Raw genomic sequence first — 57,671 nt, 5'->3', positions numbered from 1 at the left:
AGGAACCAACCGGCGATAAGAAGCGGAATGTTAAAAGCAAAGTACATGAAATTGAAATTCAAACTGGTAAAATATCCTATCAGCATGGATACACCAGAAATGCCCCCACTTAACAGCTCGTGAGGGATTAAAAACAGGTTAAAACCTGCTGCAATGATGGCTCCGCCAATAATTACTAGTGCGGATTTTGTAAGTAATTTAAGCACATTTTCACCTCGATAATGATTCATAGTATAATGCTAGCTGGTAATTGTAAATTGTTTTGTGATATAATAGTGATTGGATGTTCTTGAGTAGGTCGCTTTTTTCGGAAAAGCATGTTTTGTTTTCAGCAAGTTTCAATTAAACATCATATGTAGTTTAGACGATTGGAGAGAGAAAGTATTCTCTTTATATTGAAAAATGTGAAATCGTGCAGTGAAACTGTTGCAGGATGAAACAGCCAATAAATGTAACGCTACTTAAGAATACAGATAACGAAGTGGATTTGTCCACATGTCCACCATATAAGAAGGAGTTTGAAAAAATTTGACAACTTTCTCAGAATTTAATTTGGAACCTAAGGTTCTACAAGCTATTACAGAACTAGGATTCGAAGAGGCAACACCAATACAATCCAAATCAATCCCACTCGCATTAGGCGGTAGCGATTTGATCGGACAAGCACAGACAGGTACGGGTAAAACAGCTGCATTCGGTATTCCGTTGATCAGCAAAATCTCCAAAACAGATGAAAAAATTCGCGCACTGATCATGGCTCCAACACGTGAGCTTGCTATCCAAGTAGCAGAAGAAATCGAGAAACTTTCCCGTTTTAAAGGAATCCGCACTCTTCCAATCTACGGCGGTCAAGATATTGTTCGCCAAATTCGCGCTCTAAAAAAGAAACCACAAGTTATTATCGGTACACCAGGTCGTTTGCTTGACCATATCAACCGTAAAACAATCAAGCTTGAAGACGTGCAAACTGTCGTTCTTGACGAAGCAGATGAAATGCTCGACATGGGTTTCATGGAGGATATTCAATCTATCCTGAAACAAGTTCCAGACGATCGTCAAACGATGTTGTTCTCGGCTACAATGCCTCCTAACATTCAAAAGCTTGCTCAACAATTCTTGAAGAATCCAGAGCATGTATCGGTTATTCCTAAACAAGTCAGCGCACCTCTTATCGATCAATCGTATATCGAAGTACCAGAACGTCAAAAATTTGACGCACTGAGTCGTTTGCTTGATATGGAATCTCCTGAGCTTGCTATCGTGTTTGGTCGTACTAAACGCCGTGTTGATGAGCTTGCAGAAGCTTTGCAAAAACGTGGGTACTCTGCAGATGGTCTTCATGGTGACCTTTCTCAGAATCAACGTGACGCAGTTATGCGTAAGTTCCGTGACGGTAGCATCGATGTACTCGTAGCTACAGACGTTGCTGCTCGTGGACTTGACGTTTCTGGCGTAACACATGTAGTTAACTTTGACCTTCCGCAAGATCCTGAGAGCTATGTTCACCGTATCGGTCGTACAGGCCGTGCAGGTAAAGAAGGTGCAGCTTGGTCATTCGTTACTCCTCGTGAGATCGATCATTTGCATTTCATTGAGCGTGTTACACGTCACCGTATTCCACGTAAGCCACTTCCTACACTTGCAGAGGCAATTGAAGGTAAGCAACGTGTAACTGCAGAGCGTCTTCTTGAAATTGTTCAAGACGGCGAACTGAATGAATACAAAGGCATCGCTATTCAAATGCTTGAGCAGTATGATTCTGTTCAACTTTTGTCCGCAGCGCTTAAACTTTTGACAGGCGACAAAAAAGATGCAGCTGTTGAACTTACACCTGAGGATCCAATTCGTGCTAAACGTCGTAAACCAGACGTTCGTTCAAGCGGACGTAAACCATCTGGCGGTTATGGTGGTAATCGCAGCGGCGGAAGCAGCGGCGGATACAACCGTGGCGGTGGAAGCAGTAATAGCAGAGGTGGATATAGCGGCGGTGGACGCAAAGAAGGCGGATATAACCGTGACCGTGATCGTGATCGTAAACCACGTTCATACAGCAGCAATAACAATACTGGCAGCAGTAACAACAGTAATAACAATAGTGGAGATCGCAGACCTAGTCGTCGTGAAGATTCTTCATTCGAATAATATACAAAAAGAAGACGAAGCATATTATGCTTCGTCTTTTCTGTTTATTAACAGAAGAATATTTTGGAGATGATTACAAGCAAGATGAACAACACAAGAATTGTACCAGTGGAGTACCAATCGAAACCGCCAGTACCGCAACCTCCAGTAATACCACCAACAGGACCACAGTCGTAAGACATAGCAATTCACCTCCTTGCATATGAGAAGCTGCTTTGCTTTCGAACTACACGTTATCCTATGGCCCGATTGCCAGAAATGATTAGACCGATGCCCACAAGGGATATAAATAGGTTGTTATCATTTTATTTAGCATAATGTGCATATTTCTTTCAATACTATGGCTTAGATTTCATCTATACCCTAGCTTTTCATTATAGTTATGCGGTATAGTTAGTAGTAGATATCAAGACTTTACTCTGGATTTTCTGAGCCGGTTATTTACATTATGAATGGCTATGTTTGCTGACAGAGCTGCGTCTTGCTTGCATTCAGACATAATATAAAGTGCTACCCGGAATCCGTAAAATCCGCATCTAAGATGATGCATGTGGTAAAATGCCTATGTAATGGGAGTTTCCCCATGTGTAAGGAGGAGAATAATTTTGGAGTTCAAGGGAGCAATGGGAGGCTTATACCGCCTTACTGAATGGATTACCAGATTTGCTGGATCAAACCTTTTATGGGTGCTTTGTGCTTCACCGTTCTTTTTCTTTGTAATTGTTAAGATACTAGTGATGGGTCAAGGGATGACGAATGAATCAATTCAAATGAACTGGGCCATAGCTATTGTGGCACCGTTTACATTTTTCCCTGCAACCACTGCTTTGTTCAACGTTGTTCGTAAATGGGTAATGGGGGATACTGATGTTCCCGTGTTCAAAACTTATTTTACGGGGTACAAAGAAAACTATAAGCAAAGTATGATCGGTGGACTTTTCTACACCCTGCTGTTTGTTATTATGTATCTCGATTACACCGTGTACATGACGCAATTTGAGAATCTGCAGCTGGTCGGTATTATTATGCTGATTCTACTGTTGTTGCTTGGTGTATCTATGTTTAACTTCTTTTCAATGGTAGTTCATTATCACATGTCAATTGGAATGATACTTAAAAATGCAGTGCTTATTACGCTGATTCGTCCTTTCCGAGTATTCTCCACACTCCTTGGAGCAGGGCTGTTATGCTATATTGGTGCACAGTATCCGGCGTTATTCTTTTTCTTTATTGGCAGCGTAATTGCCTGGTTCGCTTTCTTTAACTTCTATGCTACCTTCACGAAAATGCAGGAGCAGATGGAGAAGATGCAAGCAGCAGAGGCAGAAAAAGAAGAAGGGGAGCAAGAGGAGTTGTCCCCTAGTTCTCGCACAGATATGAAATAAGAAGAGTCGTGATTTTTAGCATATTCTGTTTTAATGTTTACTTTTACATGGAATAGCGCTATAATTGTTTCTACATCCTGCGATGTTCGTATCGGTTATTCGTTGTTTTTGAACCAATGACTATGTCTCGGGAGATCTAACGAGGTGCGGCTGAAAAGCCCTGTCTATATGACATGGGGACTTCATAACCAGCTCTGCGGTCACCCACCTGCTATCGCAGGTTCAGAAGACAATATAATCGGACGGCATTTGCGGGAATCCTTTTTTGGATTACATTAGAAACATCTCTCACGTACTCTTTACTGAGTGCTTTTGAGGTGTTTTTTTAGTTTCATAAAAGTAAGTAGACTGCAGCTCTTAGGTCCCCTTACGGATATGGATTTGGATGTTATTACATACGTTTTGTGCTGCTCTCTTTTGTTCTGTGATTTAGAATGTTACACTAGATATAGAAAAAAGGAACGGCTACATATAAAGGAGGAAGGGTCTTGTCACTCAAAAGAACACTCGTTGGTATTGTCCGCAGTATGGAGGGAACAAGCGATCGAGCTAAGGATCCAAAGATGAAGACACGTTACTATAACTTGTCAAGGGAGAAAGCTTGGGACGAAGTATCATCTCTGATGAAGAAAATTCCTGGTTATAAAGTTCTGCATGAAGTGCCTTCCGTTGGAGAAATTACGATGGAGAAACGGACTACATTTGGCCGCACACTCGATATTACAGTAACTGTAATTCAAGTGACGCCTGTTCGTACAGCTGTGGACATCTATTCTGCTTCAAAAGGTTCTTTAGGTGATCTTGGAGCGAATTATCGAATTATTCTTCAGATCTTTGATGTCATTGACAAGAAACTCGCCAAATATAAAGTGACAGGCGAATAAAATAAAAAGCGAGCAAGGACAAGTCCTCGTTCGCTTTTTTTGTTGCAATTAAAGCAGTTCCTTAACCGCTTGAATAGCTGCTTCATAGTTAGGTGGTTCTGACATTTCTGCCAGATACTCAACGTATGTAATTTTGTCATTTGCATCAAGGACAAAAATAGAACGCATATCGAGTTGGAATTCTTTAATAAGGACTCCGTATGCTTCGCCAAAGGATTTTGTTTTATAATCCGACAGGGTAACGACTTTATCTACCCCTGCGGCACCGCACCAACGAGACTGTGCGAATGGAAGATCCACACTCACCGTTAGAATAACTACGTTTTCGCCGAGAGATGCTGCTTCTTCGTTAAAACGGCGAGTCTGTGCATCGCATACGCCAGTATCAAGGGAAGGAACAACGCTGATTAGTTTGATTTTGCCTGCGTAATCAGAAAGAGTTGCTTCCATGAGTAGGTTTTTGTTTAATGTAAAGTCGGGGGCTTGATCACCCACCTTGAGTTCAGGTCCGATCAGTGTGAGAGGACTTCCTTTAAAAGTGGCTACGCCAGTACGTTCATGGGACATCTATATGTACCTCCTTGAGATTGGTGATCTTGTTACTTATCTATTATAATCGTATTAAGAAGTGTATGTCCAATGAAGGGCATTGATGGAAGGATGATGTTATGATTTTTTTGCGATATGAGAACTGGAAAGGGTACATAAAATATTATCCAATAACAACACTACTACTTGCTGCTAATGTGATCATGTTTATAGTTCTATTGTTCAATGGGGGATCAGAGGATCCGATCACGTTGCTGAAGTTTGGAGCACTAGCTAACATACCGCCTCTTAATGATGAATTGTGGCGCTTATTCGCATCCATGTTCCTTCACTCCGGATTCAGTCATTTATTCTTTAACTGTTTTGCTCTGTTAGTGTTTGCACCGCCGCTTGAAAGATTACTTGGTGCATGGAAATATGCATTGCTATATATTGCTAGTGGATTTATAGGAAATGTAATAACCCAGGGTTATTATAATAATCTATCGTCTCCAACTTTTTCGGTGGGAGCGTCCGGTGCAATATACGGTGTGTATGGTGCTTTTTTGTATATTGCTATTTTTCAGCGTAACAAGATGGATGAGGCCTCAAGAAAAATTTTGTATACGATCTTAGGGTTCGGTATTGTTTTCTCTTTGGGTGTTGCTGAAATCAATCTAGTCGCTCATTTTGGTGGACTTGTTGCCGGGTTCTTCATTTATGGATTGCTAATAAGATTATTTAAACAGAAGCATCGTTGATTCATTCGGGCTTGCATGATACAGTAGAGTCAAGAAGAGCATCCTTGGTATACTTGGATGGTTTTAGTAGATTGGAGCGATTAAACGAGTGGAACTACGACAGTTGCAGTACTTTTTAAAGGTTGCACAGAAAGAACACGTGACTCAGGCTGCGGAAGAGCTGCATGTAGCTCAATCCGCAGTGAGTCGCCAGATTCATCATCTTGAAGAAGAACTCGGAATCGACTTGTTCATGCAAAAGGGAAGGAACCTACAACTAACTCCTGTAGGGCAACTGTTCTGTAAAAGAGTAGAGGGAATTCTAAAGGATTTGGACCGAGCTGTGGGTGAAGTGCATGAATTTCTGGACCCGGAAAAAGGTGAAATTCGTATCGGTTTTCCGCATAGTCTGGGGATCCATCTTATTCCTTCTGTCGTTTCAGAGTTTAGAAAGCGTTATCCTAACGTGAAATTCAAGTTTAAGCAAGGAATGTATCCTACGTTGATTAGAGATGTTTTATCAGCTGAAGTGGATCTTGCTTTTATTTCCCCTTTCCCGGAGAAACATGAGCATATCGGTGGAGATGTGGTTCTTACTGAAGAGTTGTTTGCTATTCTGCCGCAAAATCATCCGCTCGCAGGAGAAGAGTCTATTCGACTGGATCAATTAAAGGAAGATAAATTTATTTTGTTCAGCAAAGGATATTCGCTTAGACCGATTGTATGGCATGCTTGTCTGGAGGCTGGATTTACTCCGAGGATTGCTTTTGAAGGTGAAGAGACAGATACGATTCGTGGTCTAGTTGCTGCAGGGATGGGCGTAAGCGTCCTGCCAGAAATGGCTTTGTTCCAAACGAATCCGCTTCAACCTGCTAGAGTGAAAATTTCAAGTCCTAGTGTTACTCGTTCTATTGGACTTATTCATCGGAATGATGAGAAGTTGCCGCTGGTAGCACAATCATTCCGCTCGTTTTTACTCGATTATTTTGGATTAGATCATAACAAAACCCCAGTCGATTAAGACTGGGGTTTCTTTTGCTAACTATTCACGGTTGCTGGTGAAGATCGCAATATAACGAACGAGTTCGAGCAAGGAGATCAAAGCAGCGGCAACATAGGTAAGAGCAGCAGCATTAAGTACTTTACCTACGCCACGTTCCTCATCCCGCTGGATGTAACCTTCTTGAACGATAATATCACGAGCACGGCTGCTTGCATTAAACTCTACCGGAAGGGTAATCAACTGAAATGCTACCATTACGGAGAAGAAGATGATTCCGAGTCCGACCAGGTTAAGTGCATTAAAGATAATTCCACCCAAAATCAGAAATGGTGCGATTCCCGATGCGAAGTTAACGACCGGGAAAATCTTATGGCGCAATACAAGCATCGGGTAATGTTCTTTGTGCTGAATTGCGTGACCTACCTCATGAGAAGCAACGGAGATAGCTGAAATGGATCTTTCGTAATAAACGGGCTCCGATAGACGAACGACACGGTGAATCGGATCGTAGTGGTCAGAAAGGGCGCCACGTACAGGTTCAATCGGTACATCTTGAAGACCGTTAGTATCGAGCATGTGTCTTGCAACATCATAGCCGGTCATACCTGTTGAACTTTCGACTTTTGACCATTTGTTAAATGTGCCTTTAACTCTAAATTGCGCCCAAATCGACAATATAAAGGCGGCAATAATAAGAACATATAAGAATCCCATATACATAACCTCCATACTTCTTGTGATTAACTACATCATGGAGCTTTCAAGCAAAATCTTCAGTGCTTCCATACAAGCAGCGCTTTTCGTTAATAAACCTGCAACGACTTTGCGCTGTTGGGTTGGTTTCATGTCTTGGAGGAGAGGCTTAAGTTCATTCATCTCGCGTTCAAGCTGCTCCACATGAATTTCCAGACTGTTGAGTTTGCTTGTAACTTGCTCATTCGAGGAAACGGAGCCCCACTTTTCTAAAGAATGTTTAATCTCATCGAGACTATACTTCTCTAGTTTCATCTGGATAATACGTTCGAGACGAGACAAGGTTTCATGATTGTACAATCTATAATTTTTTTGTGTACGTTGTTCTGGCGTAATTAGCCCGAGCTTCGTGTAATAGTCAATCGTACGTTCGCTTACACCGGCAGCTTTCGACAATTCACCGATTCGATACAGCTTCATATCCCCATCGAGAAACACTCACCTTTCCCTATTTCAATAAACAATATGATACATGATGGGGAACCGTACAGTCAAACGTTCCACTTTAAAGCTCATTATATGCACTTGTCCTAATATATAGTAATAAAAATCATGTTGAATTGTGAGCGCTCTCATGATGAAATAGTTCTTGTCAACCGATTAATATTCTGATTATAATATCAATGGAAGAAAGTTTTTCATATAATGTTATATAATGTAACACAAAATTGCTTCTACTTTAGAGGAGATCAGCTTGTGATCAAGAGGTGGGTATTTATTTTTTGTTCCATTTTTGTATTACTACCCTTAAGTTCAGCTTATGCATCAGATAACTTCACTCAAGATCAGCTAAGTAGGGGACTGAATTCAGTATTTGTTTTTGTAGCTATTGTGTTGGTATTTATGATGCAGGCGGGATTTGTTTTGCTTGAAGCCGGCTCTAGCCGAATGAGGAACGCAGGTCATATTGCGGGCAAAACAATTTTGACTATAGGCATCACAATCTTTTCGTTCTGGGCCATCGGGTTTGGGGTTGGTTTTGGTAACGGAAATGAATTTTTTGGAACCACCGGCTTCTTCTTGGGTAGCGATACACAAGACACCTCTTTTCGCTCATTGAATTATTCAGATGTACCGCTTGCCTTAAAATTTATGTTCCATCTATCTTTTGCTTCTGTGTCCTTAAGTATAGCTTGTGGAGGTATGGCAGAAAGAGCCAAGTTACACGTGTATGTCCTTTTTGGCCTCCTATATGTGATGTTCGTTTATCCGATGGTTGCACATTGGGTATGGGGAGGAGGATGGCTTACCAAGCTTGGAATGCAAGATTTTGCGGGTTCAACCGTAATCCATCTGACTGGGGCTACAGCGGCACTCGTGGCAACCTATTTGTTAAAACCAAGATTGGGTAAATATACGGATTATGGGAATGCGAGTCTTATGCCGGGGCATAACCAAGTGTTTACAGTAGTTGGGGTTATATTTTTGTGGATTGGCTGGTTTGGATTTAATCCGGGAAGTATGATGACTCCGCTGGAAGATGGTTTATTAGGATACGTTGCTCTTACGACCCAAATATCTGCTTCTGGAGGTGTGCTAGCATCATTTATCGTTACATGGATCCTGCTTGGTAAAGTAGAAATTAAAAGTATACTCAACGGTTTACTTGCAGCGCTTGTTGCTATCTCGGGATCTTGTGCATTTGTAGAGGTATGGGCTGCATTCCTCATCGGAACAGTGGCGGGTGTAATTACTTTTTTTGCAACAATAAAGCTAGAGCAGGCGGGACTTGATGATCCAATGAGTGCTTTTTCTGTACACGGAATTGCAGGGATGTGGGGGGCAATATCTACAGGACTTTTTGCAGCACCTGCTCAGGTTGAGAGAATAGGAATTGGAGAACGTGGATTGTTTTATGGCGGGGGTATTTTACAGTTAGGAATTCAGCTGCTTGGTCTTCTTGGTATCTTTGGTTTTGTTCTCATCATTTCTTTTGCTGTACTAGGGAGTATTAAAGCCTTAACTGGTATCAGAGTGACAGAGCAGGAAGAAATCACGGGACTCGATGTGAGCGAACACGGTACATACGGTTATCCCGAACAAATGAAATCATAGCTTAGCAATGACAACAAATAAAAATCGAATGTCACCTTCTCCATAAAAATAACATGATATGATGAAGGAGAACACGTCTAGGGGGACAGATCTATGGAACCTCTGAAATCGAAGGGCCAGGGCCCAATCTTGAGCGTTGATTTTATGAAGGATGTGAACTCAGTTTCCTCATTAAAGACAGCTCGAATGAAGAGACAAGAGGAGTTGCAGAATGTAATAGAAGAAATACCCTTACTTGACTGGTATCAGCTCGTTAATGAATTGCATGATGCAGTCGCACAGAAAGCAATTGAACTGACAGAAGGGCAAATGCTGGAAGATGGATTTGGTCACCCTCCTGTCTCTTATGCTTTCATCGTGTTTGGCAGTTCTGGCAGAGGAGAAGCAACGCTGTGGAGTGATCAAGATAATGGGATGATTATCAGCGACGAGGATCACCCAGAGAAGGAATGGTTCTTTACAGAATTTGGAATAAGACTGTCGAACATGCTAGAATCTGTAGGTTATGCCAAATGTGAGGGCAAAGTGATGTGTTCAGAGCCTTTGTGGAGAAGGACGATATCATCCTGGACCTTACAGCTGAGCGAGTGGGCAGATGACTTGAAATGGGAACCGGTACGTTATTTAATTATTGCTGCTGATATGAGACATGTAAGTGGAGAGGATGCTTTGTCAGAACGTTTCCGTGAATATTTCAGTTATTTGTTCGAATCCGTACCTGATCTAGCAGCTGCCGTACTTCGAAATACCGTGAAGCACAAAGCCACGTTAAATATCCTCGGTCAAGTGGTTAAAGAGCGTTTTGGAGAACATGCAGGTGGTTTTGATGTTAAATATGGTATGTATATACCGTTAGTAAACAGCGGTCGTTATTTAGCATTACAGCATGGATTGAAAGAGACGAACACGATGAACCGTTTAAATAAACTTGCTCGTCTTGAAGCTGCTCCTTCGCACCTCATTGAACAATGCGAAGATGCGTTTCTAATTGCACTTAGGCTCAGAAGAAGCACGCAGGTGAAAGATGATCAGGGTATATTATCGAGCAGTGGATATATTGATGAAGATCAACTAAGACAGCGAAATACGATGTATGAGCTTAGAGAAGGTTTGTCTGCTGTCAAAAAAGTGCACCGGAATTTACAGAGGCAACTTCGATTTGTGGAGAGGAGACGCACATGAAAGAGCCGGTAAGGGGCAACAGCGGTTTTTGGAACTCGTTCAGACAAGGTGGGGTGCCATCTGCAATCGCTTCAATGATTGGCGCCCCTACGGCACAGCAAATGGCGTTTCTTCGTTCTCTTATGAGGGAAAATCGCAGGCCAGAAGCACTCAGAACGCCCCTGGCTGAACTGGATGCGGTTGTATTTGACTTAGAGACGACAGGGTTTGCCCCGCAGCATGGGGATGAGATTTTATCGTTTGGAGCAGTTAGGGTTGTAGGTGGAGAAGTGAAGGAAGAGGAACAGTTCTACACCCTCGTGAAACCGAAGAAACACATCCCTGATCATATTACCGAACTTACTGGAATAACGACTGAGATGACTCAAGATGCTCCTCCGCTTCTGGAGGGGTTGCATGATTTCATGTCTTTTGTAGGTGGGAGGGTTCTAGTAGCTCATGCGAGTGCGCATGATAAATCTTTTCTGAATGCAGCCTTGTGGAAAACTTCAAAAGTCAGACTCAGTCACCGTGTAATTGATACGATGATGCTTGCAAGATGGCTTGAACCTCAGCGAAGTGGCTATGGGCTAGATGAATTACTTTACTCAAGGGGAATTCCCATTGAGGGGAGGCATCATGCGCTAGAAGATGCGATGATGACTGCACGCCTTTGGGGATGTTATCTAGACGATATATCCAGGATGGATGTGATCACTCTCTCTGATCTGTATTCACATCTAAGTCATGCGTAGCGTTGCAGGACGAAGACCGAAGCCACGATCTTGTTTGGTTACTTCGTAAGCTTTGAGCTCCATTGTATTGGAATCCAAAGTAAATCCGGCAATGAGATATATCTGAATCAACTCTCCGTAGGATTGCAGAGCATGTAGATCGGTAGCCGATGGGAGTGGGGCTGAGGATGGGTGAGTGTGAAACAGACCTACTAAATCGGGCGAAGTCATTAGATGGTGAACCCATGTAGCAGGATCAAGCTCAAAGTGATGTAAGGGGTCTGAAGCGATATTTTTAGCTGGAACTAGTGAATGGATGTGAAAAGACTGATTTATTAGGGGGGTCCCTAGCAAAAGGGCGCATTCTTCGTTAGGAAAGCCGGCATTAAAGAGGACTTCCATTTGCTTATAGATCTCAGCTGATAGTTGTATAAACATGAATGTAGCTCCTTGTACTCTTTTGAATATGAATCGTGCAGGCTCCTTTTTCAGAAAAGGGGCTTTTTTGTGATATAATTTACTTGTAAAAGGGTAGAATAATAACGATATCATGAGCAACTCGGGCAACTATATTCTATAACAAGGAAAAGGGACCGGCAAATGAAACGTAACCTGTACATATGGATTGGAATTTTGCTGCTAATCGGTTTTGCTTTTTGGCAAACCAGTGATAAAGAAGGTGGCTTGAATATTCAAAGTGTATTTCAAACAGAGTCACCTATCCCTACGGAAACGGGAGCCAAAGCGGGGCTGCTCGCTCCTTCCTTTCAATTAAAAGGGCTTGGAAATAAAGGAACATTCAAAGTGGGGGGGCCGAGAGAGAAAGCCGTTATGCTTAATTTCTGGGCTTCTTGGTGTGATCCGTGTAAGATGGAGGCTCCTTCCCTCAATAAGCTTGCCAAATCATACAAAGATGATCTGGATATTTACGGAATTAATGTAACAAAGTATGACACAGAGAAGGAAGCGAAAGCTTTTGTGGAAACGTTCAAACTGAAATTTCCCATTATGATGGATGAAGATGGAGCTGTTTATGATTTGTACAAAGGAATGGCATTTCCTACGAATGTTCTTATCGATAAAAATGGTGTGATCCAAGAGATTATTCTCGGTATTCTGACTGAAGAAGAACTGGAGAAGAAAGTGAAAGATCTTGTGAGAAAATAAAAAAACCGGTTACTGATCATAAAATCAGCAGCCGGTTTTTTTTATATAACTGAAGAATTTAATGATTTACCAGCCCTTGTTGAGGCAAAGCATCTGGTTCATTGAACTCCGATGGCTCCTCCTCCAGGAGGGCATAGCGGAAACTGTGTACGAGTGCTTCCCAGCTGGCTTCAATAATATTCTCTGAAACGCCGACGGTGTTCCATGTATTCGCAAAGTTTTTGGATTCAATGAGAACCCGGACTTTGGCAGCTGTCGTATCTTTGTCATCCAGTACTCTTACTTTATAATCGGACAGATGCATATTTTTCAGGGTAGGATAATAAGTGACAAGGGCTTTTCGTAGCGCATTATCCAGTGCATTAACTGGACCGTTACCTTCCGCAGCGGTGTAGTGACTGCGTCCACCAACGCTTAGTTTCACGAAGGCTTCCGAAACAACGGGTTTCCCGGCATTTTTCTCAACCAGCATCTTGAAAGATTCAAACGTGAACAGTTCCTGCATCTCGCCGTTTGCTTCCCGAATGAGAAGTTCCAGTGAGGCATCGGCGCCTTCAAACTGATAGCCTTGATGTTCAAGATCTTTGATCTTATCGATAACATTTCGTGTCTGTTCACTTGTTGGGTCAAATTCAATGCCCATATCTTTGGCTTTCGAAATAATATTGCTTTGGCCTGCAAGCTCGGATACCAGCACCCTTTGTTTATTGCCCACCTGTTCGGGAACGATATGTTCGTAAGTACGTGAATCACGCATAATTGCAGAGACGTGAATGCCTCCCTTATGAGCAAAGGCGGCGTTCCCTACATAGGGCTGATTCACCGGCATGTTGACATTAGCAATCTCGCTGACGTATCTTGCAACATTGGTCAGCTGCCCCAGTTTGTCTTCTTCAACGCATTTGTATCCAAGTTTGAGCTGAAGATTCGGAATAACAGAGCAAAGATTTGCATTACCGCAACGTTCTCCGTAACCATTCATTGTCCCTTGAACTTGTCTCGCTCCAGCAGAGATTGCAGCTAGGGTATTGGCTACGGCAAGTTCACAGTCGTTATGTGTATGAATACCAAAATTCGCATTTGGCAGCTGACTTACGAGAGTGGACACAATCTCATTCACTTCATGCGGCATCGTTCCGCCGTTCGTGTCACACATAACGAGCCAATCAGCACCAGCTTCATATGCCTTTTCCATGACAGAAACAGCATAGGGCGCATTATTTTTATAACCATCAAAAAAGTGTTCCGCATCAAAAATGACTTCCATACCGCTTTGTTTCAAGTAACGAATCGAATCATAAATCATTTCCAAGTTTTCTTCCAGCGTTGTTTGTAGAGCCGTATGTACATGAAAATCCCATGATTTACCTACGAGGGTAGCAGCATCTGCTCCTGATTCAATAATTCGGTTCAGGTTAGTGTCTTGTTCTGCAACACTCCCCTTACGACGTGTACTGCCAAACGCTACAATCTTCGCAGATAATCCTAGTTCCTGAACTCGCTTGAAAAATTCAATGTCTTTCGTATTGCTTCCCGGAATGCCGCCTTCAATATACTGTACACCGAGAAAATCAAGCTTCTTGGCAATGTGTAATTTGTCGTCAACAGATAAACTGATCCCTTCGCCTTGCGTACCATCACGCAGCGTAGTATCGAAGATGGAGATGGACTTAGACATGAATATGTTAATCCCCCTTTGGAAGTCATCCTTAGCTTTATAATTTTACTATTATATCAGTTCTTACCTGGAATGTAAGATGCTATTTTGATAAATTATTCAATATATATTTTTATTACTGAAGTAACGCGTTGTACTTGAGATCATTTTCACGGTAAAATAAAGATTTAAGAGACTTGTTAGTCATCTATTTTTCAAGTAAAAAGTAAAGAAGGAATCCGCATGGAAAACGTAAAGGATTATTATCCTGTGAAGGGACGCGTTATTTTACATGTAGATATGAATGCATTTTATTGCTCAGTTCATGCCGCGGAAGATCCGAAGCAATATGCGGGAAAACCAACGGCGGTAGCCGGCAGCAGTGAAAAGCGAAAAGGAGTTATAGTAACGTGTTCCTATGAAGCGCGTAAACGTGGAATCAGCACGGGAATGGTCGTGAATCAGGGTCTTCGGAAATGTCCTGAATTGATTGTGATTACTCCAGATTTTCATTTGTATCGCAAATACTCCAAGGCATTTATGAAAATTGCCTATGAATATACACCTGAACTTGAGGCGACATCGATTGATGAATGCTATCTGGATATTACCGGTTCAAAGCAATTTGGTACGCCTCTTCAGATCGCCGAAGAAATTCAGAGAAGAATCAATGAAGAGCTGGGGATTCCTTGTTCAGTAGGGGTTGCACCTAACAAGCTGCTTGCTAAGATGGGCTCTGATATGAAAAAACCTAATGGCATTACCGTTCTACGGTTGCGGGATGTAGAGAAGGTGCTGTGGAACAAACCTTGCGGGGAACTGTTTGGGATCGGGCAAAAAACGGCCGACAAATTACGTAAACTGAATATTCTGACTATAGGACAGCTCGCAAAGGCAGATGCACAGATGTTGAAAGAATATTTTGGAGTACTCGGAGCATGGATGAAGCAAGCAGCAAATGGGATCAGTGATTCTCCAGTCCTTGCTAACCGGGAACCCAATAAATCAATAGGGCACACAACTACACTCCCAGAAGATATATCTATCGAATCTGACATTAATCGAGTTCTTCTCAATATTAGTGATCAGGTAGGGCGTCGTTTACGAAGACACGGGATGATGGCAGGTGGAATTCAGATTACGATTCGAACGCCTGATATGAAAACAATAACTCGTTCACATACCCTGCAAGTACCTACTGATCATGACAAGGATATTTATAAAGAAGCTGTAAATCTATTTTACCGTCAATTTGGGGCGGGTAAACCGCTGAGACTGCTTGGGATCACTTTGCAAAATCTCATTCCCAAGAATGAATCTGCCGTACAGTTGGATTTGTTTGATTATCAGGAGCAGCCTAAAAAAGAGTCGCTTATCCAGGTAATGGATGCATTAAGAGACAAATTTGGAGAAAATGCGGTCTTAACCGCAGGGATGTTGGGCGATGATCCATCTGTACTGTTACGTAATTACAAAGCTCGTGGGACATCCTTGCAAAAAGATAATCTTCCGCGGCCGGAATAGTACTTGACAACGGCATATTTACACGTCAAAATGATTTGTATTTGTTATCACTTTGTATTAATATGTTTGTTAGTATAGTTGAACCTACTGTTTGGTGTGTCAAATTATAGGAGGCAGAGAAGAAATGGCTAAATATACTTGGGTAGAAAAAGATACATGCATCGCTTGTGGTGCTTGTGGCGCAACTGCGCCTGATATTTATGATTACGATGATGAAGGTCTAGCAGAAGTAATCTTCAGTGGAGATGCTAACCATGGTAATGTAGAAATTCCAGAAGATCTTCATGACGATATGCAAGATGCTTGCGATGGTTGCCCTACAGATTCCATCAAAGTGGCAGATGCACCGTTTAATATGGAAGGCTAACACTTCATTTTTTATTATGATGCACCTTGGTGCCGAGTATTCGGTGCCAGGGTGTTTTTTTGTTGTCGTAGTAAAAAAACTGCAGGATCGAAAGACCTAGGCAAAACCAGCTATTTAGGCTGGTAATCAAACACCCGATATATAACATAACACTACACTCCGTTTACGGAAGATCGGTGTTGTGGAGGGAGGACTTGTATGCGAATATCGCACGATCTGAAATCTTATGTTCGAAAGTTTCCTGATAATCAGATGGCTTGGTATTTGTTAGGGAAAGAGTACGAAAGGGACGGTCAAAAGGCAAAAGCAAACTACTGTTTTGAACGTTCAGGGGGTGTATATGAGGCTTTCGAACATAGCAAAGCTCCTACTAAGATCTGGATGGAATACAGAGAAAAATGGATGGAGATGGAAGAGGAGAAAAGGAAAAAGAAAAAGAGACGGAAGTCTGTTTTGTTTTTGCTTCTTTGTACTTTGTTGATACTTATCCCTTCTGCAGCTGCTCCGGGTGTGGAAAGAGGTCAGCTCTATTCGGAAGATTGGGAAACAGAAATGAAGGAGACTTCCGGTATAGATTCGGCAGGTGGAGATGGGACAAGTCAGGATCGTGTTGAACAGGTAGCAGACAATAGAGTTAAGTTCATTGCTGCGCCCGTACAGGACGAGAAGATGAAAAATGAAACGACAGGACTTATCATTAATAATGTCCGCTTACAGGAAGGTCACACGGTCATCGTAAATGTACCCAAAAAGGGAGAATATCTATACTGGCAATCACAAGCTGAGCCTGCCTATCGATTGACAAGTAACGGTGAAGGTGGCGTATACAGTGAAAGCTTACTGGATGAATCTTGCAGCTGTATGCCTCCGGATCAAAATCTTTCATTACGTGAGGCTGCAGAGGAATGGGCAGCAAAGCAGGAACTATCCGTCATTCTATTAAGCGCTCTATCTGCATTTAAAGAAACAAATAACAGATTTCCAGAACAGTTTGATGAGCTGGTCCAGCCTTTTCCAAATAATATGGTGGGGGGTTCTTCTGCTCAATTGAAGAAGTTGTTTCCAGAAATGATAACTTTATTGAAACATAAAGAGAGAGACAGATCAGCATCAGCCATTACATATCCAGAAAGTGATTTAGAACAAAAAGATATAGAGGACAGAAATCCTCCTTTACTGAAAAGCTTTGAAGATACGTGGGGTGGACAACCCGTTATGCAATCACCACTTCAAATCATAATTAACAAAAAAACACATCGTTTAATGGTGCTGAGCGGGAATGTCATCCTTCGAAATTATGAAGTCGGGTGAGGGGGCGAAAAAACTCCAGAAGGCAGTTTTGTCATTACAGACAAAGTAGTAAACCCAAATGGAACCTCCACCGGGGAGTTTGGATCGAGGGGGATGCAGTTATCGGATACAGATTACGCTATTCATGGCACGAACAAACCAGATAGTGTCGGCAAAGATGAATCGCTTGGTTGTATTCGTATGAGTCAGGAAGACATAGAAGAATTGTTTGCGCTCATACCTAAGGGAACCAAGGTTATGATTGGAGCGGCTCCTGATACTCCCGAGGATCTATGGGTACCGGAACAAGCCGAGGACAGATTTAAACCGAAACTTGCCCCCGACCAAACCAATCCGGATAAAACGTATCATTGGCTTAATTAAGGGTTAGTTGAATCGCCGATGATGACGAGTACAGCAATCAAAATGATTAGGAGCAGAACACTTAGTGCAGTCCAGAATAAGGCCTTCCGGTTTACTTCCTCTTTCTTTTGCTGTAAGCTTGGTTTTTTTCGTTTTTGGGACATGGAATGGTGGCTCCTTTCACGGCAAAAGATAGATAATATCATAAGCTTTCTCTATTGTATTCAATCTGGAAAAAATTTTCAAAGGATAATATCTATCTATAGTTTACCCAAAGGGAAGAGGCTTAGGCCGCTATCCCTTTTCTTTTGTTACAAAAAACGCTAAACTGGAGAGTAGAGGGGATGCTGGTGATATCAAAAAGTATGCTAACTTCATACTACATATAGTACACTTGTTTATAATGGTGCTACATGTTGCGGTATTATTTTGATACACTTGTAAGCACCCATAACAGAATATGTAAACGGAGTGGATGATTTGCTGTATCGTAATTTTGGAAAACCTTTTTTCTTCGCAATGGACGCTGAAAAAGCACACCATCTTGTTATTGGCGGGCTTAATAAAGCTGGCCGAGTACCGGGAGGAGCAAATTTGCTACGGTCCATGTATCGTGTACGTGAAACAGCAGATCTTGCTACCGATTTATTCGGACTCCATTTTCCTTCACCTGTAGGTCTTGCAGCAGGTCTAGATAAGAACGGAGAAGCCGTTGCTGGGTTTTCTTCCATTGGATTTGGATTTATGGAAGTGGGAACGGTAACACCAGAAGCACAACCAGGGAACGACAAGCCAAGGTTGTTCAGACTTCCGCAAGATGAAGCGCTAGTCAACCGCATGGGTTTTAATAACCAGGGTGCGGCAGCAATGGCAACCAAATTATCTGCACTAAAAGATAGACCGATTCCAATCGGGATTAATATCGGTAAGAACAAGGTTACCGCGAATGAGGATGCGCCTTTAGATTACCGTAAGTGTATCCAAATGTTGTACCCTTATGCTGATTTTTTTGTTGTAAACATTAGTTCTCCAAATACTCCGGATCTGAGAAGTTTGCAGCACGGTAGCGAGCTTAGCGAGTTGCTCGCGGCAGTTATGGATCAGATGAAGAAAGAATCTCAGAAATCAGGCGCTTCGAAGCCTGTTCTGGTGAAGATTGCACCGGATGTAACTGAGGTTGAACTGAAGTATATGGTGGATACAATATCAAAAAGTGGTGTTTCGGGCATCATAGCTACAAATACGACAATAAGCCGAGAAGGACTCACTCATGAAAATGCCAAAGAAACGGGTGGCCTGAGTGGTAAACCACTTCGCGATCGTTCGACTGAGATTATTAGTCAAATCTATCGTCAAACGGGTGGGAAACTCCCCATTATCGGTTCGGGGGGCATTTTTACAAGTAAAGATGCTTACGACAAGATTAAAGCTGGGGCAAGCCTGGTTGAAATTTATACAGCACTTATATATGAAGGACCTGAGATCAATCAGCGTCTTCATGCGGGTCTTCGGGAATTGCTCCGCAAGGATGGATATCGTCACATATCCGAGGCGGTTGGAGCAGACCATAGGTAGAAGGCTATCAATGTAACTACTAAGATCTAGGTATGAGCATAAGACAGGAGGCATATGCAATGGACGGAAGAGACTGGGGGACTTTTTTGCTTCCTTACGAACAGGCCGTAGAGGAACTTAAGGTTAAGTTTAAAACAATGCGGGCAGAACTCAAAAAACGTGAAGAATATGCACCTATCGAATTCGTAACTGGTCGAGTCAAGAAGATTTCAAGTATCTTGGATAAAGCCAAACGACTCTCTGTTCCAATGAGCGAAATCGAAACAGGGATTGAGGATATCGCAGGTATTCGGATCATGTGTCAATTTGTTGAAGATATTCGTAGGGTAGCTGAATATATTCGGGAACGGAAGGACTTGAAAGTTCTTTATGAAAAGGACTATATAACCAATTTCAAGGAGAGCGGATATCGCAGTTTTCACATGATTATTGAATATCCTGTCCAGACAGCTCTCGGTCAAAAGCATGTACTTGCCGAAATCCAAATTCGAACGCTAGCTATGAATTTCTGGGCTACGATCGAACATTCTTTAAACTACAAGTTTAGAGACAGTCTGCCTGATATTGTGAGAGAACGACTCAAAAAAACTTCAGAAGCTGCGTTTATTCTAGATAATGAAATGTCAGCGATTCGACTAGAAATTCTTGACGCGCAAAAAACGTTCGAAGATGAATCAAATGTCATCTCCAAAACACTTGCCATCATCCATCAGCTGTACTTCTATCACCTCGTGGACGAAGCGATTGATGCTCAACAGAAATTTAATGCTTATTGGCAAGTTCACGATATCGAAGCGATCAAGCATTTATCTGGTGAAGTTAAGAACCTGCTTGAAAAAGCAAGGAAGAGCAGCAAGACTGATGAGCATTAAATACGAACCCCTTTATGTCGATTATTTAGTTTATTTTAACCGGGATCGTGATTATTTTGAGTGTCATGAAGTGCTCGAGGAGTTATGGCTTGCACTGGATCGTGAGCCTGTATATAAAGGGCTGTTACAAGTAGCGGTAGGGATGTATCATTTTCGAAACCAGAATATTCGCGGCGCCCAGCTGATGCTTAGCAGCGCCGTTCAAATTCTTGAACCGTATCCTGATCAAATACTCGGCATTGAACTTGGACTTCTTCTCACTTCTTGTCATGATGCGCTCGAGAAACTGCATTCAGATCAGTCTCCAGTGCCTTATCACGATTTTACAATTGTAATTACGGACGAGGAGCTTGAAGAAGCTGTATTTCAGAGGTCCAAAGAAATAAAGCCGAATATACCTCAGCGGAGAAGTCCGACGCGTGGAAAAGTTTACGAGGAACGAATGAAAGCACTGGGTCAGAACTCATCTTCATCCTAATCATAAAAAAACCCCCCGACTCTTTCACTGACATGGTGAAAGAGTCGGGGTTTTATTTGGTTCTCTTATTGTTTTGTTACTATTAACCTGGATGTACTTCGCTGGAAGAAGGAGCACCTTCGGGTGCGTATTTGTCATCGATAAACGTCTGAATTTCCTCAATTGATTTACCTTCGGACTTCATTTGTACCGTGTCTCTAAGTTCTTCCAGGCAAATACCGCACTGGGCTCCGTGATCGGTCCAAGTCACTTCATTGTTCTCCTCAGAGGCGATGAAGCAACGATAAAGGGAATCATGGGGGGAATCGTAATCCATACATCCACAGTAGCAGTTGAGCATTTTCATCTCTTCTTTTACCTGACCCACAAGTGCGTAGGTTGCCTGCGTATTATCTGTGTACTTTGCCAGAAAGTCAGGCATTTCTGTAAAAGAGGCACTGGCCTCATACTGTTCGTTCTCTTTGCCATGCATGGTGTGGTCGTGTCCAGCTTCTTTTTGCCCACAGGCACTGAGTGCTAGGCTACCGATGACAAGACCGGCGAAGAGGGTTCCATACCATTTTGTTTTCACTCGGCAGCATCTCCTTTATGTTTCGTAAAGAATGCTTTGATATCATCAACGGTATAACCGTTATTCGCGCCTTCTTCTTGGATACCGCCAACAAGACGTTCTTTCTCTACCCCTTTTTCAAAATAAACGAGCGTTGGTGTAAACTCAATATTGTAATCTCTCCAGCCACTATCGAATTCTCTTAAGTTAAACTGAGGAAGATCTACACCCAGTTCTTCTGCGAGCGGCATAAGTTTTGGTGTGGTGGCACGGCAGTGCGGACAATCAGAAGCAAAAAAGTATACAAAGAAATCTTCTTTGTTCTCAATTTTACTACCCAGTTCTTCTGGCAGAATGATATTCTGATAATTCGGGTCATCTAAAATTTCGAGCGTTGCAGCGTTCAGCTTCGACTGTGGAAGTCCGTACACTTCATTAATGTTGTTATTATTTACGACATTCATGGTAACTAGTGCGCCTATAAGAATGACAAATGCAGCAATAAAGGCAATAATAGCTGTGTTCGATTTTTTATTCTTCTTTGCGGTATAGCCTGTCTTTGCTTTGGTTTGTGTTTTTGAACTCATTGTTCATCCCCCGTCGACATGATAAATTATGGAACAAGCTTCAGATGCCCTTCATTATACAACATTACGTCTTGTAGTGAAACAGGCAATGCGGGGATAAATTTTTGATATATAAGGTATAGATTGCATCAGATTTTAAATTACAGAACAGGATGATCGTACTTATGGCGTTACAACTGCCTTTACGCTTTACGGAGCGCATGCAAACGATGCTTGCTGAGCAATATGAACAATTTGTGAAGTCTTATGAAGACTTACCACGCAGCGGTATTCGAATTAATACGTTGAAAATAGATCCGGCGTCGTTTATGAATATCACTCCATTTGAATTAAAACCGATTCAGTGGTGTGAAACGGGGTACTACGTTCCGTACGGGACGAAACCCGGCCTTCACCCTTATTATCACGCTGGGCTTTATTATATCCAAGAGCCAAGCGCAATGGCTCCTGCTGAACTGATAGATATTCAGCCAGGGGATTATGTGCTGGATCTATGCGCAGCTCCAGGCGGGAAATCAACGCAGATGGCATCGAAGCTTCAAGGAAAAGGGGTGCTGGTGACGAATGATATCAGTACGGAACGAACCAAGGCGCTAGCCAAAAATATAGAGATGTACGGTGTTCGGAATGCGGTTGTACTGAATGAACATCCGGATCATATTGCCGAGGCGTTCCCGCACTATTTTGATAAAATATTAATCGACGCTCCCTGTTCAGGAGAAGGAATGTTCCGTAAAGATGAGGACATGGCCAGACAGTGGGAACACCATTCGATTGAGCGATGTGTACGAATGCAGCGTGATATTCTGAGTACAGCAGCAAGTTTACTCGCACCAGGTGGGCGAATTGTGTATTCGACCTGTACTTTCGCTCCAGAAGAGAATGAAGCTATGATTGGTGAATTTTTAAAGAACCATGAGGACTTTCATGTGCTTGCACTCCCGGAAGGGAAAGGTTTTGCAGGTGGGCATCCAGAATGGATCAAGCGTATGGTGAGGGAACATGAATTAGTTGACCTATCGATTGATACTTTTGAAGATGAAGCTGAAATTCAGAAGCAGCTCAAAAAGACCGGAAGGTTGTGGCCGCATCTGATCGAAGGGGAGGGTCACTTTATCGCTGTGCTGGAGCATAAAGGGATTGCTCAAAAAAGAGAAATCGGTTCTTCTCATGAAGAAGCCCACCTATCTGTTACAGTTCCAAAAGGTGGAAGGAAGGGCCGCGAGGAACAGCATGCGCTCAAAAAGCAGGGAAAAGGAAAAAGGTCGAAAGCAGGTAAGGCTGAAGGATCGAAAATGTCACGAGAGACAGTATCTGTGGATCCTAGCCTTGTTTTTGAACAGTTCACTCGTGATCATTTGAATATAGCGCTACCAGGTACAACTGTTTATTATGGTGATAAAGTATATCAGTCCCCAATTGATCCGGCCAGGCTGAAAGGACTAAGGGTCATACGGGCAGGGTGGTTTATGGGTTCCGTGAAAAACGGACGATTCGCTCCTTCTCAGGCACTTGCTTCAGCACTGTTCCCCGAAGAAGTCAAACGAATTGTACATCTTCACACGGAAAGTGGAGAGGCGGTACGTTACTTAAAAGGAGAAACCATTGCATTAGAGGAATCTCTTCTTCTCAAACAAAATACGGATTCGACAAAAGGTTTTACGCTTGTATGTATTGACGGCTACTCGGCCGGTTGGGCAAAATGGCAAGAAGGGCGTTTGAAAAATGAATACCCAGCAGGATGGAGGTGGACTTCTGTATGAGCGGGCAAACGAATCAGAAGAAGTCAGTGAAAAAATTACGTGTAGATAAAATTTTAAGTCATATGGGGTATGGCACTCGTTCTGAAATAAAGAAGGCAGTGAAGAATGGTTATGTTTCAGTGAATGGAAAAGTAATAAAAGACAGTGGAATGCAAGTGGACCCATATCATGATTTAATTGACATAGATGGAGAGACAGTGAAATATAGAGAGTTCATCTATCTGATGCTTCATAAACCGCAAGGTGTGATATCGGCTACTGAGGATACAAGAGAAGAGACAGTAATTGATCTTCTGGATGAAGAATATGCTCTATTTGAGCCTTTTCCGGTAGGACGTCTGGACAAGGATACCGAAGGGTTGCTCCTGCTTACGAATGATGGGCAGCTCTCACACAATTTGTTGTCTCCTAAAAAACATGTTCCTAAGACATACGAAGCGATTGTTGCAGGTGAAATGGGCGCTAAGGAAATAGACGCGTTCAAACAAGGCGTGACGCTGGATGATGGATATACAACAAAGCCAGCAGTCCTTGAGATCACTTCTGTGGAATCATCTGAGGAAGGGAAGACATCACACGTTCTGGTCACGATTCATGAAGGGAAGTTTCATCAGATTAAGCGGATGTTTGAAACCGTAGATTCGAAAGTACTCTACCTGAAGCGCATTTCGATGGGAGCGCTACAGCTAGACCCTTTACTTCCGATTGGATCCTACCGTGAGCTGACCGAAGAGGAATTGCGTATTCTGACAGGATCAGATACGAAAGAATAATAAAGAGATAAAGGATGGATAGGATATGAGTTATAAACTGATTGCACTGGATGTGGATGGAACTCTTTTACATGATAATCATGAATTATCTGCAGCGAATAAAGAAAGTATCAAGGCAGCAGCAAATTCCGGGGTGGAATTTGTTCTTTGTACCGGCAGAGGTCCGGTAAATACGATTCCGCTGATGGAAGAGATGGGACTCGGAGGTTATGTCATTACTCATAATGGGGCAGCTACGGTCGATGTTAAGACACACGAAGTAATAGACCAATTCCCGATGGATGCGGAAGGTCTGCAGCCTTATATTGACTATTGCCGGAAGCATCAGATTCATTTTGATGTGAATACCGCATTTGGCTTGTACGTGGATAAGATAGATGAAATGTCCCTTCAGGTAAGGAGTATGTACGAACAGGTCTTTATTGAACCTTTGGACTTGCCGAACTGGGCTGATTTGCGTGAACCGGTTGTTAAATTTTCAGCGTTTGGTGATCTGGAGACGATGAATGAGCTTGAAAAAGAATGGAATACTTGGAATAGTCCATTTTATATGGTTCGTAGTGGAGACTTCTTCCTCGATTTGATGCACAAGGATGCTTCCAAGGGAGAGGCACTGAAGCGACTAGCTGCCATTCGGGGATTTGCTCAAGAAAAAGTTCTTGCGATGGGTAATTATTTTAACGATATTACGATGTTAACATTTGCAGGCAAAGGAATCGCGATGGATAATTCACCCGCTCAGGTAAAGGCAGCAGCCGATGATGTTACTCTTTCCAACAATGAAAATGGAGTTCATCATGCGCTCGAAAAATTTGTTATTTTGCGTTAAGTAATATTCTTCCTTGTCCTAGGGTACTACTATTGTATATCGGAAACTCTTTTGCAAGAGTTGAATTGGTCTACAGGAGGTTAACAAAAACATGAGCTATCATATTCGGCTTCGGCCTGATTTGCGAACTGCAAATGGAGAAGTACAAGATATTATGATCGAAGATAGGTATGCTGGCACGCTTATTCTTGTCTTCCGTGAAGGCCATCGTCTTGCCGGGAGTGTCCAGCTGGATGCGCAGAGTGTTCCAGAGGATGCGAAGGAAGAGATTATCGCTTATGTGCAGCAGTATTTGCTTCAGTATCGTGATGCTGTGAGTGCTGAACATTTTGATATTTTGTTAACGTGGGGCGAGGTAGAGAGTGTCCTAGGTGATGAAGATGGTTATGATGAAGACCTCATTTCCCCTCAGCAGTCCTCCTTTTCTGATCCGCCATCTGTATTTCTGTATGAAGATGAAGGCGGAGAAATGCAAATTGAGCTCATATCAGCAGGAAGGTCCGTATCTCAGTTCGAGCTACAAAATGAAAAGGGTCACACGATTGCTCATGCCGTGCTGAAGCAGTACGGAACAGATATCCAAGGAGAAGTAAACTGGCTGAAGGAACCTCTAGAAGAGGAGCTGGATTCGGCGGAAGAGCTGTTAGTCGCTGAGGTAGATGATCAGGAGATAGATACCATCACGATCGAGATGAAATATAAAGATAACATGATTACCGTCCTTGAGCTTGTTCGACAGGATGATGTTTCTACCTCGCAAGTAGAGGATATAGGACCTGACTGGGATGAAGACGGGATGGAGCTTATATCTTCCATGAGTCACGAGGAGGAGGAAGCCGATGAGGCTTGTTATGTGACGCTTATTCGCCATGATCGTGAAATTGTGTCTTATGATTTGTTTCTGCAAGAACATGGAGGACTCCCAGTTGGTGCCGCTACGGTAGATATTAGTGAAGCCGCGGTTTCCGGTTATATTGATTTCTATATCGAACCTTCGGAAGAACAGCGCCATCAACTTGTGATGGTACTTGCTCGAGAGGTTGAAAAAGAACTCGAAGTAATACAGCTACATATAACGATGTTATACCGTAATGTGGTTATTGATGAAATACTGCTCACTTCAGATACAGATTAAAATGCAGATGAAAAGCAGCTGAACTGTAAAAAATACAATGAGGCGCCTGAACATGGTCTTAGGACTCCTGCTCTTTGGAGAATCTAGACAATGATTGGGTGTCTTTTTGTTATGCAAAGGAGCGGAGAATTTATCTTTTTTAATCTCAATTTTAGTAAAAGAAAGACGTACCTTCTTTACTAATTTACATAAGCTAAGATATCATGATGAAAGACTTGCTTGAAAAGATGACTACTAGAAAGGGGCACTAACTCATGCGATTGCTCCAGGCTTTATTTTTCCCTCCTGAACAGCCAGGGGGTGTATCTTCCATGATTCCTTATATGCAAGAACGTTTCAGCAGCCCGAGATGGGAGATGGAGTTATTCTCCTTACCGAAACGAATTCGGAACAAAGGCATTGAAGAGGTCGTGTTTGATACGTTTGACTGGACTCTCTATCAGGACAGTCCTGTGGTGACTAAATATATACAGACTTTTCGCGATTACTTGTGGTGGGTTAAGCTCCGCATACATAAACCCTATGATCTTATTCATGCTCACCATCCGATTGCTGGGCTAGCTATGAAAAAAGCGTTTCCTGATATCCCCCTCATTCAAACGATTCACTCCAGTTATGAGCGAGAACTTATTCTCAACGGAAAAATAAAGGAGGGAGGGCTTGAACATCAATTTCTGACCTCGCTGTATAAAGAGATGGAGGCCAAAGCGGACTGTCTGCTGACCGTTTCGGAGTCTTTCAAGGACTACATGGCACCTTATGTGAATTGTCCTGAGAAGATCAGTATTATCCCGAATGGCTTTGATGAGAAGAGATTTAAGCCTGTCCCTCATGAGAACGAAGTTCCTCAGCTCGTGACCGTATGTCGTCTCGTTCCCGCGAAAGGAATTGATACACTGCTTAGAGCTTGCTGCGAACTGAAGAAAAAAGGCCACGATTATGTACTTCATATTATCGGTGATGGTCCGATTCGTTCTGAACTTGAGGAATTGGCACAGGACCTAGGAATATATAACGAAACTATTTTCTATGGATATACGCTTCATCCCGAGGAGTTTATGCCGTTTTTTGATATCTTTGTCCTTCCCTCGAGAGCGGAAGCGTTTGGATCCGTATTTGCAGAAGCAGCTCTGAGTTCACTTGCTCTTGTAGGTACGGATGTTGGAGGAATATCTGAGCAGATTGAAGATGGAGTAAACGGATTGTTAGTTCCGGAGAATGATCCGGCTGCTCTGGCTGAAGCACTTGAAAAAGTAATCCTCGACCCATCCTTTCGATACGAGCTCGCCCGTACGGCTAGTGAAAAAGCGAAGACGGAGTATTCCCTTAGTGGTTCTGTGAACTTGCTTAAAAAGCTGTACCTGAAGTATCAAGTATGATCAGGAAATAATTCAGTCATTGTCTATTTCTTGTTGCGCAGAGAACCGAGTGGGCTTTTGATTAGATGAATGACCCAGATGATCGCAAGCATTCCGTAAATAGGGTACAGGATGGATAACAGTGAGCTGAATCCAAACTGGCTTACAAGATAACAAGATAACATGATAAATAGGGTGATCAGCTTTGGTGAGACATGAATGTGCTGTCGCACTTGCAGGGTGATCCCGTATATATCTGCAACAAAGGTACTGAAAATTTCCATGAAGATCAAGCAAATATAAATAATTTGAATGACGGCCCCGAGAGCAAAGGCAATGCTGCCCATTGGAATTTCAAATTGCTGAATTCCAGGCATATAGGCGGACATAGCGAAGTGGGCCGTCATTAGCATGCAGCCAATTCCGATTCCCCCAATCATGCCTCCATACTTGAGTACATTTCTTTCTTTAATTTGACTGCCAAGAGGTACAAGTATAGCTTGTGCCATAGCAAGGTTAAAGGACGTGTATAGGAGTGGTGATAACCAAGTGGCAAACATGCCTCGGTCTGATTCAAGGCGGATAAAATTAGAGGCCCCTGGATGGTGAAGGGTACTGATCAAGATCATAAGTGACAACATCAACATCAAGGGCACGACGATACTGTTCATTTGTAGAATGGCTTTAATGCCTCTGCCAAGGAGCAAGTACGTACCGATGAGGGTGATAAGCAGTCCTGTCTGATAGGTCAGATGGAGATGTTCTACAAATACAGATCCTGCCCCTGCCAGCATGACGCTGTTTACCCCGATGAGTACAAACAAGGTAAAAAAACTGATCCATTTCCCTGCCTTTTTACCAAAAAGTTGGCTGTTCAAGTCTTCATATGAAGTGGCACCAGTATCATGTGCGATCAACATCATTTTAGTACCCAGCCATACAAACAAAAGGCAGGATAGACCGATGGTGAGCGTGGCCCATTTACCGTACTCCGTAAAAAACTGCAGGATTTCTTGGCCTGTGGCAAAGCCTGCTCCAACAATGGTGCCAATGTAAGTGAATGCAACTTGTAAGACCTTGAACCCCTGTCTCATGAGTATCCTCCTTGTCCATCTGTATATAAAAGCAATGACCTCCAGTCGTCACAAAAAAAACTACTTGTACAAGGTATGCTCTTGTCCATCTGGACATGACAATGAGTAACAAGAGGAATGTTTAGGGTAGAAATAATAACATATCAATGGAAGAATTGAACTTTCATATTGAAAGCCACCCATAATTTATGATACTTTTACGTCATAGGACGGGCTGGGAGGTCATAACATTGGAAGTATTAAAACAGAGAATAATGGAACAAGGCATTGTAATTTCAGATCAGGTTTTGAAACTGGATGCACTGCTTAATCATCAGATTGATCCTGGACTCACCATGCAGATGGGGCGTGAGTTTGCCGCGAAGTTCAGTGAAGAAGGAGTAACCCGTATCGTGACAGTAGAATCGTCAGGAATCCCTGTCGCCTTTGCTACTGCTGCAGAGATGGGAGTGCCTCTCGTTTTTGCCCGGAGGAAGAAAACATTGCTAGCAGATCCCGATGCATACTGTGAGCGCGTTCCTTCTTTTACGAAAGGGATTGTCACTGATATTATGGTCTCGCGTGAATTTATTGGTCCTGAGGATCGGATTCTTTTTATCGATGATATTATTGCTAATGGAGATGCTGCAAAAGGAGTAATAAAAATTATCGAACGTTCTGGAGCGGAGCTTGTCGGATTTGGCGTTGTCGTTGAAAAATGTTTTCAATCCGGTGCCAGCACCCTTCGTGAACAAGGGATTCGAGTAGAGTCACTTGCAAAAATCAAATCCCTGTCGGACGGTAAGGTTCATTTTGCTTAAAGAATAATATGATCCATTGTTATCAGAATTTTTGTGAGGCGAGCATTTCCTAATTCTTCTTTTTTTAACAGCCTAATTTTGTTTAATGCCTTTGCATCGTGTTTATTATGGCTTATAATAAAGAAAGGTTAGGGAGAGGAGGCAACACCCATGGGTAAAGAACCAAACGAACAGTATTTCCTTGAAAAGTTAGCGCAGTCCAAAGTTCACTTTGAACGTGCCCTTGATTGTAAGCATACGGAGTTTGATGACCTTTATCCCTATATGCTTGAGCATCCGCAGTTCTTCTGGTATAAAAGGTATGTTGCTTGGTCTGAACTTCTGACTATTGTGAACCTGTGTGAAGAATTGTCCTTCTCTTGGAGAGAAGAATTTACACCTCACCAGGTCGAATATGTTGAACAACGCGTGATGTCGGCGAAGGTGCTTGATTTCTGGTTCGAAAAGAACGACAGTAAAGAGCATGCTTCACGTTAAGTATTTTTTAATAACACGATGATCAGCCTAAGACCTAAATGCATGCATTTAGGTCTTTTTTTGTATCTTATAATGGACAAGTCAGTCTTGCCTACAGTCAGGAGGGATATATAGTGATAACAGATGAACAATTAAATGAGCTTCGTGAGTCGGGTGAGCGTGTCCGTATTGTTAGGGATGATCTGGAGGTTAATGATGTCATTGGCATCATTGTAGCTTGGAGTGATGAGCAGATCATGGTAAGACGGCGTAATCGGCGAATTGTTAAACTGGACCGTAATTACCTTATTCAGCTTCATAGTGAACCAAGAATTAGCCCTTCAGAAATGTAACACTACCATAAATTAATTCATGTGTTATCAGCATAGTTCATGCTCAGGTGGAGAAAGTACAATAGATGATTCTTAATCTGCTTTGAGAGGAAGTGCTGCATGACACTGATTGATAATAAAGTCCATGCTTATAAGGACCAAATTGGACAAATGGCAGAAACGATGCCTGATGTATTGAAGGCTTACCACGATTTTACGGGAGAGTGTTTCCGCGAAGGAGAGCTGGACCTCAAGACGAAGCAACTGATTGCTCTTGGAATTGGGTTGTTCTCGAACAATGAGGTATGCACGCTCTATCACGTCCAAGAAGCCCTCTCCAAGGGAGCAACCAAGCAGCAGATTATGGAGACCGTAGCTGTGGCAGCAGCCATTGGAGGCGGCCACGCGCTGTCTCAGGGGGTATCGCGGGTTCAGCAAGCATTACAATAAGATAGGACGAACACCGCCGTTCTGAATCTAGAGTATTTTCTCAAGTAGAGGAGAGAACTCCAGAGAGAGAAGAAGGCGGTGTTTTTGATATATATTCCTATAATTCGGACATCCCTCCTAGGTATATACGCATCCGCTTATATAATTCGTTTTTGTAGTGTGATTCAGGAAGATGAATGTTTACATTTTGTCCTCTGATTATGGCATCAGCCCAAATTCCGTTTTTATCTGATTTGATCCTCGAAATAGATATATCCTTGCGTTGAAACTCCTTCTGTACTTCTGCGAGCAGTAAAGATACTCGTTCCATCCCGCTCTTAAGCACTTCTATATAAAGAATCGGTGTTCTAAGCATAGGGTGATCGTTTATAACCTGCATGTCTCGATGAAAAATGCGAATGGCGAGCATTAATTGTAGATAGCTGCTGATCAGAGTCTGCTCTTCATAAGATGTTTCCGTGTTCATGGGTGACCCTCCTTGATAGGGAACTTATGTTCTTATTCTATGCTGAATTCAATTCTATAATCAATATTTCCTTTGCCATTTCAACTCTAATTTAGTTTTTTATGAAATGCTCACATAATTTCTTGTTATTTCTCAAACAATATGTATATATCTTCAAGAATTTCATATAGAAGGACGGATTGGAATGGCAAATCGGAAACAGAAACGAAGACAACTTAAGAAAAAAGTACTGACTTCTTTTAGATGGGGGAGTCTAGGGCTCATTGCATGGTTGCTTACATTAAGTGTGGCAGTAACAGGTGCTGCAACCTTGTCAGGTGGTTCTCCGGCACATGCAGAGTCTGCCAAAAAGTTTGTTATTATTATTGACGACCTTGGAAATGGGATGAAGGGTACACAAGAAATGCTAAGTATGCCGATCAAATTGAATGTGGCGATTATGCCCTTCTTGCCGACAACGAAGAAGGACGCAGAACTGGCTCATCAGAGAGGACTGGATGTACTTGTTCACATGCCAATGGAACCTCGAAAAGGGAAGAAGGAGTGGTTAGGTCCTGGGGCGATTACAACGGATCTGTCTGATGAAGAAATTCGGAAAAGAGTCAATGCAGCCATAGATGAAGTTCCTTATGCGGTTGCCATGAATAATCACATGGGATCAAAAGTCACTTCAGACCGGCGTATTATGTCCATCGTGCTGGATGTATGTAAAGAGAGAGGTCTCTTTTTTGTGGACAGCAAAACGGATCAACATTCCGTTGTAGCTGAACTCGCAGCAGAAAAAGGGCTTCCGCCCGTTGAGAATGATATTTTTCTGGATGATCAATATTCAATTGGTCATATCTCCCGTCAGATGAAACGTGCAGAAGAGAAACTGGAACAAAAAGATATTTGTGTAATGATTGGTCATGTTGGTGTTCCTGGTCTAATGACAGCGGGTGTAATCAGAGATGCAATTCCCCGATTTACGGGGAAGATCGAAACGATCAGCATCAGTGATATGGTGAAACAAGTATGGAACTGGAATCCAGATCCTACATTACCGACAAATAATAAATAATGCCTGAGCTTATGGCCTCTGCTATTTTTTTCTGGCCAGCGGCGGTGCTAAGCATCTCGCGATCTCCTGAATTACTGATGAAACCGGCCTCTACAATGACGGCTGGTTTTTTCACATAATTGAGCAAGTAAAAAGGTTTACCCCATTCAACTTGGCGATCTGTTTGGTACATGGAGTTTAGCGAGCTTTGAATGGATTCCGCTAGCAGATAGCTTCTTCCTTCCTGTTGATGAAGGACAATCGGGCCATGGGAATGTTCTTTTTTACTCCAGTTTACATGGACACTGACAATCAGATCGGAAGGAATTTCGACACTAAGTTCTTTTCGTTGTGCCAGGTCCTTTAGATGTCTGGAACGACTTTTTAACCAAGTGTTGTCATCGCTGAGTGCATAATCTTCATTTCGATTGAGGACGACGGCATAACCTTTGGATTTTAGCATCATATACATTTTTCTGGAGATGGAGAGGTTTATATCCTTTTCCAGTAAATCATCGGCAGAGGTTCCCCCGTCAATTCCCCCATGACCTGCATCGATAATAATCACCGGATGGCGAAACGCAGCATGAGATACATGTTCATTTTGGTTATGATTCTGTTCAGCAGGCGCTGCACTTGCGATCATCGTCGTATTTAGAAAAATCAATAATACAGAAAACCATAACATAAAGTAACGTTTTGACATTTTGCGTATGCTCCTCTCTTACTGTGAAAAACAAGTCAGTACAAACTCCTTTCCATAGACTGCGCAAATTCGGATGTTTCATTCAAATACAAAATTAAAATGTTTATTTCTATTGGTTCCCGTACACACTAAAGAAAATGATCGGCAGGGCAAAGGAGTGTTGAACATGGCTAAAGGAAATGATCTGGTAAGGTATATTACGGAGCAGGTCGTTGAATATATGGGCAAGCCGAAAGAGGAGCGTAAATCCACGAGGGGGAAACGGAAGGAACCTTGGCAAACGAAATGGTTTGGAATGCTTCCATTTGGAGTTAGCATGTGGGCAAAGGACAAGAAAAAAGGAGTTCAGGGTAGAAAAAAGGAATCAGATCACAGTATCTGATTCCTCCGTATTAAAGGTCTTATCCCAGTAAATTGGGATAAGACCTTATTTTATTTGGAGCTTTCGTAAAAATGGCCTTTGCCAAGCAGCCTCTCAGCTGGAATATACCTTATTTGGGAGGGATGAGTACCTATTCTAACGAAATGTAGATTTTTCATATCTGGGCTTGTCCATGTAGCATAGCCTGAAATAGCAAGCGGACCACTGTACCACATATTATTACCAGGTGAACTGAAAATGAGTTGCTTAGATGAATCAAGCTGCTGGAGTAGCAAGGACTCTGAAGTTATTGCTACTGGAGTCGTAACCAGCCATTGCAAATTTTCGGAAGGATCAAAGGGTAAGGAAGTTTTTTGTATATTCGAAAGCCTATGCTCTCCACCAATCCTAGCTGCAAATGTTTCTGAAGCAGGTGGTTCATCGAGCTCTTCTGGATTTCCAAGAAGTACGTCTCCATTTCCAGCGTCTACGTAGGTTGAATTACCTGCTATCTGAATTACCCAGTAAGATAAGATCCCTGTGGACTTCATTTGATATGAAGCGGAGTCTATCGTTCCTTTCTCACCTTGTGGCAGATGTCCATGTAAGCTTAATAATTCAGGATCAAAAACAGAAGCACTTCCCACTCCGTATTCGGTGACCAGATATGTTATATCCTGCGTCGCTTTGACCTCATTCTGTAATTGCTCTGCGGTAATCATTACATAGCCGACAATATTTTCCCCTTGGAGAACGTGCACCAGATAACTATGAGTTCCAGGACCAAGCGGCATTATGTTAAGGGTGGAATGGTTAAATAAAGCAAATTCACTATCTTTGGAAAGCTCTTTTACGGTACGCTCTGCAAGCTGAGTTACTTGATCGGGAGCAGAGACAGCAGCAACTTCTGATCTTTGCTCTGCAAAGGAAGGTGCAAAAGATGAGAAGAGACAGAACATGGACATACAAAGTATGGTTAAACCAAGTTTCGTTAATTTCAAGGAATCAACACCTTCTTTTCTGCAGGCATAAAAAAACGGCACCTGCTGTTCTTATCTTCATTTTACCGATGAAAGAACGAGAAAGGTGCTGTTTACTGGAGTGGAAAGAAGACAGACCTGCACTAGTTTTGGCGAAAAAAGCGATCTTTCCTATACCCATGACGAAGTATGTGGAAGAGAACATATCATTATCGTAAATGCATGATTCCACAGCTCACCGTACTTACATTGATTTTAGGTTCATACTGCCATTTCATTTCGCTGCGTCTACGATTATATTGTTCCTGTATCGGTAACTTCTGTTCTTCTTCCGGTTGTTCCTTAAGTAAATCTTCATAGTATGTTTCAAGTACAATCAGCTCTTCGTCAAGCCGTTTCTTAGCGGCATCTGCCCAGCTGTAGTCAAGTAAACTGAGTTTCCCTTGAATATGCTTTTCCAATGACTCCGCAGCTTGGTTGATCGGTATTCGACTTCCTTGAACGTGCATATTATCCGGAAGTCTAGGACTGAGTTCTCTTTTATCAAGAACTTGGCCAAAATCTTCAGCGATACGTCCGGTAAGCAGAGAAATACCTAGAAAATGCAGTTCCTCCCGTTTGAGGTCACAAGACAGCTCTATTTTGAAACAGACAACGAGCCAAGGTTCATAGGCTTTCGGCATCGATCCACTGATCTGTCTTTTGGAGGGCTGTTCAAACAAATTAACGTAAGCGCCACCTTCACGAGAGGCTGAAAAAATCTGCTTCAAACGCGAACTCCCATAAATCATAGGTTCACGAAGCACGCGCCCTGGTCCGAGTACGGGAAGAGAAGGGACGTGTCCGAAGTAATGGCCTAACAACGCATCCTGATTACCTGGCTTCGTACCCAGTTCAGCAGCCGTCTCCATGTTTGCTTGCTGCTTTTGTAACTCCTCGGCTTTCTCATGCGCTTCTGGATCAAAAATAAACATAAAGGACATCGTCTCAGCAGGTGCTCCTGTCCGATCGACAAATCCCCAATAATAGGGGCGGTTGGTTAGTGCCTTATCGGCTTCGACAGACAATTTTACCGTAACATGAGACGGGGATTTCTCCAGCACCTGACAATCCATCGCTTCCAGATACGTCATCACATACGACTGTACTTCTTCCTTGGACATGGTCATGAGGAGCTCCCCCTTTTGCCTCTTTTGGTTGTACTTTTAACCTGTTGCATCTGCATAGGATCGAGAACACTGCCTACTGCATCTTTAACAAGTGGGACATCAGGCTGTTGCTCCACTTCTTCCTTAATCGAATGAATGTTATGAGATAAAGCATTCATTTTCTCATTGATTTCATCTTCACTTGAGGACTCTAGAATAATTTTAGAAAGACTTTTCTCAATAGATTCTTGCTTTTCGAGCCTCTCCAAAATAACATCAAGTCCGCCAATGACCATTTCGAACATATTGATTTTTTCATGCAGTAGGTTCAAAATATGTTCTTCAATCGTGCCATGGGTTGCTAGGTTATAAATATTGACATCATTTTGTTGCCCCAGTCTATGGACCCGTCCAATACGCTGTTCCACTCGCATCGGATTCCAAGGAAGATCGAAATTGATCATGTTATGACAAAACTGCAGGTTAATTCCTTCGCCGCCCGCTTCCGTTGCAATCATTACTTGAACCCGGCCACGGAAAAGATCCATCATCCAGTCTTTTTTCCCTCGGTTCATGCCGCCTCTATAAGGAACAGCTGTCAGACCACGATCTCGGAAGTAATTCAGCAAATATTCCTGTGTAGCTCGGTATTCGGTAAAAACAATTACTTTTTCATTCATTTCGCGAATAAGTTCCATTGTTTTTTCTGCTTTGGTGTTGGCCTTAATTGCTTTAATGTTCGCAACGAGGTCCCAAATCCGGTCACGCCATGGTGAGTCAGGAGCAAGCTTCTTTGACAAATTTACGAGCGTAACGAACACGGCATCCCGACTGCTACATACTTCTCTCTGTAAAGTTACCATCGAGAACATGCTGGTCATATTCCCGCCAGCAGAATGGAACTGATCTTTCACGAAAGAAGTGACTCCATCATAGAGTGCTTGCTCTTCAGGTGAGAGAGTAAGATTAATATTCGTTACTTTCCGCTTGGTAAACTGAACAGGGCCTTCTCCGCGGCGATTACGAATCATCACTTTGGATAGCTCATCTTTCAGTTGGTCCTCATTTTTAGCCATTCGTTTATCGACTACAAAATTAGCAGCAAAATCGCCTTGACGGCCAAGTTGCCCGGGTTTTAGGAGTGTAATCAGGTTAAACAGCTCACTCAAATCATTTTGTACCGGAGTAGCAGTTAACAATAGGCAATATTTTTTACGCAATTTCAGCATGAACTGATAATTGGACGTTTTTTTATTTTTTAGCTTATGGGCCTCATCTATAATAATCATATCGTAATCGGTACTCATCAATATTTCCTGATGGGGGTCGCGTTTTGCTGTATCCATGGAAGCGACAACAATATCATTTTGCCAGGAGTATGCTTTCTTTTGAGCGACAGCCGGAATACCGAATTTCGAATTGAGTTCTCTTACCCATTGCAATACAAGGGAAGCAGGAACGAGAATAAGTACTTTAGATACGAGACCACGAATCAGATACTCTTTTAAAATAAGTCCCGCCTCAATCGTTTTGCCGAGTCCCACTTCGTCTGCAAGAATTGCCCGTCCAGACATCTCAAACAGCACTCTACGAGCAGTATCAATCTGATGAGGTAATGGGGTGAGATCATGGATGTGTTTTAGGCACTGCATATCATCGAAGCTTGGAATGAGACCTCTTTCTTCTGCCTGGACGGCAAGTTGAAAAAGACGGTAATCCCCCCAAGGTCCGCCTTTATCCAGTCTAGTTGTAAGTTCCCCCAGCCAACTTTGATCAAAATGAATTGGAACTGGCAGCGGTCCGGGCTGGTAGCCCATGTGGGTGGGTGGTATTTTTCTATTCACTGGTGTAATTGCCTCCCCTGTCGTCTCATAATTCTCCATAGTATGGACGAAAGAGAAAAGATTCATAACTACTTAAGAAAGTTGCTAATAAACATACCGACTGTTTTATGAATTCTTAATAAATTTGACTTCAAAGAGGTGCGTATACATAATGGCTACATACTATATAATTGTATATAATGGTTAGACATCATGAAGCGCTTTTGTTTTGTGCAGCAGTAGGAGGGACTTATAGTGAATAAACAATTAATACAAAGTAATGCGGATTTATCAGCTTATTCTACTTATGAGATCGGAGGCAAGGCCAAGTATTTGGCTGCGCCCACCACTATAGAGGAGTTAACGTCCGTACTTGAATTTGCGAGAGAACAGGAACTAAAGCCGTTTTGGTTTGGCATGGGTTCCAACATCCTGTTCCCAGATGATCCGAAAGAAAATATGATTTTTATTAGTCTTAAGGAGCTTAAAGAGACCCATATTGATGAAAAGGGCTGGTTTGTTTCAGCTGGCATGCCTATGTCACACCTTGCATTGATTGGTCTGGCGTCCGGTACATCCGATTTTGATTTTTGTTTCCTGCTTCCGGGAACGGTAGGTGCAGGAATCTATATGAACGCGAAGTATTATAATAGACAAATTTGCGATATTCTGGACACGGCCTTTTATATTGATTTGAACGATCCGAATTTTGAAGTACAGTCTATTCATGTCGATGGGTGCGGGTACAGCTACAAAAATTCCATCTTTATGAACAATGATTGGATTATTGTAGGAGCGTATTTAAGGCATCCTGACGTTACGGCACTTGAGCAGGGGATACGTGAAGTAGCTCGTCTTGAACAAGTAGTAGAATATCAGAATCCATCCGCACTACCTAATTTCTTTAAGTACTATACAACGATGGCGGAGACTTGGGCTCATGATAATAAAGGTGAGGTTCCCGCTTCTTTCAAGAGTGTAGTAGACGATCGGGGAAGTAAGTTTCATTTTGATTATCCTTCTTGCGGGTCGGTTTTCAAAAATAACTACGATTTTGGTGAACCGATGGGTAAAGTGGTTGACCGCCTAAACATGAGAGGAACTGTACGTGGCGGCGCATCCATTTCTTCTTGGCATGGCAATATGATTGTCAATCAGGGCAGTGCAAAAGCTGAAGATATTGTACATTTGGTTGAGCAAGTGAAAAAATCGGTGAACGAGACATTCGGATTTATTCCGGAAGAAGAATTGATCATTGTTGAAAAGAAATAATAGGTAGTATTTCATTTACAAAAAGAGTAAAAAGCTTACATACTGTTCCCTTAGGAACATGCATGTAAGCTTTTTTTACGTTTTTAATACGAAAGCGGACATAGGTTAAACTTGTTTTGAACAATTGCTTTATGATAAAGTTATTATATAAAATAGCTATTTTTCGGGGGCAAAAGTGCTGAATCGTTCGTTTTTGTATGTGAATGTGATGATATGAATTTCTATTTCTGAACGTATCGTCTATGATAGACGTATACGTTTTCAGAGAGGGAGAAATTTCAATGGCGAATGATTATGAGCTGCAGGCTGCGGAACTAGAAACGTTTGATCATTTTTTAACTACTTTTATTAGATATAAAAATAAAATATATGCAGAACAGCAAAAAGAATTTAACCACAGGTTAAACCCAACGAAGATACAAATCATATATATGTTATCTCGTGAACGACTAATGGCGGTCGATATTGTGAAGCGGCTCCAGCTTTCTTCTGGTGCTACGACGATTGTACTGAATCAACTGGAAAGTGAAGGTTATATTACTCGTGCTCGTAGTGATGAAGACAGACGAATGGTGTGGTTATCCCTAACCGAAGAAGGACAGTTAACCGCGGATGCCATGCGAGAAAATCGGATACGCTTTAATAAAGAGATTTTAGGGCTGTTATCACAAGAGGAAAGAGAGCAATTTTTGGATATCGTGAAAAGAATTGAAGATCGAATCCTTAATGTTCTTAAATAAAAAGATCCAAACTCTTGAAGCCAATGCTGCTGGAGTTTGGTCTTTTTTTTATAATTTAAATCTTTGTATATGATGATGTAACATCTCTTGCTTTAGTATTTCCTTTTGTCTTGGTCCGAGTAGATCAAAATGCGGAAACGGATTTCGATGATGAATATATTTGGGATCAAGATCATGCTCCTTACACCAGTTCTGCAGCCGCTTGAGATCGGAGCACCCTACCTTGGTAACACTTTTAATACTAGGGAAACGGGGATCAATCCAGTAATGAGTCAGATAGGCAATTTGACCTTCCCTGACTTGATTTTTCCACTCCTCAAGCTCACTTCGTCTAATGCCAAAAGCCATGTTATTCATCCTTTGCTTCATTACTTTTTAGTCGTCTGTCCTTTCATGTTACATCAAAAATGGGATAGAAGCGAACAAGGATACGGAAACTACGAAACGTAGAAATCACTTGATACTAGCCCTGAGGAAAGAAGCAAGAGAGGAAATGATGACGTATGGAGCTTTTTATTACAATACTCATTCTGCTCATAATTATCGGATTATCCAACGTAATTAATCGGTTTGTTCCTTTTATTCCGGTGCCACTCATTCAAATAGCACTTGGGGTTGTCTTTGAAATTTTACCATTCGGTGTTCATCTGGAATTAAATCCGGAGCTGTTTTTTGTCCTGTTCATAGCTCCGCTCCTTTATAATGATGGGCGTAAGACCCCGCGAGACGAACTATGGAGTCTACGTACTCCAATTCTATTGCTTGCTTTGGGTCTCGTTTTTTTAACAGTGCTTGTGGCGGGGTACGGTATTCATATGCTGATTCCTAGCATTCCACTTCCAGCGGCATTTGCACTTGCTGCGATTCTGTCTCCGACAGATGCAGTAGCTGTTGGGGCCATGGCAGAACGGGTTCATCTACCGAAAAGCATACTGCGAACACTCGAAGGGGAAGCGCTCATGAATGATGCTTCCGGTCTTGTCGCATTTAAATTTGCGCTTGCAGCAACGGTTACGGGTGTATTTTCTTTAACTGAGGCATCCGTTAGTTTTGTCGTTATCGCTGTCGGAGGATTACTTCTGGGAGCAATCATGTCCTTTCTTATCCGTAAGCTTGGAGTTTTGCTTAGACGACTTGGGATGGAAGACGTAACGGTTCATATGCTTATTCAAATTATTACTCCGTTTATTATTTACCTAGTGAGTGAAGAACTTGGCTTATCAGGAATTCTAGCTGTTGTTGCAGGTGGTATTATTCATGCTATTGACCGGGATCGTGCAGATACCATTCAACCTAAAATGCAAATCGTGGCTGAAAGTACTTGGTCCGTCATTGTCTATATATTAAATGGTCTTGTGTTTGTTATTCTCGGCTTACAGCTTCCGAACGTAATTAGTAAGATATGGGAAAATAATGCTTTTATTCATGTTCAAATCATTTCCTATATTTTCGTCATCACCCTCATGCTGTTTGTTCTCCGATTTGTATGGATCTATGCGTTTGAAACGACAGCTTGGAAGATGAACAAACAAGAAAAGCCTATATTTAAACATATTATTTTAACAACGTTGTCTGGGGTACGCGGGGCCGTAACCCTTGCCGGTGCTTTTTCAATCCCATTTGTATTAATGGATGGCTCCCCTTTTCCTGAACGTGATCTCATCCTCTTTATATCTGCTGGTGTGATTTTATTGACGCTAATTACGGCAAGTATTGCGCTGCCGATTATTGCTGACAAAGAAGAGGAAGCTGGAACCGATGTCATTGAAGTCCGTGCTCTAGCCAAAATGTTTCATCGTTCGATTCTAGCTGTAAAATCGGAAATGAATGATGAGAACAAAGCAGCAGTACTATCGGTTGTCGCTGATCTAAATAAATATTTAACTCGATACTCCGCTTCAGATGATAAGAAAAAATGGGGAAGCACTTATCAAAAACAAGAACTGGCTATTCGAATGAAAGCAATTCATGCAGAGCGAAAAGAAATTGAGCATCTCCTGAAAGCGGGAGAAGTAAATGAGGAACTAGCAATGTTTTATTTGAAAGTTCTGGATCGCCGTGAAATCGTAATGTCCAGCCGGATGAAATCACAAATCTGGTCTTCTTTACGAAGTATCGGACGAACGATTGGGAGAATCTTCATGAAGAAAAGGGTGGATTCGAATCACCCGATGAGAGAAAGGGCAGACGCTTCCCGTGCCCTTCGTATGCAAACTTGTGACAAAGCCATTACGGCAGTTCGGAATCAGATGAACGAAGATAACCGGGCAGCATCCTTGACGATTATTTCGAACTATGAACGCATTATGTCCATGCTACGCGGGGGAGCAATGGAGCTAGATGATGATGCTTTCAATGAGAAAAAACTGGAACTGCAAATTAAAGCAATCCAGGAACAACGAAATACGGTTCAAGAAATGTTTGAGACGGGGGATATTCACCGAAATACGGCAGCATCTTTGCGTCAATATATCAATAATTTGGAGTCTAATCTCCTTAGTGAAGAATAATTGAACTGAGTGAAGGAAGAGTTGTCTTTATTGCTGTGATGGCATTGGGGACAACTCTTTTAATATGTTAAGGGGTAGATACCTTTCCTGTATTTTGTAATGAAACTTCAAAGTATTTTTTTACAAATCGAAATTTTTATATTTCCTCTTCTTTGTGGGATACTACTGAGCATGTTATGTACACAAGACGAATGTAAGGTGAGGATGATATGACGATAAGAAAATGGCTATTTGCATTAGCATCCACTACGCTTGTATGTGCTTTGATTGCCCCTGATGTAAAAGCAAGTCAGCCTATTATAAAGGATCGGACTTATTATGAAAAAAGGGGAGACATCGTATGGGAAGCTCCTGTTTCCAAGAAACAGATCGCTTTCACTTTTGATGACGGGCCAGATGAGGAAGAAACTGTGCAAATTTTGGAGCTTCTCAAAAAATACGATGCGAAAGCTACTTTCTTTGTTGTAGGCCAGCAATCAAAAACCAAAGGTCACCTTATTCGTAGGGAAATAGCGGAAGGACATGAAGTTGGCAATCACACCTATTTTCATACCTTTGCGGATCAAATCAAGAAAAAAGAGGATTACATGAAAGAACTAGAAGATACAGACCGGATCATCGAAGAGGCAGGAGCACCGAAACCCACTCTTTTCCGCCCCCCAGGTGGTGTATATAACGATATTGTGCTTGAAAGTGCTAAAAAAAGGGGATATACCATTGTACTATGGTCATGGCATCAGGATACAGCAGACTGGAGTAGACCAGGAAAACAGCGTATTATAAATAAAGTACTTCGTAATGCTCGCAATGGGGATATCGTTCTTTTTCATGACAATGTACACGGACAAAGTCAAACGGTGAAAGCACTAGAACGCATTTTACCTGAATTGAAAAAGCAAGGATATCAATTTGTTACCGTCTCGGAGCTGCTGAAGACGAAGGAGAAGGAAGTCATGGAACTTCCTTGAATTTTGGGGAATGTAGGAGAAGGGGAGAAGAGAGCAATGAATGGGAATAGTAGAGCCGATATTCGTGCGGGTCTTGAAGTAGATATTGTATTGAAACAGGATCAAAGAACGGGGAAATTAACAAGAGGTATTGTAAAGGATATTTTGACGAATTCACCTAATCATCCACATGGAATCAAAGTAAGACTGACAAGTGGCGATGTAGGCAGGGTAAAGCATATTTTGCAGAAATAAACCCAATTGTTATAGCCTAAAATAAGCAAAGGACTCTATGTAGAGTCCTTTTTTTCGTGAACTAATCAATCACTTTACATATTTGTTATTGAAAAATCTGTTCAAAATGAGTACTATACGTGTAAATGATCGTTTTATATATTTATAAATCGATTTACATTTATAGAAATTAAATAGTGATATACATAGGAGGCTATAGAATGAGCAGTTTCAAAGAAAAACTCATCGCACATTACAAATTCGATAATGTGGAAAACATCGGTGAAGACAGCTCAGGAAACGGGCATAATGGAGTAGCTTCCGGTGAGCTGACACCACAATTCTCTTTCGTTTATGCCAGATCCGCTGCTACTTTTTCGGGGGGGCGAAATGGAACATCCTATTTACAGTTACCATCCGGTTTACTTAAAGATGTAAGCGATAACACGGGGCTGACGGTCACTGCATGGGTGAACTTCGGCAAGGGTTCCAACGTTTGGGAAAGAATTTTTGACTTTGGTAAGGGGGAGAAAAGCCCCAATATATTTTTGACACGTCAGCTTAGAGGCACACTGAATGCCGGGGATGATCTGGTAGTGGACCCCGGCCGCGGATTTGTAAGTGGAGAATGGATGCATATCGCTCTGTCGGTAGTAGGTACCAAGGAAGGCAAGCTGGGCAGTGCAGGCCCTATTGTTTATGTGAATGGGGAAAGAATAGCGGACGGATCCATCAGCCAAACCTCCAGCGGCAATTATGCTAAACTGCGCAGATGGTTTGATACGTTTAAGGATACCGCGAATTATTGTCAAAATTATATTGGACGGTCTCAGTATCCAGCCGATGTGGATTTTACAGGGGCATTGTCGGATTTTCGAATTTATCAAGCTGGCCTGACCATGGATGAAGTAATCGAAGTAATGTGCGAGTCATTGACGGATGAAGAGATTGTGAAACTCGCAGATAAATATTTATCTTTTCCAACAAAAATTATTACAAGAGACGTTTCATTGCCCGCTAGTTTACTCGGGGATAAAGTACAGGTGAGCTGGAACTCGAGTCGTCCGGAATCTCTCTCTCACAGCGGTGAGGTTCAGTCCATCACTTTCCCTGAGGAAATTAGACTCAGTGCAGTATTGCGTAAAGGGGAGAGTACGCTGAGCAAACATTTTGATACAACCGTTGTACCGGAGCAGCTCCCTCCATATACAGTCACGATACACGGGAATCAAAAGGTTGCTGATATCAGTGAAGTTATGTACGGACTTTTTTACGAGGATATTAACAATGCCGCCGATGGTGGAATCTATGCGGAGCTGGTACAGAATCGCTCGTTTGAATCTTTTGCATTTGACACATACTCACCTGAATCTGGAGCCTGCGGTTGTTCTACCGGCCGAAATCGTGATCCTTTGTTTGCGTGGTCTGGAGATACCCATCAGATGAATGTGCAGAATAAAGGCGGATTAAATGAACACTTTGGACTGGATGATCCAGATGTGAACGCTTATTATGTAACGGTCCAGGAGGGGGCAACGATTCGCAATCGCGGTTTCTCGGATTCCAATCAACATTGTGCGATGTCGATTAAGCAGGGAGAGAACTATGATTTTACCGTTTGGGCGAAATCGGATGCTCTAGGTGCTATAACAGTTCAGTTACAGGATACAAACAATGAGCCTATCAGTGAGCCATTCACAATTCATATAGAAGGTGGGGGTTCTTGGAAGAAATATGGCAAACAAGATCAACACAGTATTGTTCTTACAGGAACTAAGACGGCCCTAGGCCAGTTGGTACTCACTTTCAAAGGTGATATTTCTATCGATATGGTGTCGTTGATGCCGCAAAATGTATGGGGAGCAGACTCAAATGGTGGAAATAAGATATCTGCTTCTGCACACGCCAATTACACGGGAAATCCCAATTATCGACTGAGAAAGGATCTGGTTCAGGCACTTGTCGATCTGCATCCGACGTTTCTGCGTTTTCCGGGAGGTTGTATCTCAGAGGGCTCTTTTATTTGGGAGAATGTCTACGATTGGAAAGAATCTATAGGTGAAGTAGAACGGAGAAAAGAGAACTACAATGTCTGGGGCTACATGATGACAATGGGACTTGGCTATATGGAATACTTCCAATTGGCTGAGGATCTGAATGCCCTTCCAGTTCCCGTCATGGCATGCGGTGTTTTGTGTCAGGCGCGTTCGAACTATGCACATCCGGCAGGGGGAGCATTAAGGGAGTACTATATCAAGAACTTTACTGATCTGATTGACTTTGCACTCAGCACGGATACGGATCATAACGAATGGGCAAGAGTACGCAGCAGCATGGGTCATCCGGAGCCATTTGATCTTCGTTACCTGGGCGTAGGAAATGAAAACTTTGGATATGAGTTTTTCGCCAACGTTGAAGTTTTTAAAACATCGATTGATGAATACATGAAGCTTCATTATCCGAACCATGAACTACATATTATTTCAACGGTTGGTGCACAGGCAGATGACGATGCTTATCAGCAAGGATGGAAATTCCTTAGTGGAAATCTCACCGGATCAGCCCAAGTCGCTTTTGCCGATGGCATAGAGGTCATTGAGGAAACAGTAACCTGGTATGAGAATCAGAAAAACTATATGGATACGATTGCGGATGAGCATTACTACAGGTCTAATGAATATTTGCTGAACAATGCGGACCGTTACAACTACTATGAGCGGGCCTACTACGCGGATGGAAGTATCAACTGGAAAGAGACGTCCAAGGTATTTGTGGGGGAATATGCTTCCACGGATAAAAACACACTGGCAGGAGCTGTAGCTGAAGCTGCGGTCATGACCGGTTTTGAAAATAATGCGGATGTGGTCCGCATGGCGGCTTATGCGCCATTGTTCAATAAGGTACTTACAGATGGTACGTACCGCTGGACACCGGATTGCATCTGGTTTGATGATGAAACGGTGTGGTTTACACCCAATTATTATGTGCAGCAGCTTTTTGCCAAATATGCTGGCGATCAGGTGCTTGGCACTTCCTTTGATACATATAGCAAAGGTAAGCAGGTGGAACTTATTCCGCGTGGCGGGATCGAGATTGCTACAGGCAATGCCGACATTGTTGTGAAGAAAGTTGTCGTTACATCGAATAGGGATGGCAGTATCCTTTTTGAAGAAGATTTCAGGGAACAAGGGGCACCCTGTAAAGCATGGAGCCTCATTCCTGGATCAGAAGGATATAAGGCGGAACCTGGCTTAGGTTTAATTTTGAAGTCACAGGCGAGCGGCCTAAACGGGTTATATCTGATGAATGATGAATGGACACACTACAAGGTACAGGTTGAGGCACACCGGATATCAGGTCAGGACGGATTCTATATTGGTGTGGGACTGACGGATATTTCCCCTGAGAAAAAAGATGTGATTGAATAAGCCATCAGTTATGGAGGTCAAGCAACAGGAGTAAAAGTGTATAAACAAGGTACTCAAGGATATACACTGGGGGATTATTCATCCAGTTCAGCAGCAGGAAACCTTAGAGCGGCGAACTATGAACCGCTGGAGAACGAGACGGATTACATCATTACCGTTAATTATGGAGGAGAGACCGGAAATAGCCTGATTTGTTCCTACCAAAGCGGGAATTTTACTAGTAAAATGCTGGATTACAAGCTTGAAGCGTACAACCGGGAGGTATTCCATTCGGTTACGAGAGATGCAAAGCATATATATGTGAAATTGGTCAATGCAGACGGTGTAGATAAGGGAACGCGGATTTGCCTGCAGGATTTAAATGTGGGAACGAGTGCAACACTGATCACCCTGAGTGGAGAGGAAAGTCTGCTACATGTGCCAAATGTAAACAAGAAGAACGATGAAAAAATAACCCCGCAGCGACAAAAAATAGAACTGCAAAAAGACACTGTTGTACTTGAACTTCCTGCGCATTCTGTAAATGTGCTGGTGATGAACTGCCTGGAATCATAAATAACTAACAAATGCCTCCATCTTGTAGAAGACATATTCGTCACTACAGGAGGGAGGCATTACTATATTCTTAATTACACGCCCTTAGGCAGAGTCAACAGAAGATACCTAATGTAAATACCCTACACTATTGCAGAGTCTGGCGTGCTTCTATAATAAAATTTGAAGGAGGAGACAGCTTATGCGTTCCAACTACAAACAATTTATACGAAACATTCCGCTTCATCTTATGATTTTGCCAGGACTCATTGTTATTATTGTATTCGGTTACATTCCGATGGCTGGGCTCTCTATTGCCTTTCAGAATTTCTCTCCCATCTCCGGATTTAAAAACATGAACTGGGTTGGCCTAGATAATTTCAGATACCTGTTTGATCTGCCTGGTTTTGGACAGGTCGTATGGAATACGGTGTTCATATCCGTGATGAAAATTGTTTCTGGTCTGGTGATTCCGGTGCTCGTTGCCTTATTGCTCAATGAAGTAGGTAAAACAGGATTCAAGCGAACGATTCAAACGGTTATCTATATGCCGCATTTCTTCTCATGGGTCATCCTTGCCGGTATTATTGTAGACGTGTTATCCCCGAGCAGCGGGATCGTTAATATGTTACTAAAGGCTTTAGGTATTGAACCGATTCAATTCCTAGCTAGTAATGAATGGTTTCCTTACATACTCGTTATTACAGACCAATGGAAAGAATTCGGATTTGGCACAATTATTTATTTGGCAGCACTCACGAATATTGATAAGTCTCTTTATGAAGCTTCCGTCATGGATGGCGCAGGGAAATGGAAGCAGACATGGCACATTACACTTCCAGGGATACGTCCCATCGTAATTTTGATGGTTACGCTAAGTCTTGGAAATGTACTCAATGGCGGTTTTGATCAAGTGTTTAACCTTTACAATCCACTCGTCTATGAATCAGGAGATATTCTCGATACGATGATCTATCGGATTGGATTACAGGATGCGCAGTACTCGGTATCTACGGCACTGGGTCTTATTAAGTCCGTAGTGTCCTTCATTTTTATCGGACTAGGTTATTTTTTAGCTTACCGCTTTGCTAATTATCGGATTTTCTAGAAAGGAGGCAGGAGTATGCACCTTACTTCGAAAGCCTATCGATGGTTTTTAGGATTCAATTACGTCATTCTTACCATTCTTGCCTTACTTTGTCTGTTTCCGATTGTTAATATTTTGGCCATTTCCTTTAGCTCGAGTGATGCAGTCAAGGCGGGCAGTGTAACATTTTGGCCAGTGGACTTTACCTTATCGTCTTATCAATATATTTTGGAGAATCAACAGTTTTTGAATTCCTTTGGCACAAGTCTCCTTCGTGTAGTATTGGGAGTCTCCATTAATTTAATCTTTACAGTGCTTGTCGCCTACCCTCTCTCCAAAGAAGCTACCAGATTTCGTTCAAGAACTTTCTATGCTTGGTTATTCGTATTTACGATGTTGTTCAGCGGGGGGCTTATCCCGGGTTATCTTGTGGTGAAGGAAGTGGGCCTGCTAGATTCGATCTGGGCGCTTATTTTGCCAGGAGCCGTGCCCATCTTTAACGTACTGCTCATGCTCAATTTCTTCCGGGGGTTACCCAAAGAGCTAGAAGAAGCATCATGGATGGATGGGGCCGGACACGTTCGAACGTTATGGAGTATATATCTCCCCATCTCACTTCCTAGTATCGCGACCATTATACTATTCTCCATGGTGGGTCATTGGAATGCGTGGTTTGACGGGATGATCTATATGAAAAGTCCGGAGCATTATCCGCTCGCTACGTATCTTCAGTCGATGTTACAGCAAGTTACCATGATTCAGAGTGAAATAATGACGCTCGAAGATGCAACATTATTAAGTCAAGTATCCGATAGAACAACCCAGGCTTCACAGATATTTTTGTCGGTTATTCCGATACTGTTAGTATATCCATTCCTACAGAGATATTTTGTTCATGGACTTGTTGTTGGGAGTGTTAAGGGATAAGCTTGTGAGGAGGAAAACCAAATGGAGGAGCCGATTTCCGGCTCCTTTTTTCCTTTGAGGAGAGGAGCCAAGGGGACGATGAAATATGCTGGAGGAAGCTGGGGAACCCATTCAATTGTCGTTAAGTTAATGATTGCTTTTGTGTTGGTCATTCTTCCATTGTATGGGATAAGTATTATGATTACGTATTACAGTTCCACACAGATGCAAACGGAAGTGGAACGGGCGCACGAATCAAAGCTGCATTTTTATTATAATCATCTGGATTTCGAGCTGGAGCGAATGAGCGGACTAGTGAATGAATTTTCATTTGATGAGACGATGTCGACACTAAGTACGCGAGCAACCATTATGAGCAGGTATGATGTAACTTCGAGTTTGAATGACATACATAATAAATTGAATCAGATCATGGTAACAAGTCCATATATCAGTGATGTTATTTACTATGTCCCCTCTCTTCACAAACGGGTTAGTGCGGTAGATGGCATCCGAAATGTGGATGACGAGGAATGGAAAAAACTGCTTGTAACGATGGGCAATCTAAATGGCGAGTTGTCCTACTCGGATCACAATCTCTATTTTCTCAAAAGTAATCCTTATAATATGAATTATGAAGAACCGCCCAATTTCATATTAGGGATTCGTTTATCGGATGAAGAGCTGAAGCAGCAATTACAGCAGCTTTCGGAAACAGGGGGAAGTGACATTACGCTGAGCTTTGGTGAAAAACAGCAAGTTGTAATTTCTTCATCAAATCAGGCTGCTTCTGTTCAGCAATTAGAGTCGAAACTACCCGAATCCCAGGGTTCTTTGCAGGTGACAAGATTTAAGTCCGATCTCTATTTACATTACTCACTTTATGATCCCGATCACTCTTTCCTACTCACTTCCAGCATTGCTGAAGATGAACTTGAAGCACCACTTCAGCAATACAAACTATGGTTATGGATTTTGACACTGATGTCCATTGTCATTATTATAATTTTTACGTTTTCAATCTATAGATCGATTCACAAGCCATTATCTGCGCTGGTTAAAGGTTTTCGAATGGCAGAGCAGGGTCAGCCGGATACGTATATTCCTCACTCTAGGAGGGATGAATTCGGATATTTATACTCTCGTTTCAACCATATGATAGAACGCTTACATATTCTTATTGAGGAAAACTTTGTTGCACGGATTCGGACTAGTGAGGCAGAGCTTAAGCATCTGCAGTCCCAGATTCAGCCTCATTTTTTATACAACAGCCTGTTCAGTATTAAACAAATGGCTGAAGTTGAAAATGTGGAATTAATACAGGAGTTTACTGACTACCTCGGTCAATATTTCAGATATATGTCCAGGGATTCGCATTCAGAGGTTACCCTCGGAGAAGAGGTGGATCATGCTCTGGTCTACGCAGCCATTCAGAAAATCAGGTTTGGATCAAGGATACAATTGGACGTGGAAGAGATGAATGCTGACTTCCGAGCAATTCCGGTTCCAAGAGTCATCATGCAGCCTATTGTGGAAAACGTCTTTGAACATGCGCTATCCAAACGAAGCCGTGGAGGAGTGTTTAAGCTGTCCTACAAGTCGGATCATGGCAATTTGTCCATTCGGATAGAGGATGATGGAGATGAGTTAACAGATGAAATTCTGAATAACCTTCATCTTGCTTTCCAGAAGTCTGTACAGCGTCATGAGAATGAAGAAATTACAGGGCTCATAAATGTCCATCAAAGACTGCGGATCAAATTCGGCACGGACTACGGACTTGGCGCTCGGCGCAGTGATTTGGGCGGATTATGTATCACTTTGAATGTTCCATGGAGAGGGGAATCGTAGGATGCAGCGGATGCTTATTGTAGATGATGAGCCGGTTATTTTGGATGGATTATATGCCTTCTTTCAGAAAGCCAATTTTCAGGATATGGAGATTATTAAGGTCTATTCTGCCTTTGAAGCGATTGAGTGGTTGAATTCGGTCAAAATTGATGTTGTACTCAGCGATATCTGTATGCCTGGCATGGATGGAATGGAACTTATAGAGAAAATCATGGATCGGTGGCCAAGGTGTAAGGTTCTACTCTTGACAGGTCATAATGAATTTGATTATGCACATCAGGCGATAAGAAATCCTTGTGTTGTGGATTACTTGTTAAAGACAGAGGGTATGAGTCATATTCGTACAGCGGTAGAACGGGCACTTAAGCAAATCTCGGAAGAGAATGACTTCCGTTATCAGAATGCATGGTTTCGCAGTAAGTTGCCAAGAGCTTTGCCTCAATTGCAGCGACAATTGCTGCTTGATGTCATGAAACGGACGGAAAAGCGAGATTATGCCTCGCTTCAGGAGGAACTTGATGCCGTACAGCTTCCTCTCCGGTCTGGAGAGCCCGTTATTCCGGTAATTATACGAGTAGAGGAATGGAACGAATATCAAACCCAATCTGACCGGAGCTTGATTCGTTATGCTGTTGCTAATGTAGCAGAGGAGTTACTTCAGGACAAGTCCACCGCCAAGGCTATTGATCTGGATTATCAGGTGATCGCTTGTTTAATACAACCCTTCGAGGAACACTCGCATTTTCCCCTCAATCAAGAGGAGCAATGGGATCAAACCTTTCGTTTTGTATATGGAACGCTTGAGTCTGTGCAGCAATCGTGTGCGGATTGCTTGAAACTATCGGTATCTATTATGGTGAGTGATCAGGCAGTAGAATGGGCGGATCTTAATCCAACGATTGCACGATTGCGGTTGTCAATTCACGATGGTCCGGGGCTCGGGATGGAAAAATTGCTTCGCGTACAAGTACAGCCGGATTCGGACTATAAGCCAAATCTGCTCAGCCAGCAGGCGGTTACTGCTCTTTATATGGATCAGATTAAAGAGCGTATAACCGCTGGTGAAAGAGAATGGGTAGACTCGTTTCATAAATGGACAGAAGCATCAAAAGAGGGTCTGCAGGATCCGTTCTTTCGAATGAAGATCTACACCGGAGTAGGAAATGGACTGATCGAAATACTTCACGAACTGGGATTGTATGAATCTTCCATAGAGGAAATGGCACTTTCCCGGATGTTACATTTTGATATACATACTCCGTGGTCTGAACTGGTCGGTTTTTATCAATCTGCATTTGAATGGATCATTTCGAAAAGAAGTGATACTCGCCTGAATGACCAGTCTCAAATTCTGATCACAATCCATCACTACATCAAACATCATTTGGAGGATGATCTTTCTCTAACCCGTATTGCACAAGAAGTTTCTCTTAATCCTTCCTACCTGTCCCGTTGGTATAAACGGATTACAGGAAAGGGGATATCCGACTATATTCATGACAGGCGGATTGAGCGGAGCAAAGAACTGTTACTGAGTTCTGGATATAAAATGCACGAGATATCTGCCAAGGTCGGATTCAGCGACCAGCATTATTTTTATCGTTTTTTCAAAAAAGCTACCGGTTGTACTCCTCAGGAGTATCGCGACCAAAAAAATTAGATAGGAATGTGAAATGGTAAAATAAAGATACAATATGTCAACTTCGTCCACTCGAAGTGTTAGCGCTTTCTTAATACAATGAATACATACCTCGCGGAGGAACAAAAAGGGGGATTTGTATGAACATGTCATTTAAGAAGTTCTCATTATTAACATTATCCATGGTTCTGACAGCAACGCTTGCTGCCTGTTCGTCAGGTGCGGGAAATGAAAATGAACCAGCGAAGGCAAGTACACAGAAGGATGCTGGTGGACCACTTACGAAGTATGATCCACCCATTAAGCTTACCTCGACTATGGCTGAGACTGGAAAAGAAACATTGGCCCAAGGTGATACTCATGCAAAGAACATTTGGACCAAGGGGTATATGGATGAACTTGGGATTGAAGTAACTTATGATTGGATTGTGCCGGATACCAACTACAATGATAAGATGAACGTTACCCTTGCAAGTGGAGATTTGCCGGATGTGTTGAAGGTGAGTGCCGTTCAATTTGAACAGCTGCATGAAGCAGGGATGCTGGAGGATTTGACAGAAGTGTATGACAAATACGCTTCCAATCTTGTAAAAGAATTTATGTCCGCTGAAGATGGAGCAGGTCTGAAGCCAGTAACCAAAGATGGTAAAATATACGCTATGGTTAGTTTCCCAGGATCACTAGATTCTTCTGATATGATCTGGATTCGCCAGGATTGGCTCAAAAAAGTGGGGCTCGAAGCTCCAAAGAGTATGCAGGACGTCATTAAGATTGCGGAAGCCTTCACCTTTGAAGATCCGGACGGAAATGGTAAAGATGATACGTTCGGTATTGCACTGAATAAGGATTTGCCAATTAACGGTTTCTTGCTTGGTTATCACGGATATCTTGAGACATGGATCAAGGATGAATCAGGTCAAGTCGTGAATGGCACCATTCAATCTGAAGTTAAGGAAGGATTGCGAGAACTGCAAAATTTGTACAAAAAGGGTGTGCTTGATCCTGAGTTTGGAGTTAAGGATTTTGCAAAAATGATGGAGGATGTGAATGCAGGCAAGTCAGGGATGTTCTTCCTGCCGCAATGGGCACCTTTTCAGGTTAGCAGCATGATCAAGAAGGACAAAAATGTTGACTGGCTGCCCTATCCGGTTCAATCCATTGATGCTGAACCAGCAAAGACCCAGAATCACCTCAGTCTAGGCGGAATATTCGCGGTTCGCAAAGGGTATGAACACCCTGAGGCATTAATTAAGCTGCTGAATTTTCAAGCAGAGAAAATGTTTGGTGAGTCTGCAAAAACAGAACGTGCGAACTATTTGAACGGATTAACTGGGCTCGGTTTTCAAAATGCAACGGTATCTAACCTTCCAGCCAACAAAAACGTAAAAGCACAAGATGAAGTGGAGCAGGCGCTCAAAACGGGAGATACTTCGGGATTAGAGCTTGAAGCAAAGCTGTTCTATGATGATATTATGGATTATCGTAATGGAAATCTCGACAAATGGCATATGGAACGTATTTTTGGACCAGAGAGTTCACAGGCAGTAATTAAATATTATCGTGATCATGACTTAATTGTGATGAATGAGTTTATTTATGCACCGACACAGACGATGAACACCAAGCAAGCCACATTGGACAAACTGAGAGCAGAGACGTTCCTGAAAATTATCTATGGTAACTTGTCCATTGATGAGTTTGATAACTTTGTGGCGAATTGGAAAAAGCTTGGCGGTGATCAAATTACACAGGAAGTTAATGAAATAATTAATGCAAATAAATAAGCCAAAAAAGACTGCAGGGGGAACTAGCTTAATCTAGTTCGCCTGCAGTTTTCTTACGTTACATTAGATTAGCTTACAAATTAGAAATGTCCACTTCGCGAGAACAGCTTGAAATGGTCGGACTCTAGATATCAAGCAATACATACATGAAATAATGTTGCATCTCACCTACATTAAAAAGATGGCGACGATCGTCGTTATGGTAAGCCCGGTTAGAACAGGAATTAAATTTCGTCTCGCAAGCTCAAAAGGACTTACATTACAAATCGCTGCAGCTGGAATGAGGGCCCAAGGAATGAGAGTCCCACCTCCTACCCAGATGGCAGCAATTTGACCAAGTGCGGTTAGCAGAGGAGCTGAATCAATAGAAGCAGAGAACATTTGGGCGATCGAACCGACAAGAGAAATACCAGAGAATCCGGAACCGTCCATGCCTGTAATTGCTCCTACCAGCGTCATGATGATAGCCCCAATGGTTTCATTTAGTGGAACCAGATGTGCTAAGGCGACACCAAGGTCATTCACAATCCCATGAGACGATTCAGGAAGTGGATTCTGGAATAGCTCGCTGAGTGCCGCATCTCCAAGGTAAAAGAAAGCAGCAATGGGAATGACAGGTCCGAAGACGCGAAAACCAAATTGAAATCCTTCAATTAAATATTCGGTTGTTTCTTCTAGCCCTTTATTTCGGTGTGCAATCATCGTTACTGCAATCAGTATAATAACTGCGGTTCCACCAATCAGTGCTGTGGCATCCCCGCCTTGCAGTTTTAATACATACATGGCAGCAACATCGAGGGCAAACAATAGAGGGATAAGAGCAGCTACGATTTTTTTGGTGCGAAGTGGAATAGCAAGATCTGCGAGGGGAGGTTGATCTGTCGAAGAGGTATTCTCAGTCAGCCCGTTTTTAGATGGAGAAGGAGATCCTATTTGCTGGAATGTACCTCTTTTCATATCTCGGCGAAGGAGAATATAGGCCGTGATGGTGGATACCAATCCCATCGTGATGACTAGCGGAATGCTGGCTTCGAGCACACTGGCTACAGGTAATCCTGCGGCATCAGCAGTCAGTTTGGGAGCACCCTGAATAACATAGTCACCAGATAAAGCGATGCCGTGGCCAAATAGATTCATAGCCATGGCGGCACCGATGGCAGGTAAACCTACTCTAATTGCGACAGGCAGCATAACAGCCCCAATAAGGGCGACGCCAGGGGAAGGCCAGAAGAAAAGAGATACGAATAGCATGATGAAACCGATACCCCAGAAAGCCATTGCGGGTGTACGCATGAGCTTCGTTAAAGGGGCAACCATAATCTCGTTGATACCGGTTCGAACAAGCACTCTACTCATAGCAACGACGATAGAAATAATAAAAATGGTACTGATCAGTTCTTTCGCTGCGTATATAAAGCTGCCGAAGATACCGGATATAGAAGCACTGATACTGTCTGAAGCGAGAAAACCGAGAGCGATAATACCAATTACGCAAACGACGCTTGTGTCTCTTCTACGAATGAGCAGCACCATAATAAACACGATAAAAGCTAAATAAACGTAGTGAAGCGGAAGTAATTGAATCACCATAACTATTCATCCTCTCACTCTGGGCGGAGTGGTTTGCTTTTTGCTGTATCGTATGCGCCATTTTTTCTGGGTGTTCGTTCCTTAAGAAGGCAATTACAAGAAGTATTATTGTTGTATAAATAGAAATAACAGGTAACTTTCTGTTGACATAAACGGTATTAATGAAAAGGGAGGGCAGACTTGTGATTAATTCTGTGAATAGGCTGAGGAGATGATTCGTTACCCTCTGGCGTCATGAATGGAGTAATGCTACTCGTTGGGGCGAGTACCTTATATCTTGATTCGGAGAGTCCTTATTATGACAAGTTGCTGATCGTTCTGCTAAGTATTGGAGGTTCAATACTTGAGTTGACTACATATCAAAATAAGAGACAGGAGTGCCAAACTTGCGCTTCTGTCTCTTTATTTTGAAACATCATGATTCCTTTGCTCTACCGCATACATTAAATAGAGAATCAGGATTGTAACAGCACAGAGGGAGGGCGAATCATTTGAAATCCTCAACAGACATTATGTCTCAGACCGAAAAGCTCGGAGCCCATAATTATCATCCGCTTCCGATTGTGATTCATAAGGCGGAGGGAGTGTGGGTAGAAGATCAAGAAGGACGCCGTTATATGGATATGCTCAGCGGTTACTCGGCATTGAATCAGGGGCATCGTCATCCGAGAATTATTGAGGCGCTTAAACGTCAGGCAGACGAGGTGACCTTAACATCGCGAGCCTTTTATAATGCGCCACTGGCAGAACTCATGGAAGTCCTAACGAAGCTTACTAGAAAAAATAAAATCCTGCCGATGAACACGGGGGCAGAAGCGGTGGAAACCGCAGTGAAGGCAGCGCGCCGCTGGGCCTATCGTGTCAAGGGAGTAGTTCCGAATCAAGCAGAAATTATCGTGTGCGAAGGTAATTTTCATGGACGGACAACAACGATTACCTCTTTTTCGTCAGAACTGGATTATAAAAAGGAGTTCGGTCCCTTCACTCCCGGATTCATCATCATCCCTTATGGGGATATGGAAGCACTAAAAGCCGCGATTACGCCAAACACAGCAGCTTTTCTGGTAGAGCCTGTTCAGGGTGAGGCAGGTATCGTCATTCCTTATGGCGGATATCTTCGGGAAGTAAGGGAACTGTGTGATCAGGAAAATGTACTTCTTTTAGCAGACGAAATTCAGACCGGGTTCGGTAGGACAGGAAAGCGATTTGCATGCGACTGGGAGCAGGTTATCCCGGATATGTACATTATGGGAAAAGCGCTGGGGGGTGGTGTTCTTCCTGTATCTGCGATTGCCGCGGATAACGAAATTCTTGGATTATTCGAACCAGGGTCACACGGGTCAACATTTGGGGGGAATCCACTCGCTAGCAGCGTGGCTGTTGCTGCTCTTGCCGTGATTGAGGAAGAGAAGCTTGCAGATCGCTCACTCGAACTCGGTGAAATGATGATGAAAAGGTTACACAACATGGATTGTAAGGATATCGTATCGATCCGCGGACGTGGTTTATTTATTGGGGTCGAGACGAGAGGTCCAGCAAGACCTTATTGTGAAAAACTAATGCAGCTCGGGCTGCTATGTAAAGAAACGCATGAAACGGTGATTCGATTTGCTCCGCCACTCGTTATTTCTCATCAGGATCTGGAATGGGCTATACAGCAAATTGAGCAGGTGTTTACGTAATATCTATAACGGTTAACTAACAAAATTCGATATATAGGTAACCCAGTGCAAAACAGTACGAATCGGATAGAAAGATGTATTTTCTTGATACATCTAAAGTTTGACAAAATAATTATCAAGCTCTCGAATAATGTCAAAA

General features: G+C 42.5%; 54 protein-coding genes, 1 other RNA gene and 2 pseudogenes (1 of these 57 only partly in view). 39 read left to right on the top strand and 18 right to left on the bottom strand.

What is annotated here, in order from left to right; translation table 11 throughout:
• A protein-coding gene (locus KFT32_RS13205) for a YitT family protein (protein WP_211747678.1) crosses the window boundary here: on the bottom strand, nt 1-206 show its 5' end (the start). The gene continues 616 nt to the left of window position 1, outside the view; only the first 206 of its 822 coding nucleotides appear in the window; it begins with the start codon at nt 204-206; the stop codon falls past the left edge of the window.
• A gap of 322 nt (nt 207-528) precedes the next feature.
• Here KFT32_RS13205 and cshA point away from each other — a divergent pair, with 322 nt between their 5' ends.
• Entirely contained in the window at nt 529-2,142 is a 1,614-nt protein-coding gene (cshA, locus tag KFT32_RS13200) for a degradosome RNA helicase CshA (protein ID WP_211747677.1), read from the top strand.
• 47 nt (nt 2,143-2,189) lie between these two features.
• On the opposite strand, the gene KFT32_RS27445 is transcribed toward cshA, so the two are convergent.
• Nucleotides 2,190-2,324, bottom strand: a complete 135-nt coding sequence (locus tag KFT32_RS27445) for a hypothetical protein (protein WP_283246432.1) — start codon at nt 2,322-2,324, stop codon at nt 2,190-2,192.
• A 423-nt stretch (nt 2,325-2,747) separates the two neighbouring features.
• Between KFT32_RS27445 and KFT32_RS13195 the strand changes: the two genes are divergently transcribed.
• The 3 genes from KFT32_RS13195 to KFT32_RS13185 all read left to right on the top strand — a co-directional run bounded on the left by KFT32_RS13195 (nt 2,748) and on the right by KFT32_RS13185 (nt 4,411).
• Nucleotides 2,748-3,527 (top strand): YesL family protein, encoded by a 780-nt coding sequence (locus KFT32_RS13195; protein ID WP_211747676.1) that lies wholly within the window; start codon nt 2,748-2,750, stop codon nt 3,525-3,527.
• Between the two features lie 71 nt (nt 3,528-3,598).
• Nucleotides 3,599-3,789, top strand: a non-coding RNA gene (gene ssrS / locus KFT32_RS13190) — 6S RNA.
• Nucleotides 3,790-4,015: 226 nt separating this feature from the next.
• A complete protein-coding gene (locus KFT32_RS13185) occupies nt 4,016-4,411 on the top strand; it encodes a DUF1499 domain-containing protein (RefSeq protein WP_211747675.1) in 396 nt (131 codons plus the stop codon).
• A gap of 48 nt (nt 4,412-4,459) precedes the next feature.
• Here the strand turns inward: KFT32_RS13185 and tpx are convergent, their stop codons facing one another.
• Nucleotides 4,460-4,978: a thiol peroxidase gene (gene tpx / locus KFT32_RS13180; protein ID WP_211747674.1), complete on the bottom strand. Its 519-nt coding sequence runs from the start codon at nt 4,976-4,978 to the stop codon at nt 4,460-4,462.
• A gap of 101 nt (nt 4,979-5,079) precedes the next feature.
• On the opposite strand from tpx, the gene KFT32_RS13175 reads away from it, so the two are divergent.
• Both KFT32_RS13175 and gltC read left to right on the top strand, forming a co-directional pair.
• The gene (locus tag KFT32_RS13175; RefSeq protein WP_211747673.1) at nt 5,080-5,700 is read left to right on the top strand and encodes a rhomboid family intramembrane serine protease; all 621 of its coding nucleotides are present in this window, start codon (nt 5,080-5,082) and stop codon (nt 5,698-5,700) included.
• Between the two features lie 88 nt (nt 5,701-5,788).
• Nucleotides 5,789-6,700, top strand: coding sequence for a glutamate biosynthesis transcriptional regulator GltC (gene gltC / locus KFT32_RS13170; protein ID WP_211747672.1), 912 nt, complete (start codon nt 5,789-5,791; stop codon nt 6,698-6,700).
• A 21-nt stretch (nt 6,701-6,721) separates the two neighbouring features.
• On the opposite strand, the gene KFT32_RS13165 is transcribed toward gltC, so the two are convergent.
• Together KFT32_RS13165 and KFT32_RS13160 are read right to left on the bottom strand one after the other, a co-directional pair.
• Nucleotides 6,722-7,396 (bottom strand): zinc metallopeptidase, encoded by a 675-nt coding sequence (locus tag KFT32_RS13165; RefSeq protein ID WP_211747671.1) that lies wholly within the window; start codon nt 7,394-7,396, stop codon nt 6,722-6,724.
• Between the two features lie 30 nt (nt 7,397-7,426).
• Entirely contained in the window at nt 7,427-7,855 is a 429-nt protein-coding gene (locus KFT32_RS13160; protein ID WP_211747703.1) for a MerR family transcriptional regulator, read from the bottom strand.
• A gap of 276 nt (nt 7,856-8,131) precedes the next feature.
• On the opposite strand from KFT32_RS13160, the gene KFT32_RS13155 reads away from it, so the two are divergent.
• From KFT32_RS13155 to KFT32_RS13145, 3 genes are all read left to right on the top strand, one after another.
• Complete coding sequence (locus KFT32_RS13155) at nt 8,132-9,490, top strand: ammonium transporter (protein WP_349304905.1); 1,359 nt, start codon at nt 8,132-8,134, stop codon at nt 9,488-9,490.
• Between the two features lie 93 nt (nt 9,491-9,583).
• Nucleotides 9,584-10,672, top strand: coding sequence for a DUF294 nucleotidyltransferase-like domain-containing protein (locus KFT32_RS13150; RefSeq protein ID WP_249435862.1), 1,089 nt, complete (start codon nt 9,584-9,586; stop codon nt 10,670-10,672).
• Nucleotides 10,669-11,406 carry an exonuclease domain-containing protein gene (locus tag KFT32_RS13145; RefSeq protein WP_211747669.1) on the top strand — a complete coding sequence of 246 codons (738 nt, stop codon included), beginning with the start codon at nt 10,669-10,671 and terminating at the stop codon, nt 11,404-11,406. The genes KFT32_RS13150 and KFT32_RS13145 overlap by 4 nt, the downstream gene beginning before the upstream one ends.
• Here the strand turns inward: KFT32_RS13145 and KFT32_RS13140 are convergent.
• The gene (locus KFT32_RS13140; RefSeq protein ID WP_211747668.1) at nt 11,392-11,823 is read right to left on the bottom strand and encodes a M67 family metallopeptidase; all 432 of its coding nucleotides are present in this window, start codon (nt 11,821-11,823) and stop codon (nt 11,392-11,394) included. The genes KFT32_RS13145 and KFT32_RS13140 overlap by 15 nt on opposite strands.
• A gap of 162 nt (nt 11,824-11,985) precedes the next feature.
• Between KFT32_RS13140 and KFT32_RS13135 the strand changes: the two genes are divergently transcribed.
• Complete coding sequence (locus tag KFT32_RS13135; protein WP_211747667.1) at nt 11,986-12,552, top strand: TlpA disulfide reductase family protein; 567 nt, start codon at nt 11,986-11,988, stop codon at nt 12,550-12,552.
• Nucleotides 12,553-12,610: 58 nt separating this feature from the next.
• On the opposite strand, the gene cimA is transcribed toward KFT32_RS13135, so the two are convergent.
• Nucleotides 12,611-14,230 (bottom strand): citramalate synthase, encoded by a 1,620-nt coding sequence (cimA, locus tag KFT32_RS13130; RefSeq protein ID WP_211747666.1) that lies wholly within the window; start codon nt 14,228-14,230, stop codon nt 12,611-12,613.
• Between the two features lie 222 nt (nt 14,231-14,452).
• On the opposite strand from cimA, the gene KFT32_RS13125 reads away from it, so the two are divergent.
• From KFT32_RS13125 to KFT32_RS13110, 3 genes and pseudogenes are all read left to right on the top strand, one after another.
• A complete protein-coding gene (locus KFT32_RS13125) occupies nt 14,453-15,733 on the top strand; it encodes a DNA polymerase IV (protein WP_211747665.1) in 1,281 nt (426 codons plus the stop codon).
• Nucleotides 15,734-15,857: 124 nt separating this feature from the next.
• Nucleotides 15,858-16,100, top strand: coding sequence for a ferredoxin (locus KFT32_RS13120; protein ID WP_211747664.1), 243 nt, complete (start codon nt 15,858-15,860; stop codon nt 16,098-16,100).
• A gap of 1,245 nt (nt 16,101-17,345) precedes the next feature.
• Nucleotides 17,346-17,774, top strand: a pseudogene (locus KFT32_RS13110) (L,D-transpeptidase); the annotation flags it as partial.
• On the opposite strand, the gene KFT32_RS13105 reads toward KFT32_RS13110, so the two are convergent.
• A complete protein-coding gene (locus KFT32_RS13105; RefSeq protein ID WP_211747662.1) occupies nt 17,771-17,917 on the bottom strand; it encodes a hypothetical protein in 147 nt (48 codons plus the stop codon). The pseudogene KFT32_RS13110 and the gene KFT32_RS13105 overlap by 4 nt on opposite strands.
• Nucleotides 17,918-18,233: 316 nt before the next feature.
• Between KFT32_RS13105 and KFT32_RS13100 the strand changes: the two genes are divergently transcribed.
• From KFT32_RS13100 to KFT32_RS13090, 3 genes are read left to right on the top strand one after another with little or no spacing between them, the layout of a single operon-like run.
• On the top strand, nt 18,234-19,328 hold the full coding sequence (locus KFT32_RS13100) for a quinone-dependent dihydroorotate dehydrogenase (protein WP_211747661.1): 1,095 nt from the start codon (nt 18,234-18,236) through the stop codon (nt 19,326-19,328).
• Between the two features lie 59 nt (nt 19,329-19,387).
• Entirely contained in the window at nt 19,388-20,200 is an 813-nt protein-coding gene (gene yjbM, locus KFT32_RS13095; RefSeq protein ID WP_211747660.1) for a GTP diphosphokinase, read from the top strand.
• On the top strand, nt 20,190-20,678 hold the full coding sequence (locus KFT32_RS13090; RefSeq protein WP_249435861.1) for a DUF309 domain-containing protein: 489 nt from the start codon (nt 20,190-20,192) through the stop codon (nt 20,676-20,678). The genes yjbM and KFT32_RS13090 overlap by 11 nt, the downstream gene beginning before the upstream one ends.
• 82 nt (nt 20,679-20,760) lie before the next feature.
• Here the strand turns inward: KFT32_RS13090 and KFT32_RS13085 are convergent, their stop codons facing one another.
• Complete coding sequence (locus tag KFT32_RS13085) at nt 20,761-21,249, bottom strand: PCYCGC motif-containing (lipo)protein (RefSeq protein WP_211747659.1); 489 nt, start codon at nt 21,247-21,249, stop codon at nt 20,761-20,763.
• Nucleotides 21,246-21,815: a thioredoxin family protein gene (locus KFT32_RS13080; protein WP_211747658.1), complete on the bottom strand. Its 570-nt coding sequence runs from the start codon at nt 21,813-21,815 to the stop codon at nt 21,246-21,248. The genes KFT32_RS13085 and KFT32_RS13080 overlap by 4 nt, the downstream gene beginning before the upstream one ends.
• Nucleotides 21,816-21,979: 164 nt before the next feature.
• Between KFT32_RS13080 and KFT32_RS13075 the strand changes: the two genes are divergently transcribed.
• The 5 genes from KFT32_RS13075 to KFT32_RS13055 all read left to right on the top strand — a co-directional run bounded on the left by KFT32_RS13075 (nt 21,980) and on the right by KFT32_RS13055 (nt 27,694).
• Nucleotides 21,980-23,578 carry an RsmF rRNA methyltransferase first C-terminal domain-containing protein gene (locus KFT32_RS13075; RefSeq protein ID WP_211747657.1) on the top strand — a complete coding sequence of 533 codons (1,599 nt, stop codon included), beginning with the start codon at nt 21,980-21,982 and terminating at the stop codon, nt 23,576-23,578.
• Nucleotides 23,575-24,351, top strand: a complete 777-nt coding sequence (locus KFT32_RS13070; protein WP_211747656.1) for a pseudouridine synthase — start codon at nt 23,575-23,577, stop codon at nt 24,349-24,351. The genes KFT32_RS13075 and KFT32_RS13070 overlap by 4 nt, the downstream gene beginning before the upstream one ends.
• A 25-nt stretch (nt 24,352-24,376) precedes the next feature.
• Nucleotides 24,377-25,180, top strand: coding sequence for a Cof-type HAD-IIB family hydrolase (locus tag KFT32_RS13065; protein WP_211747655.1), 804 nt, complete (start codon nt 24,377-24,379; stop codon nt 25,178-25,180).
• 91 nt (nt 25,181-25,271) lie between these two features.
• Nucleotides 25,272-26,315, top strand: coding sequence for a hypothetical protein (locus tag KFT32_RS13060; RefSeq protein WP_211747654.1), 1,044 nt, complete (start codon nt 25,272-25,274; stop codon nt 26,313-26,315).
• Nucleotides 26,316-26,569: 254 nt separating this feature from the next.
• Nucleotides 26,570-27,694: a glycosyltransferase family 4 protein gene (locus KFT32_RS13055; protein ID WP_211747653.1), complete on the top strand. Its 1,125-nt coding sequence runs from the start codon at nt 26,570-26,572 to the stop codon at nt 27,692-27,694.
• A gap of 23 nt (nt 27,695-27,717) precedes the next feature.
• Here KFT32_RS13055 and KFT32_RS13050 read toward each other — a convergent pair whose 3' ends face one another.
• On the bottom strand, nt 27,718-28,767 hold the full coding sequence (locus tag KFT32_RS13050) for a YkvI family membrane protein (RefSeq protein WP_211747652.1): 1,050 nt from the start codon (nt 28,765-28,767) through the stop codon (nt 27,718-27,720).
• 230 nt (nt 28,768-28,997) lie between these two features.
• Between KFT32_RS13050 and KFT32_RS13045 the strand changes: the two genes are divergently transcribed.
• The 4 genes from KFT32_RS13045 to KFT32_RS13030 all read left to right on the top strand — a co-directional run bounded on the left by KFT32_RS13045 (nt 28,998) and on the right by KFT32_RS13030 (nt 30,805).
• Complete coding sequence (locus tag KFT32_RS13045) at nt 28,998-29,567, top strand: xanthine phosphoribosyltransferase (RefSeq protein WP_211747651.1); 570 nt, start codon at nt 28,998-29,000, stop codon at nt 29,565-29,567.
• A 150-nt stretch (nt 29,568-29,717) separates the two neighbouring features.
• Nucleotides 29,718-30,044, top strand: a complete 327-nt coding sequence (locus KFT32_RS13040; protein ID WP_211747650.1) for a hypothetical protein — start codon at nt 29,718-29,720, stop codon at nt 30,042-30,044.
• 113 nt (nt 30,045-30,157) lie between these two features.
• Nucleotides 30,158-30,376 (top strand): hypothetical protein, encoded by a 219-nt coding sequence (locus KFT32_RS13035; protein WP_211747649.1) that lies wholly within the window; start codon nt 30,158-30,160, stop codon nt 30,374-30,376.
• A gap of 99 nt (nt 30,377-30,475) precedes the next feature.
• Complete coding sequence (locus tag KFT32_RS13030; protein WP_211747648.1) at nt 30,476-30,805, top strand: carboxymuconolactone decarboxylase family protein; 330 nt, start codon at nt 30,476-30,478, stop codon at nt 30,803-30,805.
• 97 nt (nt 30,806-30,902) lie between these two features.
• Here the strand turns inward: KFT32_RS13030 and KFT32_RS13025 are convergent, their stop codons facing one another.
• Nucleotides 30,903-31,271, bottom strand: coding sequence for a YhjD family protein (locus tag KFT32_RS13025; protein WP_211747647.1), 369 nt, complete (start codon nt 31,269-31,271; stop codon nt 30,903-30,905).
• Between the two features lie 184 nt (nt 31,272-31,455).
• Here KFT32_RS13025 and KFT32_RS13020 point away from each other — a divergent pair, with 184 nt between their 5' ends.
• A complete protein-coding gene (locus KFT32_RS13020; protein ID WP_211747646.1) occupies nt 31,456-32,331 on the top strand; it encodes a divergent polysaccharide deacetylase family protein in 876 nt (291 codons plus the stop codon).
• Here KFT32_RS13020 and KFT32_RS13015 read toward each other — a convergent pair.
• Nucleotides 32,306-33,016: an N-acetylmuramoyl-L-alanine amidase gene (locus tag KFT32_RS13015; protein ID WP_211747645.1), complete on the bottom strand. Its 711-nt coding sequence runs from the start codon at nt 33,014-33,016 to the stop codon at nt 32,306-32,308. The two genes, KFT32_RS13020 and KFT32_RS13015, sit on opposite strands and share 26 nt — an antisense overlap.
• Nucleotides 33,017-33,182: 166 nt before the next feature.
• On the opposite strand from KFT32_RS13015, the gene KFT32_RS13010 reads away from it, so the two are divergent.
• Nucleotides 33,183-33,398 carry a YqzE family protein gene (locus KFT32_RS13010; RefSeq protein WP_211747644.1) on the top strand — a complete coding sequence of 72 codons (216 nt, stop codon included), beginning with the start codon at nt 33,183-33,185 and terminating at the stop codon, nt 33,396-33,398.
• 50 nt (nt 33,399-33,448) lie between these two features.
• Here the strand turns inward: KFT32_RS13010 and KFT32_RS13005 are convergent, their stop codons facing one another.
• The 3 genes from KFT32_RS13005 to KFT32_RS12995 all read right to left on the bottom strand — a co-directional run bounded on the left by KFT32_RS13005 (nt 33,449) and on the right by KFT32_RS12995 (nt 37,322).
• A complete protein-coding gene (locus KFT32_RS13005) occupies nt 33,449-34,378 on the bottom strand; it encodes a hypothetical protein (protein WP_211747643.1) in 930 nt (309 codons plus the stop codon).
• Between the two features lie 188 nt (nt 34,379-34,566).
• Nucleotides 34,567-35,526, bottom strand: a complete 960-nt coding sequence (locus KFT32_RS13000; RefSeq protein ID WP_211747642.1) for a YqhG family protein — start codon at nt 35,524-35,526, stop codon at nt 34,567-34,569.
• Nucleotides 35,523-37,322: a DEAD/DEAH box helicase gene (locus KFT32_RS12995; RefSeq protein ID WP_211747699.1), complete on the bottom strand. Its 1,800-nt coding sequence runs from the start codon at nt 37,320-37,322 to the stop codon at nt 35,523-35,525. Before KFT32_RS12995 ends, KFT32_RS13000 begins: the two co-directional genes overlap by 4 nt.
• 261 nt (nt 37,323-37,583) lie before the next feature.
• Between KFT32_RS12995 and murB the strand changes: the two genes are divergently transcribed.
• Together murB and KFT32_RS12985 are read left to right on the top strand one after the other, a co-directional pair.
• Nucleotides 37,584-38,600: a UDP-N-acetylmuramate dehydrogenase gene (gene murB / locus KFT32_RS12990; protein ID WP_349304904.1), complete on the top strand. Its 1,017-nt coding sequence runs from the start codon at nt 37,584-37,586 to the stop codon at nt 38,598-38,600.
• Between the two features lie 281 nt (nt 38,601-38,881).
• Nucleotides 38,882-39,340 (top strand): MarR family winged helix-turn-helix transcriptional regulator, encoded by a 459-nt coding sequence (locus KFT32_RS12985; RefSeq protein ID WP_211747641.1) that lies wholly within the window; start codon nt 38,882-38,884, stop codon nt 39,338-39,340.
• A 48-nt stretch (nt 39,341-39,388) separates the two neighbouring features.
• Here KFT32_RS12985 and KFT32_RS12980 read toward each other — a convergent pair whose 3' ends face one another.
• Nucleotides 39,389-39,688, bottom strand: coding sequence for a hypothetical protein (locus tag KFT32_RS12980; RefSeq protein WP_211747640.1), 300 nt, complete (start codon nt 39,686-39,688; stop codon nt 39,389-39,391).
• 155 nt (nt 39,689-39,843) lie between these two features.
• Between KFT32_RS12980 and KFT32_RS12975 the strand changes: the two genes are divergently transcribed.
• From KFT32_RS12975 to KFT32_RS12935, 9 genes and pseudogenes are all read left to right on the top strand, one after another.
• The gene (locus KFT32_RS12975; protein ID WP_211747639.1) at nt 39,844-41,850 is read left to right on the top strand and encodes a Na+/H+ antiporter; all 2,007 of its coding nucleotides are present in this window, start codon (nt 39,844-39,846) and stop codon (nt 41,848-41,850) included.
• 209 nt (nt 41,851-42,059) lie between these two features.
• Nucleotides 42,060-42,818, top strand: coding sequence for a polysaccharide deacetylase family protein (locus KFT32_RS12970; protein WP_211747638.1), 759 nt, complete (start codon nt 42,060-42,062; stop codon nt 42,816-42,818).
• A gap of 36 nt (nt 42,819-42,854) precedes the next feature.
• Nucleotides 42,855-43,052 carry a YwbE family protein gene (locus KFT32_RS12965; protein ID WP_211747637.1) on the top strand — a complete coding sequence of 66 codons (198 nt, stop codon included), beginning with the start codon at nt 42,855-42,857 and terminating at the stop codon, nt 43,050-43,052.
• 200 nt (nt 43,053-43,252) lie between these two features.
• Nucleotides 43,253-47,014 (top strand): annotated as a pseudogene (locus KFT32_RS12960) (alpha-L-arabinofuranosidase C-terminal domain-containing protein).
• Between the two features lie 181 nt (nt 47,015-47,195).
• Complete coding sequence (locus tag KFT32_RS12955) at nt 47,196-48,101, top strand: ABC transporter permease (protein WP_211747636.1); 906 nt, start codon at nt 47,196-47,198, stop codon at nt 48,099-48,101.
• A 15-nt stretch (nt 48,102-48,116) separates the two neighbouring features.
• The gene (locus tag KFT32_RS12950) at nt 48,117-49,007 is read left to right on the top strand and encodes a carbohydrate ABC transporter permease (protein ID WP_211747635.1); all 891 of its coding nucleotides are present in this window, start codon (nt 48,117-48,119) and stop codon (nt 49,005-49,007) included.
• Between the two features lie 21 nt (nt 49,008-49,028).
• Nucleotides 49,029-50,837 carry a sensor histidine kinase gene (locus KFT32_RS12945; RefSeq protein ID WP_249435860.1) on the top strand — a complete coding sequence of 603 codons (1,809 nt, stop codon included), beginning with the start codon at nt 49,029-49,031 and terminating at the stop codon, nt 50,835-50,837.
• Between the two features lies 1 nt (nt 50,838).
• Nucleotides 50,839-52,497, top strand: a complete 1,659-nt coding sequence (locus tag KFT32_RS12940) for a helix-turn-helix domain-containing protein (protein WP_211747634.1) — start codon at nt 50,839-50,841, stop codon at nt 52,495-52,497.
• A gap of 119 nt (nt 52,498-52,616) precedes the next feature.
• Nucleotides 52,617-54,260, top strand: coding sequence for an extracellular solute-binding protein (locus tag KFT32_RS12935; RefSeq protein ID WP_211747633.1), 1,644 nt, complete (start codon nt 52,617-52,619; stop codon nt 54,258-54,260).
• 168 nt (nt 54,261-54,428) lie between these two features.
• On the opposite strand, the gene KFT32_RS12930 is transcribed toward KFT32_RS12935, so the two are convergent.
• A complete protein-coding gene (locus KFT32_RS12930) occupies nt 54,429-55,850 on the bottom strand; it encodes a hypothetical protein (protein WP_211747632.1) in 1,422 nt (473 codons plus the stop codon).
• Between the two features lie 491 nt (nt 55,851-56,341).
• Between KFT32_RS12930 and KFT32_RS12925 the strand changes: the two genes are divergently transcribed.
• A complete protein-coding gene (locus tag KFT32_RS12925) occupies nt 56,342-57,532 on the top strand; it encodes an ornithine--oxo-acid transaminase (RefSeq protein ID WP_249435859.1) in 1,191 nt (396 codons plus the stop codon).
• The last annotated feature ends 139 nt before the right edge of the window (nt 57,533-57,671 follow it).

Origin of the sequence: Paenibacillus sp. Marseille-Q4541, from assembly GCF_018310695.1 — a bacterium.
Lineage (GTDB): Bacteria > Bacillota > Bacilli > Paenibacillales > Paenibacillaceae > Paenibacillus.
The sequence above is the reverse complement of the archived record's forward strand: the minus strand, read 5'-3'. Positions and strand labels throughout refer to the sequence as shown.

Bases quoted from the DNA above. Each gene is read 5' to 3' on its own strand.
- KFT32_RS12935 (WP_211747633.1), top strand. From the start codon at position 52,617: ATGAACATGTCATTTAAGAAGTTCTCATTATTAACATTATCCATGGTT.
- KFT32_RS13000 (WP_211747642.1), bottom strand. From the start codon at position 35,526: ATGACCATGTCCAAGGAAGAAGTACAGTCGTATGTGATGACGTATCTG.
- KFT32_RS13140 (WP_211747668.1), bottom strand. From the start codon at position 11,823: ATGTTTATACAACTATCAGCTGAGATCTATAAGCAAATGGAAGTCCTC.
- KFT32_RS13050 (WP_211747652.1), bottom strand. From the start codon at position 28,767: ATGAGACAGGGGTTCAAGGTCTTACAAGTTGCATTCACTTACATTGGC.
- KFT32_RS12950 (WP_211747635.1), top strand. From the start codon at position 48,117: ATGCACCTTACTTCGAAAGCCTATCGATGGTTTTTAGGATTCAATTAC.
- KFT32_RS13040 (WP_211747650.1), top strand. From the start codon at position 29,718: ATGGGTAAAGAACCAAACGAACAGTATTTCCTTGAAAAGTTAGCGCAG.
- KFT32_RS13090 (WP_249435861.1), top strand. From the start codon at position 20,190: ATGAGCATTAAATACGAACCCCTTTATGTCGATTATTTAGTTTATTTT.
- KFT32_RS13015 (WP_211747645.1), bottom strand. From the start codon at position 33,016: ATGTCAAAACGTTACTTTATGTTATGGTTTTCTGTATTATTGATTTTT.
- KFT32_RS12985 (WP_211747641.1), top strand. From the start codon at position 38,882: ATGGCGAATGATTATGAGCTGCAGGCTGCGGAACTAGAAACGTTTGAT.
- KFT32_RS12975 (WP_211747639.1), top strand. From the start codon at position 39,844: ATGGAGCTTTTTATTACAATACTCATTCTGCTCATAATTATCGGATTA.
- KFT32_RS13135 (WP_211747667.1), top strand. From the start codon at position 11,986: ATGAAACGTAACCTGTACATATGGATTGGAATTTTGCTGCTAATCGGT.
- KFT32_RS13080 (WP_211747658.1), bottom strand. From the start codon at position 21,815: ATGAGTTCAAAAACACAAACCAAAGCAAAGACAGGCTATACCGCAAAG.
- tpx (WP_211747674.1), bottom strand. From the start codon at position 4,978: ATGTCCCATGAACGTACTGGCGTAGCCACTTTTAAAGGAAGTCCTCTC.
- KFT32_RS13030 (WP_211747648.1), top strand. From the start codon at position 30,476: ATGACACTGATTGATAATAAAGTCCATGCTTATAAGGACCAAATTGGA.
- KFT32_RS13175 (WP_211747673.1), top strand. From the start codon at position 5,080: ATGATTTTTTTGCGATATGAGAACTGGAAAGGGTACATAAAATATTAT.
- KFT32_RS13105 (WP_211747662.1), bottom strand. From the start codon at position 17,917: ATGTCCCAAAAACGAAAAAAACCAAGCTTACAGCAAAAGAAAGAGGAA.
- KFT32_RS12930 (WP_211747632.1), bottom strand. From the start codon at position 55,850: ATGGTGATTCAATTACTTCCGCTTCACTACGTTTATTTAGCTTTTATC.
- KFT32_RS12980 (WP_211747640.1), bottom strand. From the start codon at position 39,688: ATGGCTTTTGGCATTAGACGAAGTGAGCTTGAGGAGTGGAAAAATCAA.
- KFT32_RS12995 (WP_211747699.1), bottom strand. From the start codon at position 37,322: ATGGGCTACCAGCCCGGACCGCTGCCAGTTCCAATTCATTTTGATCAA.
- KFT32_RS13025 (WP_211747647.1), bottom strand. From the start codon at position 31,271: ATGAACACGGAAACATCTTATGAAGAGCAGACTCTGATCAGCAGCTAT.
- KFT32_RS13160 (WP_211747703.1), bottom strand. From the start codon at position 7,855: ATGAAGCTGTATCGAATCGGTGAATTGTCGAAAGCTGCCGGTGTAAGC.
- KFT32_RS27445 (WP_283246432.1), bottom strand. From the start codon at position 2,324: ATGTCTTACGACTGTGGTCCTGTTGGTGGTATTACTGGAGGTTGCGGT.
- KFT32_RS13120 (WP_211747664.1), top strand. From the start codon at position 15,858: ATGGCTAAATATACTTGGGTAGAAAAAGATACATGCATCGCTTGTGGT.
- KFT32_RS13125 (WP_211747665.1), top strand. From the start codon at position 14,453: ATGGAAAACGTAAAGGATTATTATCCTGTGAAGGGACGCGTTATTTTA.
- KFT32_RS13150 (WP_249435862.1), top strand. From the start codon at position 9,584: ATGGAACCTCTGAAATCGAAGGGCCAGGGCCCAATCTTGAGCGTTGAT.
- yjbM (WP_211747660.1), top strand. From the start codon at position 19,388: ATGGACGGAAGAGACTGGGGGACTTTTTTGCTTCCTTACGAACAGGCC.
- KFT32_RS13065 (WP_211747655.1), top strand. From the start codon at position 24,377: ATGAGTTATAAACTGATTGCACTGGATGTGGATGGAACTCTTTTACAT.
- KFT32_RS12940 (WP_211747634.1), top strand. From the start codon at position 50,839: ATGCAGCGGATGCTTATTGTAGATGATGAGCCGGTTATTTTGGATGGA.
- KFT32_RS12955 (WP_211747636.1), top strand. From the start codon at position 47,196: ATGCGTTCCAACTACAAACAATTTATACGAAACATTCCGCTTCATCTT.
- KFT32_RS13070 (WP_211747656.1), top strand. From the start codon at position 23,575: ATGAGCGGGCAAACGAATCAGAAGAAGTCAGTGAAAAAATTACGTGTA.
- KFT32_RS13145 (WP_211747669.1), top strand. From the start codon at position 10,669: ATGAAAGAGCCGGTAAGGGGCAACAGCGGTTTTTGGAACTCGTTCAGA.
- KFT32_RS13055 (WP_211747653.1), top strand. From the start codon at position 26,570: ATGCGATTGCTCCAGGCTTTATTTTTCCCTCCTGAACAGCCAGGGGGT.
- KFT32_RS13010 (WP_211747644.1), top strand. From the start codon at position 33,183: ATGGCTAAAGGAAATGATCTGGTAAGGTATATTACGGAGCAGGTCGTT.
- KFT32_RS12970 (WP_211747638.1), top strand. From the start codon at position 42,060: ATGACGATAAGAAAATGGCTATTTGCATTAGCATCCACTACGCTTGTA.
- KFT32_RS13020 (WP_211747646.1), top strand. From the start codon at position 31,456: ATGGCAAATCGGAAACAGAAACGAAGACAACTTAAGAAAAAAGTACTG.
- KFT32_RS12965 (WP_211747637.1), top strand. From the start codon at position 42,855: ATGAATGGGAATAGTAGAGCCGATATTCGTGCGGGTCTTGAAGTAGAT.
- KFT32_RS13075 (WP_211747657.1), top strand. From the start codon at position 21,980: ATGGCGTTACAACTGCCTTTACGCTTTACGGAGCGCATGCAAACGATG.
- cimA (WP_211747666.1), bottom strand. From the start codon at position 14,230: ATGTCTAAGTCCATCTCCATCTTCGATACTACGCTGCGTGATGGTACG.
- KFT32_RS12945 (WP_249435860.1), top strand. From the start codon at position 49,029: ATGGAGGAGCCGATTTCCGGCTCCTTTTTTCCTTTGAGGAGAGGAGCC.
- KFT32_RS13165 (WP_211747671.1), bottom strand. From the start codon at position 7,396: ATGGGATTCTTATATGTTCTTATTATTGCCGCCTTTATATTGTCGATT.
- KFT32_RS13060 (WP_211747654.1), top strand. From the start codon at position 25,272: ATGAGCTATCATATTCGGCTTCGGCCTGATTTGCGAACTGCAAATGGA.